Source organism: Anaerotignum neopropionicum, from assembly GCF_001571775.1.
Classification (GTDB): Bacteria; Bacillota; Clostridia; order Lachnospirales; family Anaerotignaceae; genus Chakrabartyella; species Chakrabartyella neopropionicum.
The window spans coordinates 1-57,437 of sequence record NZ_LRVM01000001.1 but is presented as its reverse complement, the minus strand read 5'-3'; the positions used below and the strand labels follow the sequence as shown (position 1 = coordinate 57,437).

57 protein-coding genes, 3 tRNA genes, 1 rRNA gene and 1 riboswitch (1 of these 62 running past the window's edge) are annotated in these 57,437 nt (G+C 42.3%); of the genes, 40 read left to right on the top strand and 21 right to left on the bottom strand.

Annotated features, from left to right (window positions below; translation table 11 throughout):
- The 7 genes from CLNEO_RS00305 to CLNEO_RS00280 all read right to left on the bottom strand — a co-directional run.
- Positions 1–447, bottom strand: the 5' portion of a protein-coding gene (locus CLNEO_RS00305; protein ID WP_066083344.1) for a hypothetical protein. Its footprint begins 558 nt before the window's first position; the window shows 447 of its 1,005 coding nt (coding positions 1–447); the start codon lies at positions 445–447; its stop codon lies off the left edge, out of view.
- 1 nt (position 448) lies between these two features.
- A complete protein-coding gene (locus tag CLNEO_RS00300; protein ID WP_066083342.1) occupies positions 449–1,132 on the bottom strand; it encodes a TIGR01906 family membrane protein in 684 nt (227 codons plus the stop codon).
- On the bottom strand, positions 1,116–1,442 hold the full coding sequence (locus CLNEO_RS00295; protein WP_066083338.1) for a hypothetical protein: 327 nt from the start codon (positions 1,440–1,442) through the stop codon (positions 1,116–1,118). The genes CLNEO_RS00300 and CLNEO_RS00295 overlap by 17 nt, the downstream gene beginning before the upstream one ends.
- Before the next feature lie 105 nt (positions 1,443–1,547).
- Entirely contained in the window at positions 1,548–1,718 is a 171-nt protein-coding gene (locus tag CLNEO_RS16075; protein ID WP_096348784.1) for a hypothetical protein, read from the bottom strand.
- A gap of 1 nt (position 1,719) precedes the next feature.
- Positions 1,720–2,088 (bottom strand): sulfite exporter TauE/SafE family protein, encoded by a 369-nt coding sequence (locus tag CLNEO_RS00290; RefSeq protein ID WP_330382543.1) that lies wholly within the window; start codon positions 2,086–2,088, stop codon positions 1,720–1,722.
- On the bottom strand, positions 2,085–2,438 hold the full coding sequence (locus CLNEO_RS00285; RefSeq protein WP_066083336.1) for a sulfite exporter TauE/SafE family protein: 354 nt from the start codon (positions 2,436–2,438) through the stop codon (positions 2,085–2,087). Before CLNEO_RS00285 ends, CLNEO_RS00290 begins: the two co-directional genes overlap by 4 nt.
- Positions 2,439–2,528: 90 nt before the next feature.
- Positions 2,529–2,894, bottom strand: a complete 366-nt coding sequence (locus CLNEO_RS00280) for a hypothetical protein (protein ID WP_066083334.1) — start codon at positions 2,892–2,894, stop codon at positions 2,529–2,531.
- Between the two features lie 358 nt (positions 2,895–3,252).
- On the opposite strand from CLNEO_RS00280, the gene malQ reads away from it, so the two are divergent.
- The gene (gene malQ, locus CLNEO_RS00275) at positions 3,253–4,848 is read left to right on the top strand and encodes a 4-alpha-glucanotransferase (RefSeq protein ID WP_066083332.1); all 1,596 of its coding nucleotides are present in this window, start codon (positions 3,253–3,255) and stop codon (positions 4,846–4,848) included.
- Positions 4,849–5,088: 240 nt separating this feature from the next.
- Positions 5,089–6,918: an asparagine synthase (glutamine-hydrolyzing) gene (asnB, locus tag CLNEO_RS00270; protein WP_066083329.1), complete on the top strand. Its 1,830-nt coding sequence runs from the start codon at positions 5,089–5,091 to the stop codon at positions 6,916–6,918.
- A 130-nt stretch (positions 6,919–7,048) separates the two neighbouring features.
- Here asnB and CLNEO_RS00265 read toward each other — a convergent pair whose 3' ends face one another.
- Positions 7,049–7,966, bottom strand: coding sequence for a DMT family transporter (locus CLNEO_RS00265; RefSeq protein WP_066083327.1), 918 nt, complete (start codon positions 7,964–7,966; stop codon positions 7,049–7,051).
- Positions 7,967–8,311: 345 nt separating this feature from the next.
- Between CLNEO_RS00265 and CLNEO_RS00260 the strand changes: the two genes are divergently transcribed.
- Positions 8,312–9,481, top strand: a complete 1,170-nt coding sequence (locus tag CLNEO_RS00260; protein ID WP_066083325.1) for an iron-containing alcohol dehydrogenase — start codon at positions 8,312–8,314, stop codon at positions 9,479–9,481.
- Positions 9,482–9,664: 183 nt separating this feature from the next.
- Here the strand turns inward: CLNEO_RS00260 and CLNEO_RS15620 are convergent, their stop codons facing one another.
- The 4 genes from CLNEO_RS15620 to serC all read right to left on the bottom strand — a co-directional run bounded on the left by CLNEO_RS15620 (position 9,665) and on the right by serC (position 13,720).
- On the bottom strand, positions 9,665–9,838 hold the full coding sequence (locus tag CLNEO_RS15620; RefSeq protein WP_157723441.1) for a hypothetical protein: 174 nt from the start codon (positions 9,836–9,838) through the stop codon (positions 9,665–9,667).
- A gap of 352 nt (positions 9,839–10,190) precedes the next feature.
- The gene (locus CLNEO_RS00255) at positions 10,191–11,441 is read right to left on the bottom strand and encodes a DUF1015 domain-containing protein (RefSeq protein WP_066083324.1); all 1,251 of its coding nucleotides are present in this window, start codon (positions 11,439–11,441) and stop codon (positions 10,191–10,193) included.
- 13 nt (positions 11,442–11,454) lie between these two features.
- A complete protein-coding gene (locus CLNEO_RS00250) occupies positions 11,455–12,624 on the bottom strand; it encodes a 3-phosphoglycerate dehydrogenase family protein (RefSeq protein WP_066083322.1) in 1,170 nt (389 codons plus the stop codon).
- 10 nt (positions 12,625–12,634) lie between these two features.
- On the bottom strand, positions 12,635–13,720 hold the full coding sequence (gene serC / locus CLNEO_RS00245) for a 3-phosphoserine/phosphohydroxythreonine transaminase (protein WP_066083320.1): 1,086 nt from the start codon (positions 13,718–13,720) through the stop codon (positions 12,635–12,637).
- Between the two features lie 351 nt (positions 13,721–14,071).
- Here serC and cwlD point away from each other — a divergent pair, with 351 nt between their 5' ends.
- From cwlD to CLNEO_RS00190, 10 genes are all read left to right on the top strand, one after another.
- Complete coding sequence (gene cwlD, locus CLNEO_RS00235) at positions 14,072–14,770, top strand: N-acetylmuramoyl-L-alanine amidase CwlD (RefSeq protein WP_066083316.1); 699 nt, start codon at positions 14,072–14,074, stop codon at positions 14,768–14,770.
- Positions 14,771–14,857: 87 nt separating this feature from the next.
- Positions 14,858–16,240, top strand: coding sequence for a DEAD/DEAH box helicase (locus CLNEO_RS00230; protein WP_066083314.1), 1,383 nt, complete (start codon positions 14,858–14,860; stop codon positions 16,238–16,240).
- A gap of 66 nt (positions 16,241–16,306) precedes the next feature.
- A complete protein-coding gene (locus CLNEO_RS00225; RefSeq protein ID WP_066083312.1) occupies positions 16,307–16,618 on the top strand; it encodes a DUF1292 domain-containing protein in 312 nt (103 codons plus the stop codon).
- A 295-nt stretch (positions 16,619–16,913) separates the two neighbouring features.
- Positions 16,914–18,107, top strand: coding sequence for a phosphatidylinositol-specific phospholipase C/glycerophosphodiester phosphodiesterase family protein (locus CLNEO_RS00220; protein ID WP_066083310.1), 1,194 nt, complete (start codon positions 16,914–16,916; stop codon positions 18,105–18,107).
- Between the two features lie 50 nt (positions 18,108–18,157).
- Positions 18,158–18,264: riboswitch (TPP riboswitch) on the top strand.
- A 118-nt stretch (positions 18,265–18,382) separates the two neighbouring features.
- Positions 18,383–19,198, top strand: coding sequence for a bifunctional hydroxymethylpyrimidine kinase/phosphomethylpyrimidine kinase (thiD, locus tag CLNEO_RS00215; RefSeq protein WP_066083308.1), 816 nt, complete (start codon positions 18,383–18,385; stop codon positions 19,196–19,198).
- Entirely contained in the window at positions 19,195–19,320 is a 126-nt protein-coding gene (locus CLNEO_RS16375; RefSeq protein ID WP_278276607.1) for a hypothetical protein, read from the top strand. Before thiD ends, CLNEO_RS16375 begins: the two co-directional genes overlap by 4 nt.
- A gap of 352 nt (positions 19,321–19,672) precedes the next feature.
- On the top strand, positions 19,673–20,656 hold the full coding sequence (locus CLNEO_RS00210; protein WP_066083307.1) for an LCP family protein: 984 nt from the start codon (positions 19,673–19,675) through the stop codon (positions 20,654–20,656).
- A gap of 606 nt (positions 20,657–21,262) precedes the next feature.
- Positions 21,263–22,282 (top strand): ATP-binding cassette domain-containing protein, encoded by a 1,020-nt coding sequence (locus CLNEO_RS00200; RefSeq protein WP_066084504.1) that lies wholly within the window; start codon positions 21,263–21,265, stop codon positions 22,280–22,282.
- Between the two features lie 7 nt (positions 22,283–22,289).
- The gene (locus CLNEO_RS00195) at positions 22,290–22,934 is read left to right on the top strand and encodes a methionine ABC transporter permease (protein WP_066084501.1); all 645 of its coding nucleotides are present in this window, start codon (positions 22,290–22,292) and stop codon (positions 22,932–22,934) included.
- A gap of 63 nt (positions 22,935–22,997) precedes the next feature.
- A complete protein-coding gene (locus CLNEO_RS00190) occupies positions 22,998–23,855 on the top strand; it encodes a MetQ/NlpA family ABC transporter substrate-binding protein (protein WP_066083303.1) in 858 nt (285 codons plus the stop codon).
- 281 nt (positions 23,856–24,136) lie between these two features.
- Here CLNEO_RS00190 and CLNEO_RS00185 read toward each other — a convergent pair whose 3' ends face one another.
- From CLNEO_RS00185 to CLNEO_RS00145, 8 genes are all read right to left on the bottom strand, one after another.
- Positions 24,137–24,763: a VanW family protein gene (locus CLNEO_RS00185; RefSeq protein ID WP_242864134.1), complete on the bottom strand. Its 627-nt coding sequence runs from the start codon at positions 24,761–24,763 to the stop codon at positions 24,137–24,139.
- Between the two features lie 216 nt (positions 24,764–24,979).
- A complete protein-coding gene (locus CLNEO_RS00180) occupies positions 24,980–25,414 on the bottom strand; it encodes a dUTP diphosphatase (RefSeq protein ID WP_066083299.1) in 435 nt (144 codons plus the stop codon).
- Between the two features lie 15 nt (positions 25,415–25,429).
- The gene (gene nrdG, locus CLNEO_RS00175; RefSeq protein ID WP_066083295.1) at positions 25,430–25,924 is read right to left on the bottom strand and encodes an anaerobic ribonucleoside-triphosphate reductase activating protein; all 495 of its coding nucleotides are present in this window, start codon (positions 25,922–25,924) and stop codon (positions 25,430–25,432) included.
- A gap of 3 nt (positions 25,925–25,927) precedes the next feature.
- Positions 25,928–28,045, bottom strand: a complete 2,118-nt coding sequence (gene nrdD, locus CLNEO_RS00170) for an anaerobic ribonucleoside-triphosphate reductase (protein ID WP_066083293.1) — start codon at positions 28,043–28,045, stop codon at positions 25,928–25,930.
- 132 nt (positions 28,046–28,177) lie between these two features.
- Positions 28,178–29,665: a glycerol kinase GlpK gene (glpK, locus tag CLNEO_RS00165; RefSeq protein ID WP_066083292.1), complete on the bottom strand. Its 1,488-nt coding sequence runs from the start codon at positions 29,663–29,665 to the stop codon at positions 28,178–28,180.
- A gap of 64 nt (positions 29,666–29,729) precedes the next feature.
- Positions 29,730–30,338, bottom strand: coding sequence for an MBL fold metallo-hydrolase (locus tag CLNEO_RS00160; RefSeq protein ID WP_066083290.1), 609 nt, complete (start codon positions 30,336–30,338; stop codon positions 29,730–29,732).
- Positions 30,339–30,800: 462 nt separating this feature from the next.
- Positions 30,801–32,192, bottom strand: coding sequence for an NADPH-dependent glutamate synthase (gene gltA, locus CLNEO_RS00150; RefSeq protein WP_066083285.1), 1,392 nt, complete (start codon positions 32,190–32,192; stop codon positions 30,801–30,803).
- 15 nt (positions 32,193–32,207) lie between these two features.
- Positions 32,208–33,062 (bottom strand): sulfide/dihydroorotate dehydrogenase-like FAD/NAD-binding protein, encoded by an 855-nt coding sequence (locus CLNEO_RS00145; RefSeq protein ID WP_066083282.1) that lies wholly within the window; start codon positions 33,060–33,062, stop codon positions 32,208–32,210.
- A 202-nt stretch (positions 33,063–33,264) separates the two neighbouring features.
- Between CLNEO_RS00145 and mazG the strand changes: the two genes are divergently transcribed.
- From mazG to CLNEO_RS00070, 15 genes are all read left to right on the top strand, one after another.
- Positions 33,265–34,068, top strand: a complete 804-nt coding sequence (gene mazG / locus CLNEO_RS00140; protein ID WP_330382541.1) for a nucleoside triphosphate pyrophosphohydrolase — start codon at positions 33,265–33,267, stop codon at positions 34,066–34,068.
- Between the two features lie 27 nt (positions 34,069–34,095).
- Positions 34,096–34,371, top strand: coding sequence for an HU family DNA-binding protein (locus CLNEO_RS00135; RefSeq protein ID WP_066083281.1), 276 nt, complete (start codon positions 34,096–34,098; stop codon positions 34,369–34,371).
- 309 nt (positions 34,372–34,680) lie between these two features.
- Positions 34,681–34,920 carry an RNA-binding S4 domain-containing protein gene (locus tag CLNEO_RS00130; protein ID WP_066083280.1) on the top strand — a complete coding sequence of 80 codons (240 nt, stop codon included), beginning with the start codon at positions 34,681–34,683 and terminating at the stop codon, positions 34,918–34,920.
- Between the two features lie 224 nt (positions 34,921–35,144).
- A complete protein-coding gene (gene yabP, locus CLNEO_RS00125) occupies positions 35,145–35,423 on the top strand; it encodes a sporulation protein YabP (RefSeq protein WP_066083277.1) in 279 nt (92 codons plus the stop codon).
- A gap of 15 nt (positions 35,424–35,438) precedes the next feature.
- The gene (gene yabQ, locus CLNEO_RS16705) at positions 35,439–36,041 is read left to right on the top strand and encodes a spore cortex biosynthesis protein YabQ (protein WP_066083275.1); all 603 of its coding nucleotides are present in this window, start codon (positions 35,439–35,441) and stop codon (positions 36,039–36,041) included.
- Positions 35,971–36,300, top strand: coding sequence for an FtsB family cell division protein (locus CLNEO_RS00115; RefSeq protein ID WP_083531770.1), 330 nt, complete (start codon positions 35,971–35,973; stop codon positions 36,298–36,300). The genes yabQ and CLNEO_RS00115 overlap by 71 nt, the downstream gene beginning before the upstream one ends.
- A gap of 82 nt (positions 36,301–36,382) precedes the next feature.
- Positions 36,383–36,456, top strand: a tRNA-Met gene (locus tag CLNEO_RS00110).
- An 11-nt stretch (positions 36,457–36,467) separates the two neighbouring features.
- Positions 36,468–36,539, top strand: a tRNA-Glu gene (locus CLNEO_RS00105).
- Between the two features lie 28 nt (positions 36,540–36,567).
- Positions 36,568–36,640, top strand: a tRNA-Val gene (locus CLNEO_RS00100).
- A 149-nt stretch (positions 36,641–36,789) separates the two neighbouring features.
- Positions 36,790–37,314 (top strand): ECF transporter S component, encoded by a 525-nt coding sequence (locus CLNEO_RS00095; RefSeq protein WP_066083270.1) that lies wholly within the window; start codon positions 36,790–36,792, stop codon positions 37,312–37,314.
- A 285-nt stretch (positions 37,315–37,599) separates the two neighbouring features.
- A complete protein-coding gene (locus tag CLNEO_RS00090) occupies positions 37,600–38,250 on the top strand; it encodes a manganese efflux pump MntP (RefSeq protein ID WP_330382540.1) in 651 nt (216 codons plus the stop codon).
- Between the two features lie 6 nt (positions 38,251–38,256).
- Positions 38,257–38,814, top strand: coding sequence for a phosphatase PAP2 family protein (locus CLNEO_RS00085; protein WP_066083268.1), 558 nt, complete (start codon positions 38,257–38,259; stop codon positions 38,812–38,814).
- 134 nt (positions 38,815–38,948) lie between these two features.
- Positions 38,949–39,881, top strand: a complete 933-nt coding sequence (locus CLNEO_RS00080) for an AEC family transporter (RefSeq protein ID WP_066083266.1) — start codon at positions 38,949–38,951, stop codon at positions 39,879–39,881.
- A gap of 805 nt (positions 39,882–40,686) precedes the next feature.
- The gene (locus CLNEO_RS00075) at positions 40,687–42,666 is read left to right on the top strand and encodes a sodium-translocating pyrophosphatase (protein ID WP_066083264.1); all 1,980 of its coding nucleotides are present in this window, start codon (positions 40,687–40,689) and stop codon (positions 42,664–42,666) included.
- Between the two features lie 374 nt (positions 42,667–43,040).
- Entirely contained in the window at positions 43,041–43,715 is a 675-nt protein-coding gene (locus CLNEO_RS00070) for a DUF2461 domain-containing protein (RefSeq protein WP_066083262.1), read from the top strand.
- Positions 43,716–43,759: 44 nt separating this feature from the next.
- On the opposite strand, the gene CLNEO_RS00065 is transcribed toward CLNEO_RS00070, so the two are convergent.
- A complete protein-coding gene (locus CLNEO_RS00065) occupies positions 43,760–44,407 on the bottom strand; it encodes an adaptor protein MecA (protein ID WP_066083260.1) in 648 nt (215 codons plus the stop codon).
- A 166-nt stretch (positions 44,408–44,573) separates the two neighbouring features.
- Between CLNEO_RS00065 and CLNEO_RS00060 the strand changes: the two genes are divergently transcribed.
- The 12 genes from CLNEO_RS00060 to CLNEO_RS00005 all read left to right on the top strand — a co-directional run.
- Positions 44,574–46,181 (top strand): hypothetical protein, encoded by a 1,608-nt coding sequence (locus CLNEO_RS00060; RefSeq protein WP_066083258.1) that lies wholly within the window; start codon positions 44,574–44,576, stop codon positions 46,179–46,181.
- A 173-nt stretch (positions 46,182–46,354) separates the two neighbouring features.
- The gene (locus tag CLNEO_RS00055) at positions 46,355–47,437 is read left to right on the top strand and encodes a LysM peptidoglycan-binding domain-containing protein (RefSeq protein WP_066083256.1); all 1,083 of its coding nucleotides are present in this window, start codon (positions 46,355–46,357) and stop codon (positions 47,435–47,437) included.
- Between the two features lie 20 nt (positions 47,438–47,457).
- Positions 47,458–48,897: a transcription termination factor Rho gene (gene rho / locus CLNEO_RS00050; protein WP_066083253.1), complete on the top strand. Its 1,440-nt coding sequence runs from the start codon at positions 47,458–47,460 to the stop codon at positions 48,895–48,897.
- A 116-nt stretch (positions 48,898–49,013) separates the two neighbouring features.
- The gene (rpmE, locus tag CLNEO_RS15195) at positions 49,014–49,217 is read left to right on the top strand and encodes a 50S ribosomal protein L31 (RefSeq protein WP_083531769.1); all 204 of its coding nucleotides are present in this window, start codon (positions 49,014–49,016) and stop codon (positions 49,215–49,217) included.
- 264 nt (positions 49,218–49,481) lie between these two features.
- Positions 49,482–50,417, top strand: coding sequence for a DUF1385 domain-containing protein (locus tag CLNEO_RS00040; RefSeq protein WP_242864133.1), 936 nt, complete (start codon positions 49,482–49,484; stop codon positions 50,415–50,417).
- Positions 50,404–51,279, top strand: a complete 876-nt coding sequence (prmC, locus tag CLNEO_RS00035; protein ID WP_066083250.1) for a peptide chain release factor N(5)-glutamine methyltransferase — start codon at positions 50,404–50,406, stop codon at positions 51,277–51,279. Before CLNEO_RS00040 ends, prmC begins: the two co-directional genes overlap by 14 nt.
- Positions 51,280–51,281: 2 nt before the next feature.
- Entirely contained in the window at positions 51,282–52,358 is a 1,077-nt protein-coding gene (prfA, locus tag CLNEO_RS00030; protein ID WP_066083248.1) for a peptide chain release factor 1, read from the top strand.
- A 24-nt stretch (positions 52,359–52,382) separates the two neighbouring features.
- Positions 52,383–52,928, top strand: coding sequence for a chromate transporter (locus tag CLNEO_RS00025; RefSeq protein WP_066083245.1), 546 nt, complete (start codon positions 52,383–52,385; stop codon positions 52,926–52,928).
- Positions 52,925–53,497 carry a chromate transporter gene (locus CLNEO_RS00020; RefSeq protein WP_066083243.1) on the top strand — a complete coding sequence of 191 codons (573 nt, stop codon included), beginning with the start codon at positions 52,925–52,927 and terminating at the stop codon, positions 53,495–53,497. Before CLNEO_RS00025 ends, CLNEO_RS00020 begins: the two co-directional genes overlap by 4 nt.
- Before the next feature lie 62 nt (positions 53,498–53,559).
- A complete protein-coding gene (locus tag CLNEO_RS00015; RefSeq protein ID WP_066083241.1) occupies positions 53,560–54,015 on the top strand; it encodes a hypothetical protein in 456 nt (151 codons plus the stop codon).
- A 107-nt stretch (positions 54,016–54,122) separates the two neighbouring features.
- Positions 54,123–56,576 carry a glycogen/starch/alpha-glucan phosphorylase gene (locus tag CLNEO_RS00010; protein WP_066083239.1) on the top strand — a complete coding sequence of 818 codons (2,454 nt, stop codon included), beginning with the start codon at positions 54,123–54,125 and terminating at the stop codon, positions 56,574–56,576.
- Positions 56,577–57,344: 768 nt separating this feature from the next.
- A 16S ribosomal RNA gene (locus tag CLNEO_RS00005) occupies positions 57,345–57,437 on the top strand; the annotation flags it as partial.

The window sequence follows — 57,437 nt, the reverse complement described above, 5'->3', positions numbered from 1 at the left end:
TTGCAAAGGTACATTTTCCGATTGTTTTTCTGCTTCTGTTTTTGCCGGTGTTGATTCGGCCATATAAATGCCCCCTGAGGGCTGTTTGTCTGAGGAAGGCACTTTTTCTCTGACAACCACAGGGCTTTGTGCACTGATTGGCTGTTGGCTTGGTCTTGATTTCTTTTTTTTGCGCCGTTTTTTCTTTTTATTGCCTAAAAGAGTGAACCACAGTATTTTTACCGTGATTTCCGGTTCGATTCCGTGGATATATTTTCCATGGATTCGAATGGTGCCAAAGAGCCAATGCAGGGAAAAGTCGCCTTGAAGCGCTTCTTTTTTTTCCCCCGCAAGGCGATATTTCAAAGGGCTGATGAGAACGACTGTAATGATGAAAATCAACAGCACAAGAATGCTCAACAACAAAATCCCTATGAACTTTAACACAGCCAATAGTATGCTTAACATATCATTCCCCTGTCTTTATTCCCTTTGCCAAAAACCAAGATATGCCCCAGACAATCAAAGCACTTGTCCCAAAAACCCCTGTAATCCAAAAGGCTGTATCCCGAAAAAAACCTTCCGGGACAATGTTGATTAATAAATCTGTTTTGTTATTTAAAATCCAATCATTATTGTTGAAAAAAATTTTATGAAACAAGGTAAAATAATGATTGAAATTAAAAAGTACGAGCACCACCAAAAGCCCAGTTCCCGCAAAAAAAACGGCGATACTCCATTGAATTCCATAAAAGAGAGCGCTGCCTTTTTTTAAAAACAGCAAAATTCCCATGACAAATACGGCAAACAATAGCGCCTTCAAACGCAGACTTTGGGCGGCAATAAATAATTTTTGCACATCTGCCATATGTTTTTTTTCTTTAGTATTAAAAAATTCTCGCTCTTGATTACCGATTTTTGTATAGATTATCAAATTATCTCGAGAGCCCTTTAAATAATCCATCATTTTCTCTGTGACCAAAAGCAAATCATCCATTTCTATATCAATTGCTTGTGTTACTTGGTATTTATTATACTCGTTCTCAAAGTATCCGTCCATGTGGTATATCACAAATTCCACAGAACTAAATAATAAAACAATCATAAGTGCAAGCCCGGCAAGAACGCCCAGCCCTTTATACACTAATGTCATCCATGATCCCTTCTATCCATGTGCTTGGATTTAATAAATCTTTTTGTTCTTTTACGGCTTCTTCTATGATGAAAGCCATAAGCCCGTAGGCCATTCGTTTACCGTTTGCAACGCCTACGATTACACCTTCTTTGGGGTGGAAACGTCCTCTACATAATTGCCATGAAGAAATCAATTCATACCGATTTTTTTCATAAATAAAAATGACACAATAAAGGCGGGGCATAGGAATATTTCGCTTTAAGGCATATACAATCGTTTCCAAATCGCTGACATTTTCCGCTACAAATAATTCTTGTGCCATTTTCATCGCCTTCGCCACCTTTTCTACCATTTCTTAGCATTATTATAGCAGAACAAACCAAAAAAGAAAATATGCAATAAACAGCACCCCTATTGGAGGGTGCTGTTGTGATTACTGAAGTGCTGCTTCCAGCTTAGACAGCTGATCGTAGGGATAATTTTGAAGCAATTCTTTATACTGTGGATTTGTCAACCCCGGGGTTTGTGTGTAGATCGCAATTTTTTCGTTTAAATTTGCCTGTATAAATTTTAGCTTTAATTTGGAAAATTCGTCTGTGTTCATATTATCGCTTCCTCTCTTGTTTTTTCTTTTTAAATACTTCACTTAGACCCATTAAAAACAGAAAACCACCAAATATTTTGCGCAGTAAATCAGGTTCTAGGGAAACAGCCAAAAATGAGCCTGCAGCAGCGCCGGCAAGGCCGAAAAAAGCCAGAGGCTTTGCGCTTTGCCACAAAACATTTTTATTTTTCGTATGGGTGATTAAAGCGACCACTGCGGTGGGGATAAAATAAATTAAATTGACCCCTTGGGCTTGGTGCTGATCTAATCCCAGAATTATAATGAGCGCCGGAATCAGTATTGTTCCTCCGCCGATTCCCATACCACTGATAATTCCGGAAAAAAAACCAATTACCACAATCCAAATCATAAAACCATCCTCACTGCAGCCGCAATCATAAACAGCCCGAAAATTCGGTGTAACCAGATGCCGCTAATTTTGTTCAACAGCTTTGCACCAACAATGCCGCCCAAAATACCGCCGGCTGATGCCCAAAGGGCCGTACTCCATTGAACGTCGGTTTTCCAGCAATAAATGGCCAAGGACAGCAAGGATAAGGGCAAAATAATGGCAATTGCAGTTGCATGGGCCTTATGCTCCTCCACATCAAGAAATCGCTCCATAGATGGCACAACAATGGTTCCGCCGCCGGAACCAAAAAGACCATTGGCAAAGCCTGTAATCAGACCGATGGTTATCTGTTTTCCTTTTTTTTGCACCGAAAGTTCACCACCTTTCTTTTCCTAGTATGGTGAAATATACCTAGAATATGTATGGCATCGAAAGAAAATCTTTCGATGCCGTTTTCATTAGCCCGCAACTGTTGCCGTGGTGTTGTTAAGGCCGTTTCTCACGCCGATTCCAACATCTCTGCTCATGTTAGTAAGGCTGTTTACATCATTGCCGTAAGGATTTCCTAAAGTATCCCCTGTTGTTATGGGTCTGCCGCTATTGATGCCATAGCCATCCCAATATGCCGCACCACTGCCGGTATAGGTTCCTGCGTTATAACCGTTAGAGTAGGCGGTACCGTCTGTGTCATACCCGTAATTCGCGTAGTCATAGTCAAAGCCTAGGTCATCCCTTGTAGCGCCAAGGTTATTGGCAGAGGTGCCACAGCCGCCAAAGGCAAGCATCATAAATGCTACCACTGCAATGAATCCGCTTTTTTTCATAATAAATACCCTCCTTTTTGCAAAAAAATCTTTGCATATATATTGTCTGACGGAAACAAAAAAAAATCCTTCATTTTCGTTGGAATTATGGGAAATTTTTGTCATAAATGCGGATAGAAGGATGTTAAAAAAACTGTTAAAATGTACCTTAATATTTTAAGAAGCAATGATTTAAGAAAAAATTTGTATTTAAAAAGTAAAAAAGCTTACGTATGAAATATTTGAAAAAACATAAGGTAAGTAAATGAGGACGATTTTTCTTTTTTGGCTAGTATTTGTTATAAAAGGTTGAAATAATTGTTTTATTTTTTGAAAAAAGAAAAATAATATATGGATTACCAAATAAAAGGAGGGTGTTATGTTTAAAAGCAGAAAAAGCGGTGTTCTAGTACACCTTTCGTCCATTCCTTCTCCCTTTGGTATTGGGGATTTTGGCGGGGATGCGTATCGTTTGATTGATAAGCTGGCGGCGGCAAAGCAAATGCTCTGGCAGATACTGCCCCTTTGTCCCGTGGATGGAAATGGGTCTCCATATCAAAGCACATCGGCTTTTGCGGGGGAACCGCTTTTCATTGCCTTGGATTTGTTGACGGAGGATGGTCTTCTTTTGGAAAAGGAAGTGGAGCAGGCAAAAGAAGTATCCTTTGTGCATACGGATTATGCAGCGGCCAGACGGCTGAAAATACCATTACTGCAAAAAGCGTTTGGGAAATTTTATGAAAACAAAATCCCTTCTGACTATTACGAATTTTTGGAGAAAAATAAATATTGGCTGGAGGATTATGCCCTTTTTATGGCGGCAAAGGCACATCTTACTAAAATCAGAAGGCAGAATCCAGAAGGGTTTTTGGAGTTTTTGGAGGAAGCAAAGGATTTTTTCACTGAAGCAAAGGGCACTGCATATTTTCAGACTGCCTGCTGGTGCACCTTCCCCACGGAGCTAAGACAGCGAAAGCCTCAAGCTTTGCTGGAATGGTCGGAAGCCCTAAAAAATGAAATACAATGGGAGTATTTTTTGCAATATCTATTTCATAAAGAGTGGCATGCACTAAAAAAGTACGCCAATGAAAATGACATTCAAATCATTGGAGATACGCCAATTTTTGTTTCTTATGACAGTGCCGATGTTTGGGCAAACCAAAAGGCATTTCAGCTCAACTCCTTGGGTTTTCCTACGGTGGTGGCAGGCGTTCCGCCGGATTATTTTTGCGAAAACGGGCAGCTTTGGGGGAATCCCCTTTACCAATGGAAATATCATGAAAAAACTGGCTACGCCTGGTGGATTTGTCGAATTCGCAAGGCCTTGGAGGATGTGGATATTTTACGGATAGACCATTTTCGAGGATTTGAGTCCTATTGGGAGGTTCCTTTTCATGCGGAGGATGCAAGAAGTGGCCAGTGGGTAAAGGGGCCGGGGATGAAGCTGTTTCGAAAACTGGAAAAGGAGCTTGGTACATTGCCCCTTATTGCCGAGGATTTGGGAATTATAACGGAGGATGTCCATAAGCTCAGGGAAAAAACTGGTTTTCCCGGAATGCGGGTGTTGCAGTTTGCCTTTGGCGAGGATACAAACCATCCCTATTTGCCCCATTCCTATGATAAAAACACAGTGGTTTATACCGGTACCCATGACAATAACACAACCATTGGCTGGTATGAAAATGCCACAGAAAAGGAACGGGATCATTTTCGTCGGTATATGAACGTGACCGGTGAGATGCCCAATTGGGATTTGATTCGTCTTGCCTTTTCCTCTCCGGGGCAAATGGCAATTCTTCCTTTACAGGATGTATTGGGGCTTGGCGGAGAGTATCGCATGAATATGCCGGGAACGGTGGAAGGGAATTGGTCCTTTGCTTTTGAGTGGGATATGTGGAACGAAGGATGTATAGAGGGGTTGAGGTACCTCTCTGCCTTATTTGGCAGAAATGATGCCGTAAGAAGTACTGATTAATTCTATGCGTATAAGGAGCTACCTGGTGTTTTTTTGTTAGGCGGTGTTAAAAAGTATGTCAATGGCTCTGCTATTTCTGGGGGTTTTCTGGACAAGCATTGGTAAAAAAAAATTTCTGCGATGTTCTGTGCAGTCACCATGTAATCAGTGCGTTCTTATAATTGATTTCTTTGACAATTTATGCTAAAGTTAAGCCTGAATTATATAACAGAAGCCTATCATTTTAGGAGGAAATAAATTATGTGCGGTATTTGCGGGTTTACAGGCCGGTTGGCCACATCCGAAGAAATTTTGGAAAATATGAAAAACAGAATTATTCACCGTGGGCCCGATAGCGGCGGTTCTTACATTGACGATGGTATGTCCATGGGCTTTCGCCGTTTGAGTATTATTGACTTAGAGGGTGGGCATCAGCCTATTTATAATGAAACAAAGGATATGGTAATCACCTTTAATGGGGAAATTTATAACTATCAGGAAATCAGAGAGGACTTAATTGCGAAGGGGCATGTAATGGGCAGCAATGCCGATACAGAGGTGCTTCTCCATGGCTATGAGGAATATGGCGAGGAATTACTTCCCATGCTTCGTGGAATGTTTACCTTTGTTATTTGGGATGGGAAAAATCAAACTCTTTTTGGCGCCAGGGATTTCTTTGGTATCAAACCTTTTTATTATGCTTTGCAAGACGGTCAGATGATTTATGGTTCGGAAATCAAAAGCATTTTGGAATATCCAAATTTTAAGCGAGAGGTAAACCAAGAGGCTTTGGAAAATTACCTGACCTTTCAGTACAGCGTTTTGCCCGAAACATTTTTCAAGGGTGTATTTCGCTTAATGCCTGCCCATTGCTTTACCTTTAAAAATGGTGCGCTGAAAATTAAGCGTTATTGGGAACCGAAATTTCAAAAGGATGACAGCAAACCTTTGGATGAATTTATTGAAGAAATTGACGCTGTAATGCAGGATTCTGTGAAAAAGCATAAAATCAGCGACGTTGAGGTAGGTTCTTTTCTTTCTAGCGGCGTGGATAGTTCTTATGTTGCCGCTTCCTTCCATGGAGATAAGACCTTTACCGTAGGCTTTGCTTATGAGAAATATAACGAAATTGATTATGCCAAGGCATTATCGGAAAAAATCGCCATTGAAAATCACAGTAAGCTCATTACAACGGAGGAATATTGGGATGTTTTGGGAAAGGTCCAGTATCATATGGACGAGCCCTTGGCAGACCCCTCTGCCATTGCCCTTTATTTTGTGAGCCAAACAGCGGCAAAGCATGTGAAGGTTGCCTTAAGCGGAGAGGGTGCAGATGAATTTTTTGGCGGATATAATATTTACCGCGAGCCCCATGATTTGCTCCCCTTAACACGCTTGCCAAGACCCATTCGCAGAGGTTTGGGAGCGGTTGCAAAGCGCTTGCCTAAAATGAAGGGGAAAAACTATCTCATTCGCGGCAGTAAGGATTTACAGGAACGCTTTATTGGAAATGCTTTTATGCTGTCGGAGGAAGAGCGGGAGCGTATTTTGAAAAAGCCTACGGGGAATTTCCATCATACCCGTTTGACAAAGCCATTTTATGATAAGGTGAAGGATCAGGATGATGTAACCAAAATGCAGTATATTGATATTCATTTTTGGCTGATTGGGGATATTTTGCTGAAGGCGGACAAAATGAGCATGGCACATTCCTTAGAGGTGCGTGTGCCCTTTTTGGATCGGATGGTGTTTGATGTTGCCCGTACGCTGCCCACAAAATATAAGGTAAACAAGGAAAATACAAAGTATGCCATGCGTCAGGCGGCACACCGCTATCTGCCGGATATGGTTGCCGAAAAGAAGAAGCTCGGTTTCCCTGTGCCCATTCGCATTTGGCTAAAAGAGGACAAGTATTACAATATTGTAAAGGAGGCTTTTACCTCCAAGGCGGCGCAGGAGTTTTTTAAAACAGACGAAATTGTAAAATATTTGGAGGAGCATCGGGCTGGAAAAGCGGATAACAGCCGCAAAATTTGGACAGTCTTTATGTTTTTAATCTGGCATAAACAATTTTTTGAAGAAATTGCTTAAAAAAGGCATACGAAAAAGCCCCATTGCTTGGCACAAGATTTTTCTTGTAAGGCCTTGCAATGGGGCTTATATTTTTTTAAATAATGCAAAATGTTTTTAGAAAATGATTGTATTGGAGCCCTTTGCTTTGTTACAGGTCCTCTGCTTCCCCATTTTCAAGCTGGATAGCTTCGGTACAAATAGAAGGCTTTTTCCATTTTAATTCCGAAATGATTACCGCAGAAAATACAATCAAACCGCCAATTAAAAGCCTTGGTGTGAAAGGATCACCATAAAGAAATACGCCGAAAATAAAGGCAAAAAGACTCTCCATGGAAAGGAAAATTGCGGCGTGGGCATCGGATGTATATTTTTGCGCCACGTTTTGCAGGGTAAAGGCAACGGCGGTGCTGACAATTGCCAAATATGCCAAGGCCATTACTCCTGGCTTAGGAAATGAAGCGGGAACGTCCTCGAAGAGCAATGCTACGAACAGGGAAAAGACGCCTGTGCCAAGGTATGAAAAAAAGGACATCCCAATGGGATTGCATTTTCCTGCGAAAATTCCTGTCAGCACGACAAAGATTGCATATGCAACGGCGAAGCCCAAGGAAAGACTATCCCCTAGATGTATGGTCAAGGAATCATTTAGCGTAATCAGTCCAATTCCGATGAGAACCAGTATTCCTGCAAAAAAAGCGGATATTTTTGGACGTTTTTTCAAGATGAACCAAGAAAAAAACGGCACCATGGCGGCATATCCGGCGACTAAAAATGCCTGTTTTGAAGGCGTTGTATATTTTAAGCCGTTGATTTGTAAGGGCATAGAAAAGGCAAAAAAAATACCCAGGGTAAGGCCGTATTTAATTTCCGTCTTCCCACAACGCTTTATAATTCTGCCGAAAAACAAAAACGTGACGAGGGCTGCGGATAAAAATCGTATGGTTAAAATAGAAAAGGTACTAAAATGCTGCACTGCCACATCTCCGGCAATAAACCCTCCGCCCCAACAGATTGCTGCAAGAAGCAGAGCAAAATCAGCCAAAAGAGCTCTCTTTTTCTCGCTCATTTTTTCTCATCTCCCCTTGTTTTTTATAAACCATCCTCACTATAACATTAGGGTTTTAAAATAGCAATCATTATTGTATGAAGACAATAAATTTCGGAGAGATTATATTTTCGGGAGAGGGTTTCGGGGGTTACTTTATTCTTGTGGGAAGAATGGTTGTAGCCGTAGTGTTTTTATTATGGTATAATAAGGAAGGAAAACGGCTTAAAGTCAATTGTATTTTTGGGGACGCATAGTGTTCGCAGATTTTAAATCTGGCTATGTTTTTGGCGGGGGGCGTTTACCGAGGTTATATTTTGTGAAGGCAGTGGTGTATTATTTATGATAAGAGAAGGAGGCTTTTACATGAAATTTCAATACTTTATACCAACAAAGGTTCTTTTTGGCTGTGGGCAGTTAGAGATGCTCCACAAGCAGAAGCTGCCGGGAAAAAAGGCACTCATTGTAATTTCCGATGGTACATCGGTAAAAAAGCATGGCTATTTGGCAAGGCTTCAGGAGCAATTGGAGAAGGCCAGCGTTGCCTATGCTGTTTTTGATAAAATTCCGCCGAACCCTACCGAGGTTCGTGTGATGGAAGGAGCAGAATTCGTCAAAAAAGAGGCTTGTGATTTTGTCATTGGTTTGGGCGGCGGCTCCATCATTGATGCTGCAAAGGCCATTGCGGTTATGGCCACCAATGAGGGGAATATATGGGACTATATTTTTGGCGGAACAGGCGGCAGCAAGGTGCCTAAGGTAGCGCCATTGCCCATTGTTGCCATTACAACCACCGCAGGCACAGGCACGGAAGCTGACCCTTGGGCGGTTGTTACCCACCAGGATAGAAACGAAAAAATTGGGTTTGGATATGACTTAACCTACCCTGTGCTTTCCATTGTTGACCCTGAACTGATGCTGACGGTTCCTGAAAAATTAACGGCATATCAAGGCTTTGATGCATTGTTCCATAGCACCGAGGGGTATTTGAATGTCATTAGCAGCCCGATTAATGATATGTTTACCCTAAAGGCCATTGAACTGATTGGAAAATATTTGCCTATCGCTGTAAAAGATGGTAAAAATGTTGAGGCGCGAGAGAATGTTGCCTTGGCAAATACCCTTTCGGGAATGTCTGAGGGAATTAGCGGCTGTATTTCAGAACATGCCATGGAGCATCCTCTTACAGGGCATAATCCAAAGCTTGAGCATGGAGCGGGGCTGATTATGATTTGTGAGGCATATTATGCATATTGGGCAAAGACAGGCATTGTGGATCAGCGAATGATTGATATGGCAAAAGCGCTGGGTAAGCAGGATGCAACGAAGGCGGAGGATTTTGTTACGGCACTGCATGCGTTAATTGTTGCCTGCGGCGTGGATGATTTAAAAATGTCCGACTATGGAATCAAGAAGGACGACCTTAGGATGTATACTCAGGCGGCATATGAAACCATGGGGCGGTTGTTTGAAAGAGATCCGGGGGAATTGGTTTTTGATGATTGTTTAAAGATTTATGAAAATTCTTATAAATAACAAGGGATTTGTTATTTGAATAGGATAAGTCTTTTTTAAAGAGCTTAAGGGCGGCTGTTTCAGCCGTCCTTATTTTTGCAAATTTTTGCAGGGAATATGAAAAAAGCCCGATTGCAGTATTGCAATACAGGCTTCGGGATTATGAAAATAGGGTGAAGAATTGCTTTTGAAAAAGCCTTGGTATTATCTTTCGATGATGTCATCCATCATATCATCAATGACTTCTTCTGCTTTTACAGCCATTTTTTTGCCTTTTTTCATCATTTTGCGGTAGGTTTTTTGATCCTGCATCAAATAAGAAATACCAACAACCGTTGCCGCACCGCCAATTAAAAGACCAGTAGTAAATTTATGCATTGTAATCCCTCCTTTTGGCTTAGTATGCGGAAATGGGGAATTTTTATTCTTTGAAATAGTCACAAATTAATGAATTTTAATTAAAAAAATCCCCGCATAGTATGCGAGGGTAGAACGTAGACAAAGTCAAAACCTTGAGGGCTTTGCCCTCAAACACCCACAAGGGCTTCTACTCAGCATTTTGCTCCGCAAAGCTGTCCTTCGGACAGGTGGCACTTCTTTGCCGCTGCATCTTTGACCCATCTAAACCCGCATAATATGCGGGTTTAATAAAAGTTTTTGGTCTTGCTTTTTTCAAAAAGTAAGTGGGTTTGTCTATGCTTTATCCTCGCAGATTATCAGGGGGAAAACATTATTCGCCTAAATCGTGAAGGAAAAGACCGCTTCTTAATTTTGGTTCAAACCATGTGGATTTTGGCGGCATAATTAAGCCGGCATCGGCCACGTTCATTAATTCCTCCATGGAAGTGGGGAAAAGGGAAAATGCAAGCATCATTTCGCCGCTGTCAACCCGCTTTTCCAGCTCAGCCAATCCACGGATTCCGCCAACAAAATCAATTCTTTTGTCTGTACGAGGATCGCCAATGGCAAGAAGCGGTTCCAAAACCTCTTTTTGCAGGATAGAAACGTCCAGACCCAAAACGGGGTCGGCGGAGAGGAACGCATCCTTTGTACGAAGACAGTACCAGTTGCCATTTAAATACATACCAAACTGATGGGGCTTTTCGGGATGAAACTGGCCTTCACCAACATAAGAGGTAACTTCAAATTTTGTGGATAAAAGGGATAAAAACTCTTCTGCGGTGTGCCCGTTCAAGTCCTTTACCACGCGGTTATAGTCCATAATTTTCAGCTCATCTGCTGCAAAAAGTACGGAAAGATAGTAGTTATATTCTTCTTCCCCTGTATATAATTCATTACGCTCTCTTCTTTTCAGGCCAACCTTAACCGCCGAAGCGTTTCTGTGATGACCATCAGCAATGTAGAGATTTTCAACATTGCGGAAGGAATCCACCAAAATGCCGATTTCCGTATCGCTGTCCATGACCCAAACGGTATGGCCGATGCCGTCCTCCGATACAAAATCATAGATGGGGTTGTTGGAGGTTTTCCAGCCTTCAATGATCATCTTAGCCATTTCATTGCTTTTATAGGCCAGAAAAATCGGCCCTGTATTTGCGTTTAAGGTATCTACATGCCGGATTCTGTCGGCTTCTTTATCTGCACGGGTAAGCTCGTGCTTTTTAATTGTGCCATCCAGGTATTCATCAATGGAGGTGCAGGCAACCAGCCCTGTTTGACTTTTTCCATTCATGGTTAGGCGGTAAATATATAAATTGGGGAGCAAATCTTGCATAAAAACACCTTTTGCAATCATGTCCTCTAAATTCTCTTTTGCCTTTGCATAAACGGCATCGCTATAAACATCAATACCTTCGGGTAAATCAACCTCCGCCTTATCAATATGCAAAAAAGAATAAGGCTTTCCTTTTACCATTTCTCTTGCTTCTTCACTATTCATTACGTCGTAGGGCAGAGCGGCCACAGCCTCGGCAAATTCCGCCTCTGGACGAATGCCCATAAAGGGTCTAATGGTAGCCATAAATTTTTCCTCCTTATTTCAATAAGCGTACTTTGATAACGTTGCTGATTGCATACAAATCCCGAATGAAGTCGTCTTCATTTTCCGGCAAGCTATCGCAAACGATAATATTGTATGCCAGCTCGCCCTTTGAATTATTCACCAGCTTGTCAATGTTAATACTGTATTTTGTGAAAACAGCGGCTAACTGCCCAATCATATTTACCTTGTTTCTGTGAGAAACGGCAATACGAGGCTTTCCGTTATAGGGAATGGTACAGTTAGGAAAGTTTACCGAATTTTTGACATTTCCAAAATATAAATAATCTCTTAGGGCTTCCGCAGCCATAATGGCGCAGTTTTCCTCGGATTCGGGGGTGGAGGCTCCCAAGTGGGGCGTTACAATAATATTTTCATGACCAAGAATTTCCTTTTCGGGGAAGTCTGTCACATAACGGGCAATGGTTCCCTTTTCCAAAGCCGCCAGCAAGGCCGTGGTATCAACCAGACCGCCTCTTGCAAAGTTTAAGAGACGCGCACCCGGCTTGGTTTTGGTAAATAAATCATCGTTATATGTATGTCTTGTTTTATCACTCAAAGGAATATGCAGAGTAATATAATCGCTTTTAGCCACTACATCCTCCATAGAATCGGCTTTTTCCACAGAGGGAGAAAGATGCCAAGCGGATTCCAGGGACAAAAAGGGGTCATAGCCAACCACATCCATGCCTAAGTCCAAAGCGGCATTGGCAACCAAAACGCCGATGGCGCCTAAACCGATAACACCCAAGGTTTTTCCTAAAATTTCGGGACCAACAAAGTTTTTCTTTCCTGCCTCAATTTCCTTGTCTAAGGTTTCGCTCGCTGCAATGGATTGTACCCATTTGGAGCCGGCAACAATACGTCGGGAGGAAATAAACAGGCTAGCCAGAACCAATTCCTTTACGGCATTGGCGTTACCGCCGGGGGCGTTAAACACAGGGATGCCCATGTGGGAACATTTCTCAATAGGCACGTTGTTTGTTCCGGCACCTGCACGGGCAACTGCCAGAAGATTGTCGTTTAATTCCAGGTTATGCATATCAAAGCTTCTTAAAATTATACCGTCAGGTGTAGCTGTGGTATCATCTATTGTAAAATGTTTTTTGGGAAGTTTTGCCAAGCCTACCGACGCAATATTGTTTAATGTACGAATTGTAAACATAATAATCTCCTTACTTATTTTCCATTTCAAATTTTTTCATAAAAGCAACCAACTGCTCTACGCCTTCCACGGGCATAGCGTTATACATACTTGCACGCATACCGCCTATGGTGCGGTGTCCTTTCAGATTTACAAAGCCAAGGGCTTCTGCTTCCTTAATAAATTTTGCATTTAATTCATCCGTAGGCAGAACAAAGGGTGCGTTCATCAAGGAACGATCCTTTGGGACAACGGTGCCTCTGAACAAAGAGGATGCATCTAAGAAATCATAAAGCAAGGAAGCCTTATGCTCATTTATTTTTTGCAAAGCTGCAACACCGCCTTGACGCTTTACCCAATCAAAAACAAGGCCCATAAAATAGATGCCATAGGTGGGCGGGGTGTTGTATAAAGAATCATTTTCTGCATGGATATCATAACGCAGCATGGTCGGTGTAAAATCCATTGCGTTGCCCAAAAGGTCTTCTCTTATGATTACAACGGTTACACCGGCTGGGCCAAGGTTTTTCTGGGCACCTGCATAGAGCAAGCCGAACTTTGTAATATCAATCTCCTCAGAAAGAATGGAGGAGGACATATCGCCAACCAAGGGCACGTTTCCTGTATCAGGCAGGTTCGTCCAATGGGTGCCGTAAACGGTATTATTTAAAGTTATGTAAAAATAATCGGCTTCAGGGTCCATTTTAGAGGAATCCAATTCAGGGATGCGGTTGAAGGTGGTATCGGCAGAGGTTGCCACTATATTTACCTGGCCGTATTTTTTAGCTTCTTCCGCTGCTTTTTTTGCCCATTGTCCGGTAATTACATAATCAGCCTTATTATTTTTATTCATCAGGTTTAAAGGTACCATGGCAAACTGGGTGGAACCGCCGCCTTGAAGAAACATAATTTTGTAGTTATCGGGGATATGCATGAGTTCTTTTAAATCAGCCTTTGCTTTTGCCAAGATGGATTCAAACATTTTAGATCGATGGCTCATCTCCATTACTGACATACCACAGGAAGGGTAACAAACAAGCTCGCGCTGTGCTTGTTCCAATACTTCTACGGGTAGCATGGATGGTCCTGCTGAAAAATTAAATACTCTTTTTTCCATAAAATAAGCCTCCTAAAATGATTTGATGTGAATAATTGACATCTGTCTTTCGACTGTGGTCAAATGTACGAATTAAGTCTTAGAAGAATTATAACACCTTAATGGAAACCGTCAACAAAAATGAGGAATTTTCTTGTGCGGGAAATTTTTTTTGGAGAAACGAGCAAAATAATAGCTAGGTTTTGTGAAAACTTTAGCAAATTGTACAGCGATTTTCTCGGAATAAAGTTGCATAGGCGTAAGCCTATTTTATGGAACAGCGAATTTTTTTTTAATTTTAAAATTTATTCAAGAATGGCAGAAAGTTTTTGCTTATTTTTTCATAAGGTTATTTAGGAAGGAGGCGGACAAATGAAAGTAAAAATTTCTGTCAAAGAATGTTATGGTTTTTTTTGTTTCTGTGCAATGATCGTGCTATGCTTTTGCATAACGGTAAGAGAAAACGGAAAAAGTGCTCGTGTAATGCTTCCGGTGGATCAAAAGGTGATCATTTTGGATGCAGGCCACGGCGGTTGGGATCCGGGCAAGACGGGGACGACGGGAGAGGATGAAAAGAATATCAATTTAGCGGTTATGGAAAAGTTACGGCAATATTTGGAGCAAGGCGGCGCAACAGTGTTCATTACCCGTGCCACCGATGAGGCACTGGGCAGCAAGAAAGGGTCGGATATGGCGGAACGTAAGAAAATTGCCAATGAGAGCGACGGAGATATTTTGGTAAGCATCCATCAAAATGCGTTCCCATCCACAGGCGTAAAGGGCGCCCAGGTTTTTTACCATAAAACCAGCGAACAGGGCAAAAGACTTGCCGAAATCGTTCAAGAAAAGCTGAAAGTCAACGTAGACGATGCAAACAAGCGTCAGGCAAAGCAAAACAGCGATTATTACATATTGCGCACCACTGAAATCCCTGCAATTATTGTTGAATGTGGTTTTCTTTCCAACCCAACGGAGGAGGCACTGTTAAACGATGAAGATTATCAAACGAAGCTTGCGTGGGCAATTTATTTGGGGATTGTTGATTATTTTTCAGAACAAGAAAGCGTTTGAGGATTTTGTTTACAGGCTCATAAAAACAGGCTATAATTGGAATAATAAACAAAAAGGCTTATCCTTAAAATAAGGAAGGAATAGAATATGGAAAACGAATTTGTAAAATTAGGGCTATCGAAGGCTTTGACGGAGGCACTGGAAAAGCAGGACATTTTAACGCCCACAGAGATACAAAAGCATATGATACCGCTTATTTTATCGGGCAAGGATGTCATTGGGCGTTCCGAAACTGGTTCGGGTAAAACATTGGCGTATCTATTGCCTATTTTTGAACGCTTGGATTTGAATATCAAGGGAGCACAGGCAATTATTCTCACACCAACCCATGAATTGGCGGCCCAGGTGTTTCACCAGGCTGAGGTTTTGGAGGAAAACAGCGGTCTAGACATTGGCTGTATGCTGATGATTGGCTCTGCAGGGGTGAACCGTCAAATTGAAAGGCTGCGGGAAAAGCCCCGCATTCTCATTGGCTCCACAGGAAGAATTTTAGATCTTATAAAGCGTAAAAAAGTTCCTGCCCATTTGGTGAAAACAATTGTTTTAGACGAGGGCGACCGTCTTATGGAGGATGGCAACCTGGAGGATGTGACGGGTGTTATAAAGGCCACATTAAAAGATCGTCAGCTTGTGCTGCTTTCCGCCTCTGTTGATGAAGAAACCAGACTGCGGGGGAAACGCCTTATGAAGGAGGATATGCTCTTTATTGAGGCCAAAACAGGCAGCTTGGTGCCTGAGGGGATTTCACATTATTACATTTTGACAACACAGCGGGAAAAATTTGTGGAGCTTCGAAAAATTTTGGCTGGAGAAAAGCCCGAAAGAGCCATGGTTTTTTTGAACAACCCGGAAAACATTGAGGTGGCGGTGGATAAGCTTTGCTACCATGGGATTAAGGCGGCAGGAATTTATGGGAAAGCAGGGAAGCTGGATCGGAAAAATGCCATGGAGGATTTCCGTCAAGGCAGAGTCAATGTGTTGGTGGCATCGGATATTGGGGCGAGAGGCCTTGATATTGAAGGCATAACCCATATTATTAATATGGATGTTCCGGAGGAACCCAGCCATTATCTGCACAGAGCAGGACGCTGCGGCAGAAAGGGCGAGAAGGGCACGGCCATTACCTTGGTTACACCCTATGAAAGACGGTGGGTGCATAAGTATGAAAAGGTGTGGGGCTTAAGGTTTGTGCAAAAGGAAATGACTTACGGGAAATTGGTGGATAGCGTGAAAACCAAAAAGGATTTGGAGAGACCCAAAAAGAATGATGCGCCTAAAATGAAGAGCGTAGAAGAAAAACCCATTTCTCATGAAGAAAAGTCAAAAAAGAAACCGCCCATTTTGCAAAAAGCAATTGCACCTCAAAAGGATAAAAGCGGCGGGGAAAAGCAAGAATTAGGCTTTTTTGCAGCGAAAGCAAAAAAGTTGGCAGAAAAAGAGAAAAATAAATTACAAAACCAAAAAAAATAATTGTCCAAATACAAAGAATAGGGTATGATAGATAGGAAATTAGATTTCCTAAAGGAGGTACTGTATATGAGCGAAAAATGCGGATGTGGCTGTGGATGCGACAACGACAATGAACAGGAAGAAATGGGATTAGAAACGATGTTTCTAACACTGGATGATGATACAGAATTAGAATGCGGCGTTCTTGGCGTATTTGAAGTGGAAGGTATTGCGGGTAAGGAATTTATCGCATTAATGCCTTTGGAAGATGAAACTGTATTACTCTATGAATACAAAGAAATTGAAGATGAAATTGAGTTGAATGTCATTGAAGAGGACGAATTGTTTGACAAAGTATCCGCTGCATTCAATGAATTATTTGATGACGAAGAAGAATAAAAATGTAAAACGGGGAGAATATCCTTGTTTAAGGGTGCCGATTATATCGGCACCCTTTGAAAAAAGCAAAAGTTTTCAAGTTTTTCTAATGAAAGAAGGAAAACAAATGCGCATTGGCAGGGGGATGGGTATTCCCTGTTTTTCTTGAAGAAACGAGGCTTCTGGGCTGTGTAAAAATGACTTGTCAACGTGCTGAAACGGGGAGAATATCCCTGTTTTCTTTTTAATGGACTGCAAGGTGTGATCGGTACAGGGATAAAGTTTTTAGCAATTTTTTTTGCTGGGAGGAAATAAAATGTTTAGAAAAAAAATAACGGTAGTTATGCTGGCGTCAATGCTTGTTACTGCATTACCCCTTACGGTGTTTGCCGGGTGGCAGGAGGGAAACCCATTGGTTGCCCATGCTTTGGGAGAAGCTGACGGAAAAATTGAGACCAATTCCAGGGAGGCCTTTGTGCAGTCTTGGGGGAATGGATTTCGTGCGCTGGAGGTGGATTTTACTTATACTTCCGACGGCGTTTTGGTTGCACGCCATGATTTTGAAGCAAGCGGTACCTATTACCGCTTGGAGCAGAGAGTGAATGATCCCTTGGTGATGAATCAAAATACATATAAAAACAGCCCGATTATTTATGAACAAACGCCACTGACAGCCATTGATATTTTGGGGTTAATGGCGGAATATACGGATGTGTATTTGATTACCGATACAAAGGATACGGACAAGGCAACGGTGCAAAGGCAATTTAATGATTTAAAGAAATTTGCTGAGGCCATGGGCCAACCGGAGCTGTTGGAGCGGATCATTCCCCAGATTTACAGTGAGGAAATGTATGGTTGGGTGAAAGAAATTTATTCTTTTCCCGAGTGGATTTATACGTTGTATTTGAACTATTATCCCAATTATCCTGAAATTGCTGATTTTTGCCAGGAAAAAGGCATCACCACGGTTACCATTGAATATTCCCGTGTGACAAAGGAAGTGCTTGATACCCTTCACGCAAAGGGAATCAAAGTTTATGCCCATACGATTAATCGCTATAAGCAATTTGAAGAATTACTGGCTTTAGGGGTGGACGGAATTTATACTGACCGTATCAAGCCCTATGAATTAAGCTGGGTGGGTCTTTCCGACAGCCGCAGGGTGGTGCAAAAAGATGTGAGCCTTGGAGAAAAGGAATATACGCTAGATACCCTAAAGATTTTAGGGGAGGAATATGTGCCCTTGCGTCAGTTGGCGAACCTTGGGAATAAATTTGCTGCCCAATTTGACAAGCAAAACAAGACGCTGAATTTAGTACCCAAAAAGCTGTTTACCGGCTTGGGCAATGAGCTATTGGTGGATGATAGCGGAAGGTTAATCATGAAAAAAGCGGATTTTTGTTTATTTTATGATGGAAAAGAAACAAAAATTTACCCAATACTGGTAGATGGAGAGGTTTATGTGCCTTTGAACAGGATGGCTGCACTGATGGGGCTGAATGTATAATTTCCTTGACATGGTTTAGGAATCGTGCTATTTTGTAAATAAATCGAATGAAAATTTGCTGGGGGTGTCGTATTCGGCTGAGAAACAGGCAGAAAGCTTGTTACCCTTTCTACCTGATCTGGGTTATACCAGCGTAGGGAAGCGTATTACTTCAAACTCAGGCACAGCAAACGAGAAATCGTAGCTGTGCTTTTTTATGTAAAATCCCTTTTCTTTTGTGGTGTTCTTGTTAAAAACGTAACAAATATATCTTAATTATATGGGAGGCTGATGAAATGAAACATGTTTTAACGATAGCTGGCTCTGATACCTGCGGCGGCGCAGGCATACAGGCGGATTTAAAAACCTTTTCCGCCCACGGCACCTACGGCATGAGTGTCATTACGGCGGTAACGGTGCAAAATACCCAAGGTGTTTTTGGATGTCAAGACATATCCCCTGAAATTATTCGGGGACAGATTGATGCAATTTATTCAGACATCAAAGTAAGCGGTGTGAAAATCGGAATGGTTTCTCAAATTGAAACAATTCATGCCATTGCCGATAAATTGGAGGAGCACCATGCAACAAATATTGTAGTTGATCCCGTTATGATTTCCAAAAGCGGCTTTGATTTGATGCAGCCCGATGCAAAGGACACGTTGATTCGGCGGCTGATTCCCCTTGCTTATGTGGTAACGCCCAACCTTCCCGAGGCGGAGGTCATTACGGGAATGAAAATCAATGATTTGTCTTCCATGGAGGAGGCGGCCAGAAAAATTTTCGCAATGGGTGCTAAAAATGTATTGATTAAAGGTGGTCATCTGGAGGACGATGCCACAGATTTATTGTTTGACGGGGAAAAAATTATTACACTGCATTCTGACCGGATTGCAACAAAAAATACCCATGGTACGGGTTGTACGCTATCCTCTGCCATTGCGGCAAATTTAGCGAAGGGGAAAAGTGTTGAGGAGGCGGTGTGTATTGCCAAGGCTTATATTACTGTGGCCATTGAGCATAGTCTGTCAATCGGTAAGGGCGTTGGGCCTACAAATCATTTCTACGAGCTATATAACAAGGCTGGAATTTGGGAAGAAATTAAAGATTGAAAATTTTAGTAAAAGACGAAAAGCGGCGAGCAAGCATTACAAGGTCAGAACGTAGACAAACCTTGGGCGTTGCCCTCTCACTGCCCAAGATAGGGCAGACGGCGAAGCTGGCTTTTGCGTAGCAAAAGTGATGAAAACCCACTTGCTTTTTGAAAAAAGCAAGACCAAAAACTTTTATGACACCCGCATTTTATTCGGGTGCAGGTGGGTCAAGGTGCAATGGCAAAGAAGTGCCATTTGTCCATAGGACAGCTTTGCGCAGCAAAGTGCTGAGGTGAAACCCTTGTGGGGGTTTGAGGGCAAGACCCTCAAGATTTTGACTTTGTCTTTCGTCTGGAATAAACAATTTTTGTATATAAAGTTTGCTTTTTCATTAATTCTTGTCTTAAAGGAAATTTCATTGTATTTTTGGGGATAGCGTAATATAATAAAAAGCGACTCTGACGAATTTTGTTGAAAGGACGATATTCCTTTATGGATAAGAAACTTTGGAAATTGTATTTTAAAACATTATTGTTTACTTTAGTTGGATTATGTGGTGTTCTTTTAGTATTGTACGGAATTTTTATGTATATGATTGAGGGGGTAAACCGTCAAACGATAGATGAGAATTCTCTGTCCGTAAATGAGGAGCTAAGCATGTATGCAAACCAAGGAATTACAAATATTGCGCTATTTGGCATTGATACAGAGGATGGGGAAAACAAAGGGCGCTCCGATGCCATTATGATTGCCTCGGTCAATGGAAAAACAGGGAAAATAAAGCTGATCTCCATTGCCAGAGATACCTATGTGGATGTTCCTGAGCGTGGAAAGACGAAAATAAACCATGCCTATGCCTATGGTGGTGCGGCCCTCGCAATTCAAACCATCAATGAGAATTTTGATCTGAATATTAAGGACTATGTTACGGTAAACTTTGATTCCTTAGCGGATGTGATTGAGGAATTAGGGGGGATTGACCTAGAGGTTACCGCGGCGGAGCGGCAGCAAATTAACAACTACCTCCTAAAAGGAGAAAAACTGCAGGAAACCGGTATGGTGCATTTAACGGGACCCCAGGCGGTGAGCTATTCTCGTATCAGAAAAATTGACAGTGATGTTATGCGAGGAGAGCGACAACGGAAGGTTTTGGAATGCTTATTTCAAAAGGCTTTGGACATCAATCCGCTATTGTATCCTTCTTATGTGAAAAAATTTGCGCCCATGGTTGAAACCTCTTTGAGCAACGAAGAAATTTTGAAGCTTGCTTCGGTGGGATTAAAAAGTGGGCTGACATTGGAGCAAGCAGGCCTGCCCAACGATAATATTGATTCCTATGGTCAAACCATCAGTGGTGTTTGGTATTATGTGTACGATATTGACCAAGCTGCGGATATGGTGGAAAGCTTTATTTACCATGACATTCCCTTTGATCAGTATGGAAAAGAGGAAGGCCGGGAGCCGGATACGGAGTGAAATTGTGAATTATTTATGAACATTATGCAGAATATACTTGAAAATAAGTATAAAAAAATGTTTTATAATCATTTAAGCCGTTGTGTTTATTTGAAGTTTTGTATAAACCTACAAAAACAATGGGTATTTTTGTGCAAATTGATGATGGAAATGAGTGTTTCCTTTGAAAATGAAAAAAGATTTCCATTGACAAACAAAAAGAAATTTGTATAATAAGGATAACTTAACTAGATTGAAAAAGGCTGAGAAAAGAAGAGTACATCTTGGATGGTTTTACAGAGAATCTCCCATAAAGCTGAGAGGGAGAAGATTCAAAAAAGGTGGAAGATGGTCTTGGAGCTGCGCACCGAGAGGGTTTACCTTTAGGCTGCGACGGGAGCGCCCGTGATAGCGACGGAGTATCGGCAGAAAAATGTTGCCCGTACTTATTGAGGCTGTAGCTGTGAAGCTATGGTAAATTAGGGTGGTATCACGACGCGTATGCTCTCGTCCCTTTGACAGAAATGTCTTAGGGAGGAGAGTTTTTTTATTGGATAAAACAAAGCCTGCCGGGGGCTGTTTATGGATATTTTCTTAAAGCTTGGGAAAAGAAAAGGTGGTAAGGATATGGAAAAGAAGGAAATTATGATTCACTTGGAGGGCATCTCAAAAAGCTTTCCGCAAAAAAGAGGTTCCTTGGAGGTGCTAAAGGAGATTGATTTGCAAATTGAAAAAGGCGAAGTTTTTGGAATTATCGGAATGAGCGGTGCAGGAAAAAGTACATTGGTGCGCTGTATCAATTTATTGGAACGACCAACAAAGGGTCGAGTGTACTTAGATGGAGCGGAGCTAACCTGTTTGCCGGAAAAGGAATTGCGCCAGCAGCGTCATTCCATGGGGATGATTTTTCAGCAGTTTCACTTGTTAATGCAACGGACGGCGTTAGAAAATGTGTGCTTTCCCTTGGAAATTTCAGGAGTGCCCAAGGAAATGGCAAGGGCGAGAGCCGAGGAATTATTGGATTTGGTTGGCTTAGGGGAAAGGCTAGGCGCGTATCCCTCTCAGCTTTCGGGGGGGCAGAAGCAAAGGGTGGCCATCGCCAGAGCCTTGGCAACAGAGCCCAAGGTACTTTTGTGTGACGAAGCAACCAGTGCCCTTGACCCCAACACAACGGCAGGGGTTTTGCGGTTGTTAAAGGATATTAATGAACGCTTGGGCATTACCATTGTGGTGATTACCCACGAAATGAGTGTAATACAGGAAATTTGCAATCGGGTTGCCATTATTGATGATGGGCAAATTGCAGAAATGGGCGGTGTGGAGGAAATCTTCCGCGCACCCAAAACCCAGCCGGGCAGAGAGCTTGTATATCATGAAGGGGCAAGGCGAGAAGCCCTTGAAGGACCAATGGAAAATTGCTATCGCGTGGTATTTCGAGGCGGTATTTCCGGCGATCCAATTTTAGGCGGCATGATGGTGGAATGTAATGCCGTAGCGAATATACTTTCGGGAAACACCCGTATGTTGGACGGCAGGGTGTATGGGCAAATGATGATTCAATTGCCCGAGGATAAGGAAATGAGAGAAAAGATGCTGGCGTATTTAAGAGAAAGAGAAGTTGAGGTAGAGGAGGTTCACTATGTTTAAAGAGGGAATGATGGCATTAGTTGGTGTTGCATTTTGGGAAAGTATTTATATGACATTGATTTCCACCTTTTTTGCCTATCTTATCGGTCTGCCCTTGGGGTTGATCTTGGTTATGACGGATGGGGAAGGGGTTCGGCCCATGCCAATTGTTCATCAAACCTTAGGGATAATTATTAATATTGTGCGCTCAGTACCGTTCTTGATTTTGTTTGTTACCATCATGCCGTTTACTAAGCTGGCTGTCGGTACCACAATCGGGCCGAAGGCTGCCATTGTTGGGCTTTTGGTTGCAGCGGCACCCTTTATTGCCAGATTGGTGGAATCCTCTTTAAAAGAAGTGGAGAAAGGTGTCATTGAAGCGGCACAGTCTATGGGAGCTTCCCCTCTGCAAATTTTGGTAAAGGTACTGATTCCCGAGGCGAAGCCCTCCCTATTGGTGGGTAGTGCCATCGCAGTGACAACGATTTTAGGCTATTCTGCAATGGCTGGTTTCCTTGGCGGCGGCGGTTTGGGTGCAATCGCAATCAATTATGGCGTTCACCGCGGACAAAGAGATATTATGTATGTCATGGTAGTTTTGCTTGTGATCATTGTACAGGTTTTGCAGGAATTTGGTATGCAAATTGCAAAGAGAACGGATAAACGTTTGTAAACCTAAACATAGGTTTCAATATATTAGCATGAAAAAAAGAGGAAAATGAGGAGGAAATGTATTATGAAGAAATTTTTAGCATTATTATTAACAGGTGCTCTGGCGGTGGGTGTTGCAGGCTGCGGCAGTAAAACAGATGAAGCGGTAGATGCAAATGCAGGCGCAACTGAAAACAAAGAAACACAAGCAGAAGCAGTGACATTGAAAATCGGGGCTTCCCCCACACCACACGCAGAGATATTGAATGCGGCAAAGGAAGAATTGGCAGCAAAGGGGATTAATTTGGAAATCGTTGAATTTACGGATTATGTGCTACCCAACTTATCTTTGGACAGCGGAGATTTGGATGCAAACTATTTCCAGCATGTACCTTATCTTGATTTCTTTAATCAGGAGCACGGCACAACCCTTGTAAGCTTAGGCGCTGTTCACTACGAACCCATGGGTATTTACAGCACAGGTGTGACAGATTTGGCTGATTTGCCTGACGGAGCAAAGGTTGGTATTCCCGCAGACGGCACTAACGGTGGACGCGCATTGTTATTGCTTGAAGCAAACGGTTTGATTAAGCTTGACCGTGCGGCAGGAATTGCTGCAACGAAGTTAGATATTAAGGAAAATCCTAAGAATATTGAAATTATTGAGATGGAAGCAGCGCAGCTGCCTTTGTCCATCGGGGATTTGGCTATTGCGGTAATCAACGGCAACTATGCAATGCAAAACGGCTTGGAAACAGAGGATGCTTTGGCAATTGAGGCGGCTGATTCCTTGGCGGCCACAACCTATGCTAATATTGTTGCGGTAAGAGCGGGAGATGAAACAAGACCTGAATTGGTTACTTTGCTTGAGGTATTAAACAGCCAGACCGTGGCGGAATACATCAACAATACATACGGCGGTGCAGTAAAGCCCACGTTCTAAAAAGAGAAAGACCTTGGGCGCCGCCCCTCACTGCCCAAGATAGGGCAGCCGGCAAAGAAAGAGAAAGACCTTGGGCACCGCCCAAACCTGCTTGCTTTTTGAAAAAAGCAAGACCAAAAACTTTTATACAAAACCGCATAAATATGCGGTTTTATAAGGGTCAAGGGTGAAACCCTTGTGGAGGTTTGGGGGCAAAGTCCCCAAGGTCTTGCTCTTGGCTTTTGTCTGAGACTTTCCGATTTCGAAAGAAACGGAAAGTCTTTTTTGATTGCAGTATGTTTTTACTCACGGATTTCTAAATTTGTGGTATCATAAGTTACTTTTGCATGGTTTTTTTGCAATAGGGATTTTTCTTTACAAATCTGCGTATTAGCGTTAATGGTTTCACGGTAAACATTGCCATTGCGGTACACACCATCCTTTTCTTTGGAAAAGAACTCATCTTCAGTATATATGTGGTATTGATAGGGCTGCTCCCGATTTGACCTCATTTCTCCGCAGAGGTGTTCTTCCGTTTGATAGATGAAAATTTGGTATGTAGAGGTTGTATTATTTTTAAATCGATAGTCAAAATAATTATAAACAATGGAGGTGCCTAGGCCAAAGGGGACTTGGCGATGAAAATCGGGGAATAAATCCAATTGGTCATGGTGATGTCGTTCCATAATCGTCAAGGGTGTGTGCAGAACCATCCAATGAATCAAGTTTGTAAATTGACACATGCCGCCGCCAATATCTTTGGATGCGCCGCCATTTTTAATGGCAAGGCCTGTTTTATATCCTTTTGCACTGGAGGTATTGCCGATTAGTTTCCAGAAAGAAAAGGTTTCCCCGGGACGAATTAATACACCATTCACCAAGGGTACTGCCAGAGAAAGATTGGAAACTTTATTTTCCTGAAGTGCCATATTTACATTGCCCAGTTTTCGACGCATAAAAGAGTTATGGTAAAATATTTTATAGGGCAATGGATTGAGGGACTTTGTTTTTGAAAACTTTTCCTTGCTTATACAATTTCTAAAATGGCGTACCAAAATACACTTTTGTCTAGAAATTTCATATGTCAAAGGAGATATTTCACAAAATAATTTTCGTCCCACAGTATTTACGCCTCTTTTCAATAGTTACTGCTTGCCGGTAGAACCGATGCCGCCTCGGTTTTCATTGCCAAGATTTTCTGTTTCCTCAAAGGAGATAGCTGGCTGATGCTCAAAAATACGGAATTGACAAATTCGGTCGTTTACTTCAATGACGGTATCTCGCATGGCGTAAGCGGGGAAAAACCATTGGTCCGTATTTCCGCAATAGCTTTCATCCACAATACCACAGTGGTTTGTTTGGATAATGCCGAAATTTTTAAAGGTGGAGCTTCTGGGGACGATATGAGCCTCAAAGCCTTTGGGCAGCTCCATGGCAATACCCAAGGGGATTAAGCGAAATTCTCCTTGCTTTAATTCGATTCTTTCAGCGGCTCGGAGGTCAATCCAGTCGGATTTGCCGTCGATATAGCGTAGTTTTTCGATTTTATCACTGAGATATTTAATTCTAATGGTTTCCATAGGTTTTCCTTTCTGTTACTCTGCTTGATAAAGATATAGTGAACTGGTCTTGATTGATTTTTGTACGTCAATGATTCTTTGGTTGGAGCTTCCCTTCCAATGAAGCTTTGGATTCTTTAAATCCTCTACAAAGCGACCGTCAACCAATACATCAATATATTCCATCACTGGTAAGGCGCTGATTTCCTCCCAACGATAGCCAGTATAGAGCCAAGTGCTTTTTTCGGGGAAACGCTTCTTAAATTGCTTTGCTAAGCGTGTTACTTCTTCTCGGTTTCCCATAAAAAGGGGGTCGCCGCCGCTAAAGGTAATTCCGCTGATATAATCCTGCCGTAAGGCTTCAAAAAGTTCCTTTTGTGCTGTCGCATCAAAAGGGACACCGCCGTTTGGGTCCCATGTAATGGGGTTATGACAGCCCTTGCAGCCATGGTCGCAGCCGGAAACCCAAAGGACAACACGAAGTCCCTCGCCATTTAGCATATCATCCTTTGTAATATTATGATAACGCATAGGTTACATACTCTTCCTTTCTGCAATTTCTGCCATTTTTGCCTCGTTCAAACGGGTATCGCCCTTTACTCTGGAATAAGAAAGATAGCCGTTCATGCGGTCAATTTTTGTAAGGTTATGACTCCCACAGTTCGGGCAGACATCCATCTCCAGCTCCTGATGGCCGCAATCGTCGCAATAGGACAAAGAAAGGTTGACCCCTTCATAAAAGCCCATTTTCATTGCTCGACGAATGAGGGAACGAATGGCATCTAAATTATAATCAATGGGATATTTTACATACTGAATTTTCCCCCCGTTAAATAAATCCCAAAAACGATTTTCCAGGTTTTGCTTTTCAATGGGCGTAAGTTCCTCTGTGACATGGCAATGGAAGCTATTGCTTACATAAGGCCTGTCTGAAACGTGCTCAATGACACCGTATTTTTTGCGAAACTGGGTTACCTGCAAGCCGCAAAGGCTTTCCGCAGGGGTGCCGTAAATGGCATAAAGGTTGCCGTCCTCTTTTTTAAATTGGGCGATCTTTTCGTTAATATGCACCAGCGTTTCAATTGCAAATTGACCATCCTCCACTAAGGATTTGCCGTTATGGAGGGATTGAAGCTCATTCAAGGCGGTAATGCCAAAGGAGGCGGTGGCAGCCTTCAAAAGGGGCTTGATTTTATCATGCAGCTGCAAATTTCCGCCGTAAAAACCGCCCTCGCAGTATGCCAAGGGGTTGGTGGAGGCACGCAATTCCCCTAAATACGCATAGGTGCGGATATGAAGATTGCGGATTAATTCCATATAGTAGTCTAAAACGTCGAAAAAGGGCTTACTTTCTTGTTTTGCCTTGGCATAAATCATGGGGAGATGCAGGCTTACTGCGCCGATATTGAAGCGTCCCACAAAAACAGGCTTGTCTGCTTCATCTGCTGGTTCTATGCCGCCTTTTTCAAACCAAGGGGATAAAAAGGCACGACAACCCATAGGGCTGATGATTCTGCCGTATTTTTTATACATATCCGCCACATAGCCATCGCCCGTTAGGCTCAACCAATCGGGGTACATGCTTTTTGAGGAGCAAAGAATGCCTGCTTCAAAAACATCCTCGGATTCCTTGCCTTTTCCATGAAGGTTTTCGTCATAGAGAAATACCAGTTTAGGGAAGAGAACAGGCTTTTTGCAATTTTTCTTGCCCTGGCCCTTTCTGCGCACATTCAGCATGGTAATTGACCCAAGCTTTGCAAATTTTCCTGTGCCTGTGCCGAAGGTCATGGTAATGAAGGGATAATCCCCACGGCTGGAGGCAACGGTATTGAATTTATATTCCCAGCCTTGAAAGCCTTGCTCGAAATCGTTTAGAATATCCGCCATGGCTTCCTTGTCGGCAATTTTTGGAGTCAGCCCCATGTCGATATAACGGCGATAGAATTTTTCATAACTTTTTTCTGCGTAAGGCTCCAAAAGCAGATCCACGGAGGGTACAGTAAAACCGCCGTACTGCTGACTTGCTGCAGAAAGAACAATGTCACCGATAACGTCAAAGGCAACATTGAGGGTTTTTGGCTCGTTATACCAAAGGTTTCCCATTTCAAAGCCGTTCTCCAGTACCTTTTGTACATCGAAAAGGCAGCAATTCATGGTGTCCCTGCGGGCTGACATATCGTGGACATAAATATAGCCGTCACGGCAGGCCTGCAATTCCTCGGTGGTCATAAAAAATTTCTGGTACAGCTCTTTATTTAGCTGATTGAACACTAAGCTGCGCTTTGTGGAAACCAAGGCGCTGTCTGTATTGCTGTTTTCTTTATCTCCGATATACATAATGGATTGGCTTTTTTTATAGACCTCGTCCAGCATTTTTACAAAGTCCTGCTTATAATTGCGGTAGTCACGATAGCTTTTCGCAACCTCGGGCTTTACCTGCTCCAAGGCAGACTCAACAATATTGTGCATTTCCCCGATGGGGATGCCTTCCTTGCCTAAGGAAAGGGCTTTTTCTTCAACATAACTGCATAAAAAGTCCAGCTCGCTTTTGGTAAACTTCACCAGAGCGCGATAGGCGGATTTATTGACAGCAACCACAACTTTTTGGACATTCCAAGGCTCGTGGGTATTATCTTTTTTGATTACATACATAGTTGTTTCCTCCTTATTATAGTCAATAAATGGTATAGAAAGGGATGTTATCCCATAAATATCACTGACTATAAATTTAGCATATATTGTGTCATAATGCAAGAAAAAATAAAAAATACACAATATGTTGTTTTAATTATGGTAAAAAAGGGCCTGGTTTACAGCCTTTTTCCATCCGTTATTTTTTTCCTCCGCACCTTCCTTTGATAGTTTGGGGGAGAATACACAGGAAATTTGCCAATTTCTTCTGATTTCCGTAAGGTTTTCCCAATAGCCAACGGCAAGCCCTGCCAAATATGCGGCACCTAAAGCCGTGGTTTCCAGTGTAGAGGGTCGCAAAACAGGAACGCCTGTAATATCCGATTGAAATTGGAGTAAAAAGGCATTGGCGGCGGCACCGCCGTCTACCCGAAGCTCTGCTAAGGGAATGTCTGCATCCTGCTCCATGGCGTGAAGCACATCGTAGGTTTGATATGCCATGGACTCAACGGTGGCGCGCACAATATGAGCGCGGTTTGCCCCTCTGGTTAAGCCCGTCAATATTCCTCTGGCATAGGGATTCCAATAGGGTGCACCCAAGCCTGTAAAGGCAGGTACCAAATAAACGCCGCAGGTATCCTCAACGGAATGGCAAAGGCCCTCTGTTTCTGCTGCCGAGGAAATCATTTTCAATTCGTCCCGCAGCCATTGAACTGCTGCCCCTGCAACAAATACGGAGCCTTCTAAGGCATAGGTGATTTTATTGTCAAAGCCCCAAGCGATGGTGGTGAGCAAGCCGTTTTTCGATTGGACGGGGGTATCCCCTGTATTCATCAGCAGAAAACAGCCTGTACCGTAGGTGTTTTTTGCCGCACCTGGGGAGTAGCAGGCTTGACCAAACAAGGCTGCCTGTTGATCCCCTGCAACGCCTGCAATGGGGATGGAATGGCCAAAAAGGGAAGGAAGGGTGTACCCCAAAATGCCCGAAGAGGGAACCACATTAGGCAAAATACCTTCGGGAATTTCCAATAAATCCAATATTTCTTTATCCCAGCAAAGGCTGTGAATATGAAAAAGCATGGTTCTTGAGGCATTGGAATAATCGGTGGCATGCACCTGTCCCCCCGTTAAGTTCCAAATGAGCCAGGTATCAATGGTGCCAAAAAGCAGATTTCCCTTTGCCGCCAATTCCTTGGCGTGGGGGACATTTTCTAAAATCCACTTAATTTTAGTTGCCGAAAAATATGCATCAATGGGTAAGCCTGTTTTTTCACGAAAAAAATCCGTATAACCCTGTTCCTTTAGCGCATCACAAAAAGGAGCGGTGCGGCGGCATTGCCAAACGATACCATTACAAAGGGGGCGGCCGTTTCGCTTATCCCATAAAATCGTGGTTTCTCTTTGGTTTGTAATGCCAATTGCGCCAATTTCCTCGGCGGAAACACCTTTTTTCTCCAAAACCTCTCTGGCGGTTTCCAGCTGTGTCTGCCAGATTTCCATGGGGTCGTGCTCTACCCATCCTTGGTGGGGATAAAATTGGGTAAATTCCTTTTGGGCAGTACAAACTGCCTGTCCCTGCTGATTGAACAAAATGGAACGAGAGCTGGTGGTGCCTTGATCCAGAGAAAGGATATATTTCATTGGGAAAGCCTCCTTTTTAATAGCAAAAACCCTGTTTCCCGAAAAGGATGCAGGGTTATTTTATTTACATATAGGGATTAGAACTTCTTTCGATTCCCAAGGTGGTAGAGGGGCCGTGGCCGGGGTATACGGTGTAATCGCCGGGAAGGTCACGCAAAAGCTTCAAAGAGCGCAAAATAGTAGACCAATCCCCTGTGGCTAAATCCGTTCTGCCGCAGGAGCCTTGAAACAAAGTGTCCCCTGAAAAAATAATATCTTCAATAATATAGCAAAGGCTTCCCTCGGTATGTCCAGGCGTAAAAAGTACTTCGAATTTCATATCCCCTACGGTTATGCTATCGCCGTCTGACACAAGTTCATCGGGAAATACGGTGATTTCGCCGCCGCAAAAAACGGAGCAGTTGACAGCGGGATCCGTCAAAACACGGATTTCATCCTTTCCTGCAATTACCTTGCAGCCGTACTGTTCCTTTACCGCCGCCACAGCACCGATATGGTCATAATGGCCATGGGTAAGCAGGATATGGGTGGGGGTTAAATTATTTTCCGAAATATAAAAATACAATGGTCTGGGATCTCCATCGCAGTCGATGATTACGGCATTGCCTGCGTCATCGGAAACCACATAGCAGTTTGTCCCAATGGAACCCATAGGAAGGGTTTTAATTTTCATAGGATAGCCTCCTTTATTATTTGGTTTTAAGGGTTCAATATATATCTTTATAGATTATAGCAGAACAAAAAGCGTTCGCCAAGAAAAAAAAGAAACTTAAGGCCTTGGGCTTCGCCCTCTTGCCGATTAGGACCTTGGGCGCTGGGTCAGGAATTTTGCTCTGCAAAACCATCACTGTGTGATGGCAGCGTTTTCTTCGCTGTTCCAACCCAAACATGCTTGCTTTTTGAAAAAAGCAAGATCAAAAACTTTTGATTGAAACCGCATAAAATGCGGTTTCGAAAAAAAATAGCTGAGCATTCAAAAATGTAATTTTTGCATATAAAAGTTTCGCTCAAGCCTTTTCAAAGGCTTGTAGGTTCGGGACAAAGTCCCGAGACCTTGTCTTTTTGCCCTTATCCTGCAAAAAAGGGTGCTGTGAATTTCACGGCACCCTTGGCGTTTTCTTATAACTAAGTATACTTATTTGTTTTTCAAATATTCATCAATGGCAGCAGCAGCTTTTTTCCCTGCGCCCATGGCAAGAATTACCGTTGCAGCACCGGTTACAGCGTCACCGCCGGCATATACGCCTTCTCTTGTGGTCTGGTTGGTTTCTTCGTTTACAACAAGACAACCTCTGCGGTTAGATTCCAACCCTTTTGTGGTGCTTCTGATGAGGGGGTTGGGGGAAGTACCGATAGACATAACCACGGTATCTACATCAATGACATAATTGGAGCCTTCGATAGGCACGGGGCTTCTTCTGCCGCTGGCATCAGGCTCGCCCAATTCCATTTTCAAGCATTCAATGCCACAAACCTGTCCGCTTCCGTTATTGAGGATCTGTACGGGATTGCGCAGAAGGTGAAACTCAATGCCTTCCTCCTTGGCATGATGTACTTCTTCCAAACGGGCGGGCATTTCTGCCTCGGAACGACGGTATACAATATAAACGTTTTCCGCACCAAGACGTTTTGCGCATCTAGCAGCATCCATGGCAACGTTGCCGCCGCCAACTACGGCAACAGCCTTACTGTTACGAATGGGTGTATCATACTCCGACAGATATGCCTTCATCAGATTGATTCTGGTTAAGTATTCATTTGCGGAATAAACGCCAACCAAGGCTTCACCGGGAATACTCATAAAGGTAGGCAGGCCTGCGCCGGTACCGATGAATACTGCTTCAAAGCCCATGTCTTCGATAATTTCGTCAATGGAGAGCACCTTGCCGATAACCATATTTGTCATGAATTTTACGCCTAAAGCCGCAAGGGTATCAATTTCCTTTTGCACAATACCCTTTGGCAGACGGAATTCGGGAATGCCGTATACCAAAACACCGCCGGCCTTATGAAAGGCTTCAAACACAGTTACTTCGTAACCGGCTTTCGCCAAATCCCCTGCACAGGCGAGGCTGGAGGGGCCGGAGCCAACGACAGCTACTTTTTTGCCATTTGTTTCAGGCTTTTCTGGGGTTTCGTTGCAATTTGCCATATACCAATCGGCAACAAAACGCTCCAACCGACCGATGGCAACGGCTTCGCCCTTGATACCGCGCACGCATTTTGCTTCGCACTGGCTTTCTTGGGGGCAAACACGCCCGCATACTGCAGGCAAAGCGTTAGTGGAGGTGATTATTTTATAGGCCGCCATAAAGTCGCCCTTTGCAACCTCGGCGATAAACTCAGGGATACGTACGTTAACGGGACATCCCTCAATACAGGGCTTATGTTTGCAATTGAGGCAGCGAGTTGCTTCTTCCATTGCCATTTCGGCGGTATAGCCCAGTGCCACTTCTTCAAAGTTTTTGTTTCTTATATTAGGTGCCTGTTCAGGCATTTTGATTTTTTCCAAACTCATGTTAGCCATGACTCATAACCCTCCTTATTGAATTAAATCCTTCGCCAGTTTGTCCATACGACAGACATGGTCTTTGGAAATTTCCCCTTCTCTTTCCTTATAAATGGAGTTGCGGTTTATTAGCTCGTCAAAATCTACCAAATGGCCGTCGAAGTCAGGCCCATCTACACAGGCAAATTTGATTTCGCCGCCAACGGTAACACGACAGCCGCCGCACATTCCTGTGCCGTCAATCATAATGGGGTTCAGGCTTACAATTGTTTTGATGCCATAGGGCTTTGTCGTCAGGCTGACAAATTTCATCATGGGAATGGGGCCAATGGCAATTACGGTATCATATTCATTTCCGCCTTCAATTAAAGCCTTTAATTTATCGGTAACAAAGCCTTTTTCCGCCTTTGAACCATCATCTGTCATGAGGTAATAATTTGTGGAAACAGCCTTCATTTCATCTTCTAGAATAACAATATCCTTGTTGCGGAAGCCCACAATAACGTCGACCTCAACGCCTAATTCGTGAAGTGCCTTTGCCTGAGGGTAAGCAATGGCACAGCCAACGCCGCCGCCCACAACGGCAACCTTTTTCATGCCCTCATATTCTGTTGCAGTTCCCAAAGGACCAACAAAATCCGAGATGGTATCCCCGATTTCTTTTGATGCAAGCAGGTTTGTGGAAAAACCAACTTTTTGGAAAATGATTGTGACGGTACCCTTTTCTCTGTTGTAATCCGCGATGGTCAGGGGGACTCTTTCGCTGAATTCATCTACACGAAAAATAATGAACTGTCCGGCTTGCGCTTTTTTTGCAACAAAAGGAGCTTCGATTTCTAAAAGAGTGACTGCGCTGTTAAGCTCTCTTTTATTTACAATTTGAAACATAAGACAAACTTCCTCTCTCTGTTGATTTTTATTTACCGCTTTTCTTTGGCGGCATTTTTTGATAAAATCATCATATCACAAAAACCATAGGGACAAAAGCATAAATCATTGTTTTTTGGAGCCATAATAGACAAAAAGTTTACTGTTCCATGAGAATAAATGGGAATTTAAGGAAATAAATTGCGAATTGGAGGCGTTCATTTTGGATAAAAGGTATACATTGGAGGATTTGGTGGAAATTATAAAAAGATTGCGGGGGGAAGGCGGTTGTCCTTGGGACAGAGTACAAACCCATGCATCCTTAAGGGAAGCAATGCTTGAGGAGGCATATGAAGCGGTAGACGCCATCGATCGAAAGGATACGGAAAACCTGAAGGAAGAGCTAGGCGATGTTTTGCTGCAGGTAGTTTTCCATGCGGCGTTGGAAGAGGATGAGGGAAGTTTTGCAATAGAAGATGTGATTGCGGGGATATGCAAAAAAATGGTTTATCGTCATCCCCATGTTTTTGGGGATACAAAGGCAGACACAGCGGACGAGGTTTTGGTAAACTGGGAGCAGCTAAAGAAAAAGGAGAAGCACATTACAACCCAAAGCCAGGCAATCAAGGAAATCCCCATGGCACTGCCTGCATTACTTCGTGCAAGAAAGGTGCAAAAAAAGGCGGCGGAGGTTGGGTTTGATTTTCCCGATGCAAGAAGGGCAATGGAGAAGGTAAGGGAGGAAATAAACGAGCTGACAGAGGCAATTGAGGGGAGTTTGGGGACGGAAGAAGAAGAATTTGGGGATTTTTTGTTTGCAGTGGTGAATATTTCCCGCTTTTTTAAAATAAATCCAGAGATTGCCTTGACAAAAGCCACTAAAAAGTTTATAAATAGATTTGAGTATGTTGAGAATTCAGCCCTTTCAGAGGGAAGGAAGCTTTCGGAAATGACTCTGGAAGAAATGGATTTACTATGGGATGAAGCGAAAGCTAAGTCTTTATCTGGTCAAAATCCGAATAATTAAAGAACTATAATTGAGGAGGAATTTATAATGAACAAATCTGATTTGGTAGCTGCTATCGCGGAGAAGGCAGAAATGAGTAAAAAAGATGCTGAAAAGGCTCTGAAGGCTTTTGAAGATGTAGTAACAGAAGAACTTGCAAACAACGGCAAGGTTCAGCTGGTTGGCTTTGGTACATTTGATGTAGCAGAAAGAGCAGCGCGCGAAGGCAGAAACCCTCAGACAGGTATGGCAATGCCTATTCCGGCATCCAAAGCGCCTAGATTTAAAGCAGGCAAAGCATTGAAGGATGCAATTAACAACTAAGTTCCTTTTGCCGATAACGCGCCTTTCGCAAGAAAGGCGCTTTCGTTATTTCATGGACTTTGAAAGCCTTATGCTGCTAAGCTTGTGGGAGAATTTAAAATGATTTTACTTCAAGTATAAGCTTCGTGGGAACCCATAAGGGGACAGAAAAATTTGGATTCCTTAGAAGCATCAAATGTTGGGTTTTTAGAAAAACGTTTCAACAATGGGCTTCAAGGTTTTTTGAAAACAGAAAAATATGGATGATGGGGATATCCTTCATATGATTTATAGTAATAAAAAGGAGTTCAGAAAAAAGGAGGAAGTTCATTGCGCATTGATAAATTCCTTAAGGTATCCAGAATTATTAAACGCAGAACAATTGCCAACGAGGCTTGTGATGCCGGCAGAGTTATGTTAAACGGCAAGGTGGTAAAAGCGGGAGCCGAAGTAAAGGTGGGAGATATCATTGAGATTCACTTTGGCAGCAATACCACAAAGCTTGAGGTGCTGAGCATAAAGGAATCTCCTCGCAAAGAGGATGCGGCCACGATGTATCGCTCCGTTTGAGAGTGCTGGTAAATTTTTTGGATGAAATTTTGATACAAATATTGGGAAAAAGAGTTATTTTCATAAAAACAATTTTGTTTTTCAATACTTTTTTTGAAAGAAAAATGATGCTTGTCAATAAAACACCTTTTGGTTTTAAGCGAAAGGTGTTTTTTATTGCAGTCTAAAAGCCTTCACGAGGACATATATTGTTAGCAGACAATAAAATGCGGGAGGCGGATCTTATGGCAGACGAGAAAAAACGAAGCAGGCATACTGTATCCATGGAAGAGCGGGAGCGCATTCGCATGGGCGGGGTTTTGGAGGTAGTATCCTTTGATGAGGAGGGTGTTATGCTTGAAACCGAGTGCGGTTTGATGATGATAAAGGGAACGGCATTGCATATGGGAAAGCTTGACCTTGATGCAGGAGAAATTATGATTGAGGGATTATTTGACAGCATTACCTACTCGGATGGAGCCTTATCGGAAAAACATTCTTTTTTAGGGAAGTTGTTTCGATAAAAAGGGGAGATTGTAGTGATTTTATCTTTACAAGGGCAGGCGCAATTATTTTTACTAACGGTGTTATTGGGGGGGGCCTTAGGCTTGGTGTATGACTGCCTAAGGATTTTTCGACATATTATTCCCCATAAGCCCCTGTGGGTGCAGTTAGAGGACGGGCTTTTTTGGCTTTGCGCAGTCTTTTTTGCGTTTGCGGTAATGCTTGGGGCAAATAAAGGGGAGATACGCTTTTTTGCCATATACGGTATTTTTGGCGGTATGGGACTATACTTTTTGACCTTAAGCCATTTGGTGATTGCCGTTAGTGATCGGGTGATTTTTGTTGTAAAAAAAGTACTTTTTTTGTTGTTTACTATTATAATGACCCCTTTTCGGTTGGTTTATATTGTGATTCGCATACCTTTGGTAAAAGCGGGCTTATTTTGCGATAAGATTCACAAAAAAGTATTGCATTCTTGTAATTTTTATGCAAAAATAAAATTAAATAGAGTACGAAGGGATTGGCGCATTGCCGTCAGAAAGAAACGGAAAAGTGGTGACAAGCTGAATGAAAATAAGGCCAAAACGAAACGAAGGGCCAAATCAAAGAAAGCTCAAAAACGTACGAAAGCTGGATAAAATATTTATCCGTATCTTTTTGACTGTTTTTATTTGTGCTGTAAGCTTCAGCATTGTGTGCCAGGCAAGAAATTTTGAGCAGATAAAGCAACAGCAAATGATACTCTCATCGCAAATTCAGGCACAGGAAGAAAAAAAACTGGAATTTGAAAATCGTAAGGAGTATTATAACAGTGACGGTTACATAGAACAAATTGCAAGAGAACAGTTAGGATTGGTGAAACCCAACGAGGTTTTATACATAAATAGAGGGAAATAAATAATACGAATGCAAAAAAAACGAGAGAAAAAAATGCTTGACAACTTATGGGGGAATGGGTATAATTGAGTGGTCGACTTGTGGCGGAGTAGCTCAGTTGGCTAGAGCATGCGGTTCATACCCGCAGTGTCGGGGGTTCAAATCCCTCCTCCGCTAGTTACTTTTTCGGCCCGTTGGTCAAGCGGTCAAGACGCGGCCCTCTCACGGCTGAAACAAGGGTTCGATTCCCTTACGGGTCATGTATTTAATTTAATATTGCTTAAGCATGGAAGTTTAGCTCAGCTGGGAGAGCATCTGCCTTACAAGCAGAGGGTCACAGGTTCGAGCCCTGTAACTTCCATTCTTTTTTTGTTCAAAAAACCGTAAAAATTGTATCGAAACAATACTCTTAATTGTTTCGATACAATTTTTTGTTTTCTCCTGAAATGCCTAGTAATAAAAGGGTAGATATGGTAACCTTTCATCAATAGATAGGAGGATGTGGTGTATATGAAAATGACAACAAAAGAAATGTGTATTCAAGGACTATTGGTTGCGTTGGTTACAGTTAGTACCATGATATTTCAGATTCCCGTTTCAGCTACCCAGGGCTATATTCATCTTGGGGACAGTATGATATTGCTTATTAGCGTATTTTTTGGAGCGAAGTATGGTATGGTAGCCGGTGGTGTTGGGTCAGGTCTGGCGGACTTATTGAGCGGCTATGCCCATTGGGCGCCCTTTACATTCATTATTAAAGGTATTATGGGCTATTTAATTGGCAAAATCGCCTCTTTTTCAGAGAAAGACGAAAGGTTTTTTACCTCTCGCAATATGCTTGGGGCAGTAATCGGTATCGTTTGGATGGTATTTGGTTATTTTATTGGCGGTGGTATTCTCAAGAGCAGTTTTGCCGTTGCGGCGGTTTCCATCCCTGAGAATTTAGTACAGGGTTTTGCGGGCTTTGCAATTTTTCTTGTTGTTGGGCTTGCCTTTCATAGGGCAAAAATATATAAATTTGTTTTATCTCGGTAGTGGCTGGAAAAGCGAATTTTTAGAAGGATGTTTTGCGGATTTTTATAAAACGAAGGGGCTTGTTGTTTGGTGATTTTGAACAACGGCCCCTTTTTATGATGTTTTAATTCTTTTTTTTTAGAATTATGCTTATACTTCTTATAGCGACTTGTTTGGACGCAATCATTGGGGGCTAAATATGCCTAAATTGAAATGCTGCTAGGATAATGAAATAAATTAAAAACTGCTTGTACTTTTCATAAAATATATTATAGAATAGGAACAGTGGTGGCAAGCCTTTGTCATATGGAACAAAGTAAAAGGCTGTGGGAAAGGAACCGCACTGGGCTTTATGCTTTAGAAAAAGGATTGGAGGAAAAGGTTTTGGGAATTTCGGCAATTTTGTTGATTGCGGTGAGCTTGGCGATGGATGCGTTTGCCGTATCTATCTCCAATGGTGTTTCTGTGCGAAGCTTTGGGAAACGGGATGCCATCAGGCAAGCTGCATTTTTTGGAGGATTTCAGTTTATAATGCCTGTTATCGGCTGGTTTTTGGGAAGCAGTGTAAAGGCTTATATTGAGGCCGTTGACCATTGGGTTGCATTTATTTTACTGCTGATTATTGGTGTAAATATGATTTGGGGAAGCCTGAAGGGGGCGGAGGAAGAAAACAATGGCTACTGTTCTTTAACAAATAAAGTACTCTTAATTCAGGCTGTGGCCACAAGTATAGATGCTTTGGCTGTTGGGATTAGCTTTGCTATTTTGGAGGTGGATATTTTACAAGCCGGAGTCATCATTGGTATTGTTTCCTTTGTTATTTCATGCATTGGGGCATGGGCAGGAAAGTATTTGGGAGAGAAGTTACAGACAAAGGCGGAGATTATTGGCGGCATTGTGCTAATCCTTATCGGGGCGAAAATTTTGATTGAACATACGTTATTGGGGGCGGGTTAAACCACTATGGAATGGATACAGACGGTAGATATTATGATTTTAACGGGATTGCGAAATGTTTTTAGTACTCCATGTCTGGATAAACCAATGATTTTGATTTCTTCCTTAGGAAACAATGGCTTTCTTTGGATTGCATTAGCAATCCTCTTTTTTTTCGTGGGCAATAGAAAAAATCCATGGAGAACATGGGGGATTTTATTGGTCCTTTGTTTGGGCGCAAATGCACTAGTCTGCAATGTATTGCTTAAACCAATGGTGGCAAGAGTGCGGCCGTATGATTTGCTGGGGCTTGATATTTTGGTGTCACCCCTTTCTGATTTTTCGTTTCCATCAGGGCACACTTCGGCTTCTTTTGCGGCGGCAGCTGCAATTTATTCCATGAATAAAAAATGGGGCTGGGTGGCCTTTCTTTTTGCTGTTTTGATGGGATTTAGTCGAATTTATTTGGGGCTGCATTATCCTTCTGATGTTTTTGGTGGGGCGGTTCTGGGATGGGTGGTGGCAAAAAATGTAATTTGTGTTTTTGAAAGATGCGTTTTAAAAAATAAAAGTCGGATTTTATAAATAAAGATTGAAAAAGGTAAAAGTTTCGTTTAGAATAAAAAAAATAGTCCTTTTTGGGGATTTGCCAGTGTTTCTTTTGATTAGAAGTAGGGGGGAAAGGAAGCGCTGAGTTTTTTAGGGAAGAAGGTTTGAATATGGCAATACCTGTAATTATGCAATTGCTGACGATGGTAATACTTATGGTTGTGGGCATTTTATTGCATAAAAAGAAGTTTCTGTCAACGCCCAATGCAAAGGGGCTATCCATTGTATTAACCCGTGTGGCAGTACCGTGTAATATGATCGTTTTAATGCAAAGAGAATACTCCGCTGAAATTTTCGGAGGTTTTCTCAAAACCTGTGGAACAACATTTTTGATGTGTTGCTTGGGAGCGCTGATGTTTTTTGCAGTGGGCAAAATCAAAAAAATGAGTTTGCAGGAAGTGGGTCTTTTTTCTGGCGGCGGTGTTTACAGCAATGTAATCTTCATGGGCCAGCCATTAATTATGGCTATGTATGGTGCTGAGGGCTTGATCTTTTGCGTGGCTGTCATGTTTACCTGTAACGTATTTTTGTTTACCGTATGTTCTTTCTTGTTTAATTTGGGAGGAGAAAACAAGAAAACCTTTGGTAAAATGATGAAGGATGCGTTTTTAAATTTAATCTGTCTTGCGGCAGTTATCGGGGTATTGTGTTTTGTGTTTTCCATCAGGTTGCCCGCGCCAATTTTTGACGCATTGCAATTTTCCGCAAATACAACGGTCTGCCTGTCAATGATTTATATTGGTACCTTGCTGGCAGCAGCAGATGTACGCAGGATATTTAAAGACAAAATTGTGTATATTTTTAGTTTTCTTACATTAATAATAATGCCCATTATTACAAAATTGATTGCAGGGGTATTTTTGCATGGTTTGGCGCTGAATGTTTTGGTGATTCTTATGGGAACGCCGGCGGCGGCGGCACTGCCTTCCTTTGCGGAGTTGTATGGAAATGATGAGAAGCGGGCATCGGAGTATGTTTTTGTTTCGACAATTCTGTCGGTATTTACGCTGCCTTTGGTTGCACAATTTTTATGCAGGGCATAAAAACGATGGCACGATGAAGTATTCACTGCGCAAAGGTGTCACTTTGTTGACACCTTTAGAGCGTAGATAAACCTTGGGCGTTGCCCAAACCCACTTGCTCTTTTAAAAAAAGCGCAGTTTTTACAATATTTTTTTCAGCATACAGAGAGCAAACAGATGAGTTCCACTGACAAAATGTCATGCAACTTCCTGTTTTTTCACATGGGCAAGGTGCATCCTGGGGATTCCGGTTTACTAGCGTGTTTTTTTACACCCATAAATCACCGACCAGACATCGAGGGGGTAAAGAGGAGGTTTATGAGAAAAAGAAAAGAGGTCTTTTTCAAAGGGGAAAGAAATAACTAATGTTTCCAAAGCCCTTCAGTTACACAAAAAGGACTTTATCTATAGCCTGGCCGTTAAACAATTATGGTGTTTTTTATTTATAGAAAAAGGGACGATTTTTTAACTTTGTTCTAATAAAAGCGTTTTTTTTAAGAAAATTTACAATTTTTTTGAAAAAAAAATGATTAGGAATGGCTGAAAGGGTTGATTTTTTATTAACAAATCGTTTATACTAGTGCGTGGGACAGAATAAGACTCATACAAGATTGAATGCAGATGGATACTGCACTTTGAAATCTGCTGGGGACAGGGCTAACCAAAGCGGAGGAATGGGCAGTGTCTTTGTCTTTTTTAAATATAGGCACGTGTATGTAAATTTTGTAGGCAGTCGGTTTTTGTTATTCCGATCATAAGGTCGGGTGGAAATAATAACTTAATTCATTTAAGTAACAATTCAAAAGAGAATCAGGGGGATTAAATCATGGAAAACTTGATGTACTTGGCGCCTGTATTTGGTGTACTTGCGCTGGTGTTCGCCTTCGTTCTTGCGGGTAAGGTTAGCCGCGAAGAAGAAGGAACAGAACGCATGGTAGAGATTGCTGCTGCCATTAGAGAGGGTGCAAATGCCTTCTTGAAGGCAGAATACCGCATCCTAGTTATTTTTGCTGCAGTTTTATTTGTATTGATTGGTTTTGGTGTAAATTGGATGACAGCAGTTTGCTTTTTAATTGGTGCACTTCTTTCTACGCTTGCCGGATATTTTGGTATGTCCGTTGCAACAAAGGCAAACGTTAGAACTGCAAATGCAGCCAGAGTTGGCGGTATGAATAGAGCCCTTTCTATCGCATTTAGCGGCGGTGCTGTTATGGGTATGTCTGTAGTTGGCCTTGGTTTATTGGGTGTTGGCACAATTTATGCATTAACAAAAAATGCAAACATTTTATTTGGCTTTGGCTTGGGCGCTTCCTCTATCGCTTTGTTTGGTCGTGTTGGCGGCGGTATTTATACTAAGGCTGCTGACGTTGGCGCTGACTTGGTAGGTAAGGTTGAAGCAGGCATTCCTGAGGATGACCCTCGTAACCCTGCCGTTATCGCCGATAACGTAGGTGATAACGTAGGTGACGTTGCGGGTATGGGTGCTGACCTTTTCGAATCTTATGTTGGCTCCATTATTTCTGCGATTACTTTAGGCATTATTTACTTCCAGGCAGAAGGTGCAACCTTCCCCTTAGTGCTGGCGGCAATCGGTATTTTGGCTTCCATTATCGGTACTTTTTTTGTTAAGGGCGATGAGAACTCCAACCCTCACAAGGCTTTGAAGGCGGGTTCTTATTCTTCAGCTGTTTTGGTCGCAATTGCTTCTTTGATATTAAGCAAGGTATTCTTTGGAGATATGAAAGCGGGCATCGCAATTATTTCCGGTTTAATTGTAGGCCTTTTGATTGGTGTTATCACAGAGGTCTATACCTCCGGCGATTACAAATCCGTAAAGAAAATTGCTGATCAGTCCGAAACAGGTCCGGCAACAACAATTATTAGCGGATTGGCAGTTGGTATGGAATCTACAGCGATCCCTATTGTGTTAATCTCAATCGGTATTTTTGTAGCTTATGCAGTATCCGGACTTTACGGCATTGCCTTGGCTGCCGTTGGGATGCTTTCCACAACAGGCATTACGGTAGCGGTTGATGCTTACGGCCCCATCGCAGACAATGCCGGTGGTATTGCAGAAATGAGCGGTTTGGATCACTCCGTAAGAAATGTTACAGATAAGCTGGATGCAGTTGGTAACACAACAGCGGCAATGGGCAAAGGCTTTGCCATTGGTTCAGCAGCTTTGACAGCCTTGGCATTGTTTGTATCCTATGCAAATGCAGTTGATTTGACAGAAATTTCCATCCTTGAGCCCAGAGTAATCATTGGTATGTTTATCGGCGGTATGCTTCCTTTCCTTTTCTCTGCATTTACAATGCAGTCTGTTGGTAAAGCAGCCTTCGAGATGATTGAAGAAGTAAGACGCCAGTTCCGTACCATTCCCGGAATTATGGAAGGAACCGGTAAGCCAGATTACAAGAAATGCGTTGAAATTTCTACAACCGCAGCATTGAAGGAAATGCTGGTTCCTGGTATCATGGCAGTGGCTGCTCCTTTGGTTGTTGGTATCCTTTTGGGAACATCCGCTTTGGGTGGTTTGCTTGCTGGTGCGTTAGTAACAGGTGTAGTAATGGCAATCTTTATGTCCAATGCCGGTGGCGCATGGGATAATGCGAAGAAGTACATTGAAGAAGGCAATCACGGCGGTAAAGGTAGCGAAGCTCACAAAGCAGCTGTTGTTGGCGACACCGTTGGTGACCCCTTTAAAGATACTTCTGGCCCTTCCATCAACATTTTGATTAAGCTGATGACAGTGGTATCTTTGGTATTTGCTCCTTTGTTTATGGCAATTGGCAGCATTCTTTAATAAAATGCAATTATAACGGACTTTTTGTCTGTCTCAGGGTGTCGATAAAGTCGACACCCTTTGAAAAAAGCTCGGTTCCTTCAAGCTTTTTTCAAGTTGACAGATGAGAAAAAGATGAGTTCCTGCGACCAAAAGGTCTTGAAACTCCCTTTTTTCCTCGGATGGGCAAAGCGCATCCTGCGGATTTCACTTGGGGAACACTTCGTTTCCCAAACCCTTCCGTTTTATAAAATAGGTTTTTCGACAGTCTGAGGCGGACATTTTGTCCGCCTTTTTTATTGGGGCTAAAGCAGAGAAAACAAGTGGGAATTTGAATTTTTGCTATCCATAAAAAATGGTTTGTGTTATAATCAGGTGAAAAAGGAGTTGAGAATATGAAGGAATTCACTGGTTTTATGCCGGAAACAATAGATTTTTTGTGGGAACTTAGAATGAATAACAATAAGGAATGGATGGATCAAAACAGGGAACGGTATAAAGCGGTGTTGAAGGACCCTTTTGACAGGTTTGCCATGGACATGGGGGAGCAGTTTGCAGAAAGCACAGGCGAAAAAATGAATTGGGCAATTTCAAGGATCAATCGGGATATCCGTTTTTCCAAGGATAAAAGTCCATACCGTGCGTGCCGCTGGGTCGTTTTTAAGGAGCCTCTTTCTGTAGGGACGGAATGGAAGCTGCGTCCGGCTTTTTATTTTGAGCTATCACCGGAGGGATATAACCATGGCATGGGTGTTTATGAAGCTACACCTGCTTATTTGAATGCATATCGAGATAGCATACAAAAAAAGCCTAGGGATTTTGCTGATATTGTTCGGGGAGTGGAAAGGGAAGGCATATTCACTTTAATGGGCGAGGATTATAAAAAGGTGGATGCCTCAGCCTTGCCCCGAGAAATCCATCCGTGGTATGTGAAAAAAAACTTCTACCTTGCTGAAGAAAAAAAGATGGAGGATATTATTTTTTCTCCCCAATTGCCTCAAATGCTGGCGGAAAAGTGGAAAAAACTGATTCCTTTGTATCGATATTTAAAAGAAATCAAGGCGGAATAAAAAAATCCCTTCAGGTAATCAGAGGTTATCTGAAGGGAATTTTTTTAATCACCAAAGGTTTTTGCCAAAATTTCAACGGCATTTGCACTGATGAGGGTTTCTCCGTGTTCCAAGAGGTAGTATTTCGCAAGAGAAGTGGAAATGTGTTTTTGACCAAATTCATCTAGAATTAGTTCAGTATAGTCATCGCTCTCATCGGCGTATGTATCCGCCTGCAAAACCAAGAAAATTCTTTCGTTGTTTTTATGCAGTTCGCTTTCCCCTTGATAGGAGCCGTGCAAACGCAGACTGGCATGGATTGCATCATCCAAGGTGCGGAAAGAGAAAATCAGCAGGTCTTCATTTTCGTTACTGCTTGTATCAATGGCATCTAAGGGTTTCTTTTTCCATTTATGAGCTTCCTTGTTTTTGAACAGCAGATCCATAGGATTTTCACTTTTGTTTTTTGGATCAATTTTTGTTACAATTACCATAATGCCGTCAACCCCTACAGGAACGGCTTCTACCATAAGCGGTGTGCTTTCATTGATAAAATCGTATTCATCCAGGGCCTGCTCCATAATATCGCGGAACAGCTTTTGTGTTTTTTCCGAAGGATTGATTAAATCCTCCAGCTTTAAGTCACGTTCCACCAAATCTGCTCTGGTAAGGGTTAACTTTAATTGATTTTCGCTAACACGTTCTATTTTCATTTTAATCACTTCCTTATCTTTTCAACTAGAAAAACGGGTCGTGTTTTGATTTCCACTATACTTTTTACTTGAAATATAGTATAGTATAATGAATTGGAGAGAAGATGTAAAGAGGGTAATAACGCCATATTTTATTAATTTTAGCAAAGAAGGAGGGATAACTGTTATGAAAAAGCGGATTATTCCAATGATTTTGACCGTCCTGCTTTGGGCGGGTATGTATTATTATTACTTACCACCGCTAAATATTCATTCCCATGATAGTTGGATGTTTATCATAACGATTTTGGTCATGGGGATCATTATTAATTTTTGGACGATTTTTCGCGTAGTTTTTTTAGATAGAACCAGCCCCGAGAGGGCGGCAAATAAAAAAGTTATAAAAAAGCTGCTGCTGGTACCTGTTGCACTTGCCCTGTTTTATGTTGGAGGTACATTACTATCTTCCCCTATTTTGCGGGCATCCAGCTATAATAAGCTTTTGGCCGTAGAAAGCAGTGATTTTGCCGCAGATATTCATGAGGTGGATTATAACAAAATTCCCATTTTGGACAGCACCTCTGCGGCGAAGCTTGCGGAAAGAGAAATGGGTAGCATGGTAGATATGGTTTCCCAGTATGAAGTAAGCGCATATTTCAACCAAATAAACTATCAAAATAAGCCTGTGAGGGTTACCCCCCTTCGTTACGGAGATTTGATTAAGTGGCTGACAAATCGAAATACAGGCATTCCTGCCTATATTCAAATTGATATGACATCACAAAACGTTGACTTGGTGAAATTAGAGCAGGGAATTCGATACTCTCCTTTTGAGCATTTTGGGCGAAATCTGTATCGTTATCTGCGTTTCCGTTATCCCAATGCCATGATTCGCAGTACCAATTTTGAAATTGATGAAAATGGAGTGCCTTATTGGATATGCTCCGTTGAAGATAAGACTATTGGTCTTTTTGGTGGTACGGATATTAAGGGTGCCATTGTTGTGAACGCAACCACGGGGGAACACAGCTATTATGATATTGCAGATGTTCCTCGTTGGATTGACAAGGTGTATGATGCAAACCTTTTGATTGAACAATATGACTATTATGGCACCTTGAAGAAGGGGTATATCAACAGCATTTTTGGGCAGAGAGAGTGTCTGCAAAGCACCGAGGGCTATAACTATATCGCTTTGGATGACGATGTTTGGGTTTATACCGGGGTGACCTCCATTGGCGGGGATGAATCCAACGTTGGTTTTGTGCTGATGAATTCTCGAACCAAGGAAACCAAATATTATCAGATTTCCGGAGCAAAGGAAATTTCCGCCATGTCCTCTGCGGAGGGACAGATTCAACATTTAGGATATACGGCAACTTTCCCCATATTATTAAATATTGCCAAAGAACCAACGTATTTCTTATCTTTGAAGGACGGCGCTGGGCTGGTTAAAAAATACGCTATGGTGAATATTCAAAAATATCAAATTGTTGCCACAGGAGATACCGTTGCCGAATGTGAAAAGGTTTACCGCAATTTAATGGCAGGCAATGGCATTAGTAACGTTAATACGGATAAGGCTGCCAAGGTAAGTGGTGTAATTTCCATGATGAAGGACATTGTTACCGAGGGCAACAGCTATTACTATTTGATGTTAGAGGGCAGCAACGAGCTTTTTGAGGTTGAGGTTAAAAATTATTTAGGTATTTTGAAAAAGCAGGTTGGGGATACTGTTTCTTTAGAATATGTTGCGGAAAGCAGCGGTGTGAATGTTGTAATTGGATTGGAGTAAAAATTGATACAGTCACCAAGAAGTTATTGGTGACTGTTTTGCTTTGTATTTTACGTTTTTTTGAAAAATATTTAGTTGTGTTGACACATGAAAGGGAAGAATGTAAAATAATAAGGTAAAATGTGATTTTTATGAGCGAAAACAGGTATTTCAAAACCCAGCGGAGGTAAATTATGAGCAGTGACAAAAATAGCAATACAAACCCCGGTTCTCGAGGAATGGCCGATAACGATAAAGAATACTATGAAGATTTGTATAATGATTTGCCCAAGGAGGTTGTTGATATTTTAATGCAAACCCATCCTTTGATGAGCAAAGACGGAAATACGGAACCGAACCGTTCCAGAAAACGCCCCTCCCGAGAGGATATTGAAGAGGTGCGGGAAGCAAGGATGCAGCAGGTTGGCACAGAAATCAATGAAATCAAGAAGGCTCCCCAGCAAGAAGGTGAGCCTACCAGATATGTTTCAAGACGTGCAAGGAGTACATCTTCTTTAGAGGATACGAATAATCCGGTATCTGTGGGGAATAGAATAGAGCAGGACGAGTATGATGATGGAATTCAGTATGTGAGTGTAATGCCGTCGCGGAAAAAATCAAAAATAGCGGAGGATGTATCCCAACAAACCTTATCCCCTGCCAAACGCAAAAAATCTAGGAAAGAAGACAATGCCTTTGAAGATTTTACGCCAAAGGGCAGAAACCGCTTTGAAGAGCTGGATTTTGAGGAAAAAGCGAAGCAAGAGCATTTGGACAGCCTTTATGACGATTATGACGATTATGACGATGCATATGATTTTCGCGGCGGCGTAAGTAAGCTAGGTATAATTTTAGGAGTAATGGGGCTAATATTAATTGTATTTTTAATTTTTAAATGTGTGAGTTTAAACAGTAAGTTGGAGGATGCACAAAATCAATTGACAGCCAATGTGGATTTAAGCAGCAAGTATGAAAGCGTTCAGCTGGAAAAGATGCAGTTGGAGGAACAATTGGCAAACTTACAAAACCCAGATGTAGAGGGAAACACACCTGAGGGTGAGGAGACACAGCCTCCAAATACACCAGAAGGAAATGCAAACACCACAGGAAACAATGGAACGACAACGGAATATGTTGTGCAAGAGGGCGATACGGCTTGGAGTATTGCGCAAAAGGTATATGGCAATGGCACTGAATACAAGAAAATTTTAGATGCAAATAACTTAAAGGAAACAGATACCATCGGTGTTGGAACAAAGCTGAAAATTCCTAGATGATAGAAGATAGGAGAATAGAGATGGGAAACGATCTGCAGGAAAAAACTCTGGCAGAACTAAGAGGAACAGCGAAGGAAATGGGCATGAAGTCCATTTCCTCGTTAAAAAAAAATGAATTAATTGAAAAGATATTGGAGAAGCAGTCTCAGGCGGAACCTATAGCCGTTAAGCATGTGACTGCTTATGGTTTTTCTTTGCCCGAAAACCAAGAAACGGCGCAGAAAACTCCCGAGCCCATGAAAGTAAGGACGGAAGAGAACACCAAGGAAAAAACAGTACAAGCGGTACAGAGGGCTGAAAAGGCAGCTATTATGGAAAATAGTGTGCCGGGAGAGGGAATACTGGAGGTAATGCCTGATGGGTTTGGCTTCCTTAGGACGCAAAACTTTCTTCCCGGAACGGGAGATATTTATGTTTCGCCGTCTCAAATTAGAAGATTTAATTTAAAGACAGGGGATTCGGTCAGGGGGAACATTCGTCCCGCCAGAGAGGGCGAGAAATTTGGGGCTATTTTATTTGTAAAATCTGTGAATGGAGATTATCCTGACCAGGCGGCCAAACGCCCTAATTTCGAGGATTTGACGCCAATTTATCCCGAAGAAAAGCTTAGTGTTGAGGTAAGCAAGGAAGAGCTTTCTGGAAGAATTATTGACCTTTGCGCACCCATTGGCAAGGGGCAAAGAGGAATGATTGTTGCACCGCCGAAGGTAGGCAAAACAGTGCTTTTAACACAAATGGCCAATGCCATTACAAAGAATCACAAGGAAATACATCTGATTGTGCTTTTGATTGATGAACGTCCGGAGGAAGTGACGGATATTCAGCGTTCCATAGAAGGGGAAAATGTGGAGATCGTTTATTCTACGTTTGATGAGCAGCCGGATCACCATAAAAGGGTGACAGAAATGGTTTTGGAGAGAGCGAAACGCATGGTTGAGCAAGGGAAGGATTTGGTTATTTTGCTGGACAGCCTAACTAGATTGGCCAGAGCCTATAATCTAACAATTCCCCCCAGCGGACGAACTCTTTCCGGCGGTTTGGATCCTGCGGCGTTATACATGCCTAAGCGATTTTTTGGTGCTGCCAGAAATATTGAAAATGGCGGAAGCTTAACCATATTGGCTACGGCCTTGGTGGATACAGGCAGTAAAATGGACGAGGTTATTTTTGAAGAATTTAAGGGTACAGGGAATATGGAGTTGGTGCTGGACAGACGGCTTTCCGAACGGCGGATTTTCCCAGCGGTGGACATCATAAAGTCCGGAACCAGAAGGGAAGAAAAGCTGCTGACGGAACAGGAGCTGGAATGTAACTTTACCCTGCGGAAAATGGCTTCAACGATGAGTCAGATGGAAATGGTGGAAGGCTTTTACGGTTTGATGAGAACGACACGCAACAACGAGGAATTTATGGAGAGATTACCCGTTTGGGAAAAAACGTTGGGACTTTATGATAAGTAATGAAACCTTTTTTGCGTTTTTTATTGCAAAGGGCGGGAACTTGTGCTAAAATACTGTTGTTGTCTATAAATAATTATGATTATTGATCAACAAATTTAAAAAATGAGGTGAAAAAAATGAGAGAAGGAATCCATCCCCAGTACAATCAGGTAAAGGTTAGATGTAACTGTGGTAACGAATTTATAACCGGTTCCACAAAGGAAGAAATCAAAGTTGAAGTTTGCTCCAAGTGCCATCCTTTCTACACAGGCAGCCAGAAATTGCTTTTGGAAGCCGGCGGCAGAGTGGAAAAATTCAACAAAAAATACGGCAAGAAGTAATTTTTTTGAAATTAAGAGAGAATTGCCTTTGGCCTCTAAAAAATTATTTAGAACGAGAAATGTGCAGAGGATTTATGTCCCTGCACTTTTTTTAATGAGCTGGGTTTCGAAAAAAGGGCACACTGGGTATGGAGAATTTGGCTGCGACTAAAAACGGGATTTTAAAATCATTTTAAGAAAAGCAGAAAAAAATTTTTCGTTTTAATACTTTTATGCTATAATAATAAATTGCAATATATATTTAAAAAGAAAAGAGTTGATACAGTGTCAGATCATGATAAAGAAAAAAGAGTTAGACCCACCAACATCGGCGGTCAAGCCATCATAGAAGGCGTCATGATGCGTGGGAAAAAGATATATGCCATGGCTGTCAGAAACCCTGCAGGCGGGATTACCATAGAAAAAAACGAATGGGGTGGAATTGGCGCCAAGGGAATATTTAAGTATCCTATTTTGCGTGGGATTGCTGCGTTTGTGGACTCCTTAATCACAGGCACAAAAATATTGATGCATTCTGCAGAAATCGCCGGTGAGGATTGGGCGGAAGAAGAGCTGTCACCCTTTGAGAAATTTCTCCAGGATAAATTAGGGGATAAAATCAATGATGTTTTGATTTATTTTAGCGTAACGGTATCATTGATTCTGGGCATGGGGCTGTTTTTTGTTCTTCCTGTTTGGTTAGGAAATTTTTTTAAGTCGATCGTGCCTGTATGGGGATTGGGGATCATTGAAGGGCTGATTCGTATTGCAATTTTTTTGCTGTACTTATTGTTAATCTCCAGAATGAAGGAAATTAAGCGTGTATTTCAATATCACGGGGCGGAACATAAAACCATCAACTGCTTTGAAAGCGGCAAGGAATTAACTGTGGAAAATGTAAAGCCCTGCACACGCTTACATAAGCGTTGTGGAACCAGTTTTTTACTGTTTGTAATGATTATCAGTATGGTTGTATTCTTTTTTGTGCGAACGGATACCATTATTTTGCGGTTGATTTCCAGGGTTCTTTTGGTACCCTTTGTTGCAGGTATTTCATATGAGGTAATCCGTTGGGCAGGCAAATCCGATAACAAATTTGTTACGGCGGTCAGCTATCCTGGTTTATGCCTGCAAAAAATAACCACGGCCGAACCCGATGCATCCCAAATCGAAACCGCAATTGCGGCGATGAAGGGAGTATTGGAAGATGAGGGGGAATAAGACCATTGCGGATGCTTTATTGGAAGGAAAGCGACGATTGAGGACTGCCGAGAAAGAAAATTATGCATTGGAGGCGGAACTTTTGCTGATGGAGGCATGCGGCTTAAGCCGTGTGGCACTTTTTACCCAAGGAGAAAAAATAATTTCCCCTGAACAAGAGGGAAAGTATGGAAACTACTTGAGCCAAAGGGAGGAAAACCGTCCTTTGCAGTATATTTTAGGGCAATGCGAATTTATGGGGCTATCTTTTTTGGTAGGTGAGGGCGTTTTGATTCCCAGAGGAGATACGGAAATTCTTGTGGAAACGGTTTTGGAGATTGGAAAGCAGGAAGGCATTGAAAAGGTAATCGATTTGGGTACGGGAAGCGGTTGCATTCCCATTTGCCTTGCCCATTACGGCAAGATGCAATGTGTCGGCGTGGATATTAGCCCAAAGGCGCTGGCTTTTGCAAGGGAAAACGGAGAAAAAAACCAAGTGGCGGTAGAATGGCTGGAAAGCGATTTGTTTTCTGGTGTGCGCCAAGGGAGGAAAGGGAGCTTTGATGCCATTGTTTCCAATCCGCCGTATATTGCCAAAAATGTGATTGCCGATTTGATGCCCGAGGTGCGGGATTTTGAACCCCGAAAGGCCTTGGACGGCGGCGAGGATGGGCTGGACTTTTATCGGCGCATTATAAAAGAGAGCCGTCCATGGCTAAAACGAGGGGGATGGCTGTTTTTTGAAATAGGTTATGATCAAGGGCAGGCACTACTTTCTTTGATGGAGGAGGCAGGATTTTCTCAATGTATCCTATGCAAGGATTTGCCAGGACTGGACAGAGTTGTTTATGGAAAATTAAAAGAAATGATAGATGAGGTGTAACCATGTTTGATCGATTGGCTGAGATTGAAAGTAAATATAATGATTTGGCGGATCAGGTGAACGATCCTGAGATGATCGCCAACCAATCGGAATGGCGCAAGCTGATGAAGGAATACAGCGACATGACCCCTGTGGTTGAGGCTTACAGGGAGCATAAAAAGATGAAGGCGGCGGTTGCGGAAGGCTTGGAATTATTAAATGAAAAGCTGGATGAGGATTTTCGCGAGCTGGTGAAAGAGGAATTTACGCAAAATAAGGAGCGGCTGGAGGAACTGAGGCGTGAAATTACCGTGTTGCTTTTACCCAAGGACCCCAATGATGAAAAGAATGTTATTGTGGAAATTCGCGGCGGTGCCGGAGGGGATGAGGCGGCGTTATTTGCAGGGGATTTATTCCGTATGTACGCCCGTTATGCTGAGGACAGACGGTGGAAGGTGGAGCTGATGAACGCCAGTGAAAATGATTTGGGGGGCTTTAAAGAGGTTTCCTTTATGATAACGGGGAAGGGTGCTTATTCCCGTATGAAGTACGAAAGCGGCGTACACCGTGTGCAGCGTATTCCCACGACGGAAAGCGGTGGGCGAATTCATACCTCAACGGTGACGGTGGCGGTAATGCCGGAAGCGGAGGAAGTGGATGTTCATATTGATATGAATGACGTTCGGGTGGATGTGTTCCGTGCGTCGGGTAACGGCGGTCAGTGTGTAAATACCACGGATTCTGCGGTGCGAATGACCCATTTGCCTACGGGCATTGTGGTTTCTTGCCAGAATGAAAAATCTCAGCTAAAAAATAAGGATCAGGCACTGAAGGTTTTATATGCCCGGGTTTATGAGAGGGAAAGACAAGCCCATGATGCCGCAATTTCCGCTGATCGTCGTTCTCAGGTGGGAACGGGGGATAGAAGTGAGCGTATCCGTACCTATAACTTCCCCCAAGGGCGTGTAACAGATCATAGAATCGGCTTGACTTTATATAAAATTGATAGCATACTGAACGGGGATTTAGATGAAATCATGGATGCTTTGATTACCACTGATCGTATGGAAAAAATGCAGGCCGGCGGGATAGAGGAATAAAGAACAAAAGGAAGAAGTGAAGCTATGAAAGAACTCTGGCAGCTTTTTATTTCGTTTTGCAGAATCGGCGCCTTTACCTTTGGCGGCGGCTATGCCATGCTGCCCATGCTGAAAAAGGAAGTAGTGGATAAAAGAGGATGGGCGACGGAGGACGAAATTCTTGATTATTTTGCGATAGGGCAATGCACACCCGGGATTATTTTTGTGAATACAGCCACCTTTGTGGGGTGCAAGCGCAAGGGAACCCTAGGTGGAATTGCCGCCACCGTGGGAGGCGTATTTCCTTCGCTAATCATTATTACGGTAATTGCGGCGGTATTAAATAATTTTGCAGAACTTCCTACTGTACAGCATGCTTTCGGCGCAATTCGCGTGGTGGTTGGTGTTTTAATTCTAAATGCGGTGGTAGGAATGTGGAAAAAATCCGTGGTGGATAAAATTTGTGCAGTGATTGCGGTGGTGGCATTTATACTCTCCGCATTTTTGGGGCTTTCACCCGCTTGGGTTGTTCTTGGAGCGGGAAGTCTTGGGGCAGTCCTTCCCTTGTTGAAGGGGGTTGGCGGAAAATGAGCAGCTGGTTTCTTTTGTTTTATGAATTTTTTAAGATAGGGTTGTTTTCCGTTGGGGGAGGCTTGGCAACCTTGCCGTTTTTATATAAGCTTGCGGATAAATATGATTGGTTCAGCCAAACAATGGTTGCCAATATGGTAGCGGTTTCTGAGTCTACCCCTGGCCCGTTGGGTGTGAATATGGCAACATATATTGGATTTCAATTTGGCGGCCCTTTAGGCGCAGTAATTGCAACGGCTGGACTGTTGTTTCCCTCGGTTGTCATCATCATCATTATTTCAAAATTTTTGCAGAAATTTCGGGATAACTCCCATGTGAGTGATGTCTTTTATATGCTCAGACCTGCAGTGACGGGCTTAATTGCAACCGCCGGCTTTTCCGTGATTCTTGACGCAATCTTTCATGTAAATAAAATCACCCAAATTTCTGTGGATAATTTTCTTAGCCTTTTTGGGGTAAAAGAATGCATTTTATTTGCAGTAATACTTTTTCTTACAAATAAATTTAATAAGCACCCAGTATTCTATATTGCAATTGGGGCAGCGATTGGAATCATATTTGCATTTTGATGCGGAATGAAAGGCTTTTTCCATCCATATGATAGAGTATATGGAATAAGGAGGAAGGGCGTATGATTCTATGTCTGTCGATTCCTATGTATTGGGTGCTGCTGTGGGCAGCGAGTAGGCGGAAAAGAGCCTATCCGTTGCTTTTTCGCTTTTTAGAGGGCATTATTTTGGCGTTCCTTTGCTTTGTTTTTTTGCCCCCTGCTTTTTTGGAACAATTTCTTTGTGCGGGGGTTGGAGCAATAATCGGAATTGCTTTTGCAGTTTGGATGGAAGGAAAATATTCCCAAGGTGGATTGAAAAAAGAATTGGGCAGCGGGATAATATTTTTGGTCGCTTTTTTGTTTCAAATATTTTTCCGGGAAGATATTGCCTTGCCAAGAAGCGCTGTTGGAGGAATGGCACTTTATTGCACATGCACGGGGCTTTTTCCCGAGGGAATGCCCTTGAAAAACACTTTGCAAAGTGCTTTGGGTGGAATGCTTGGTTTTCTTTTAGGCGTTGCCATATGTTTTGCATAAAAGAGGAAAGGAAATTTGCAAAATGGGGAATGCTTTGATATAGTAAATAAAAAAGTGCCGATTAAATGGTATAACAAAAGAAGGACATTTCCTTGAAGGAGGTTTGTATGGGGATAATTGGGATTGAGAAAGAAACGTTAAAAACCATGATACAGGAAAATGTAAAAACACTTTATAGAAAAACACTGGAAACGGCTTTGCCGGAAGAGATTTATCAAGCGGCTGTGTTTTCTTTACGGGATTTTATTACCGATAAGTGGATTAAGACGCATGAAACCTATTACAAGGAAGATGTTAAGGCAGTTTATTATCTGTCTATGGAATTTCTGATGGGAAGGTTTTTTGGTAACGCTCTCATTAATATGGGAATGGATCAGGTGGTCAAAGAGGTTTTTGCCGAACTAGGTATTGATTTTAATACTGTGGAGGATGCGGAGCCTGATCCGGGTCTTGGAAACGGCGGTCTAGGGCGATTGGCGGCCTGCTTTTTGGATTCCTTGGCGACTTTGGAATTGCCTGCGTATGGCTGTGGAATTCGCTATCATTACGGGATATTTGAGCAAAAGCTTGAGAATGGATATCAGGTGGAGGCACCGGATAACTGGCTGGAGGACGGCGACCCTTGGGGCATACGTCGCAATGAGTATGCCGTAGAAATTAAATTTGGCGGCCATGTGCGGGCGGTGCCAAAGGAAAATGGCGGTTACCGTTTTGTACAGGAGGGCTATCAGTCGGTTATGGCCATTCCTTACGATTATCCTGTAATTGGTTTTGGCAACAATACGGTGAATACCCTGCGCTTATGGGATGCACGAGCGAAGAATAGAATTGACTTAAAGTCCTTTAATGAAGGAAATTATCAAAAGGCGGCCGAGGAGGAAACCCTGGCGAAAACCCTGACGGATGTGCTTTATCCTGCGGATGAGCATTATCAAGGAAAGGAATTAAGACTTCGTCAGCAGTATTTCTTTATTTCCGCCACGGTTCAACGCGTGGTGGAGCGGTTTACGAATGATCATGATGATTTTAATTTGCTTCCGGAAAAGGTAGCCTTTCAGCTCAATGATACCCATCCCAGCATTGCCGTTGCTGAATTGATGCGTGTTTTAGTGGATGAAAATGATTTGCCTTGGGAGCAGGCTTGGGAGATTACCAAAAAAGTGTGCGCATATACCAACCATACCATTATGACGGAGGCATTGGAAAAGTGGCCGCTGGACTTATTCAGCCGTTTGCTGCCGCGAATTTATCAAATTATTGAGGAAATTAACCGACGCTTTTGTGTTGAGTTGATGGAGGAATGCGGAAACAATCCTGAAAAAATTCGACGCCTTGCAATTATTGCTGATGGACAAATTCGTATGGCTTATATGGCGATTGTGGGAAGCCATTCTGTAAATGGCGTAGCAGCGCTGCATACGGAAATATTGAAAAACCATGAACTGAAGGATTTTTACAAGCTTTTTCCGGAGAGATTCAACAATAAAACAAATGGAATTACCCAAAGAAGATGGCTTTTGCATGCAAATGCTCAGCTGGCTGAATTGATTACAGAAAGAATTGGCGATGGATGGATTACGGATTTATCTCAGCTTGAGAGAATTTTGCCCCTTGTTGAGGAAGAAGCCTTTCGGGAACGTTTTATGGAAATCAAACAGGCGAACAAAATGAGCTTAGCGAAATATATCAAATCCGCAAAGGGAATTGACATAAATCCGGACAGCATTTTTGATATCCAGGTGAAAAGATTGCACGAGTACAAGCGTCAGTTGTTAAATGTACTGCATATTATTGGCCTTTACAACAGACTGAAAATGAACCCTGGGCTGGATATGGTGCCAAGAACCTTTATTTTTGGGGCGAAGGCAGCAGCGGGGTATCATCGGGCAAAATTAATTATTAAGTTGATTAACAGTGTTGCGGAAGTGGTGAATCATGACCAATCCATCGGCGGAAAAATAAAAGTGGTATTTTTAGAAAATTATCGTGTTTCCCTAGCAGAACGATTGATCCCGGCAGCAGATGTCAGTGAACAGATTTCTACAGCGGGAAAAGAGGCCTCGGGTACGGGAAATATGAAGTTTATGTTGAATGGTGCTTTGACCATAGGTACTATGGATGGCGCAAATGTTGAAATTTTTGAGGAAGTAGGCGAGGAGAACATCTTTATTTTTGGCATGAGTGCCGATGAAGTCCAGGAGAAATACAATAAAGAATATGATCCTTGGAGTGTTTACAATATGAATCAAGAAGTGCGTATGGCAATGACTGCGTTGATTGATGGAACCTTTGACCGGGATACGGGATTGTTTCGAGAGCTGTACGATGCATTACTGAACGGCTTTGGTGGCAGCAGAGCCGATGAGTATTTTATATTAGAAGATTATGCCGACTATGACCGTGCCCAGCAGGCTGTAGATTATGCTTACCGTGATAAAGAAAAATGGGCGAAAATGGCTATCTGCAATGTAGCGAAAAGCGGGAAATTTTCCAGTGACCGCACGATTAAACAATATGCAACGGAAATTTGGAATCTTCCCACGGTTCCTATCGATTTTTAAGATTAGGCTCCTGCTTATAAAAAGGCGGGAGTTTTTCTTTGGGAAAAAGGGGAGGCTGTCAAAAGCATAAAAGTAGGAAAACTTTAAATTGCTAAAGAAGTACGGATTAGAGTTTTGAAAATTTTTGGTGAAAAACAATACCTTGAGAATGTCTACTATTATAGTAAAAAAATATTGAAAAGACTTTTATAAGCAAAGTGTTTTGTTAGCTTTAAAACAAAAGGATGTTGCAGATACAAGAATCAAGCGAAAAAAGCAGTTATGTATATTGTCTGCCTTATGTTATATTAAATGGAAGGATAGAATAATGCAGTTTAAAATCATAACCATGCATGAAGATAAGCTATTTTAAGAGAATGAGCAGAACAATTTTGCTTGAAAACTCGATTATTTAGCGAAATTTGAAATACAAACAAAAAAAATGAAAAAAAGTGTTGACAAAAGAAAATAAATCTGTATAATAGAAAAAGTCACTTCGAAACGTACAGGAAAAAACGAAGGGAAAAAGCGGATATAACAAAGTTTTCGGTGGAAAGAAAGAAAAAAACTTTGAGAAAAGTCTTGACAAGAAACAAGCAATATGTTAAGATGATATTCGCTGACAAACAAAGAAGCAGCGTAACACTTGATCCTTGAAAACTAAACAGTAGAATACAAACACACAACCCATAGTCAATTCAAAGCACCGCAAGGTGCGAAAAGACAAAAGAGTTTGCCGATTTCGAAAAAATCGGAAAGTAGCCAGATTATCTGGTTAGGACAAAACTTTAATTTAAGAGTTTGATCCTGGCTCAGGATGAACGCTGGCGGCGTGCTTAACACATGCAAGTCGAGCGGAGATATGAAATCTGAGAGCTTCGG

Excerpts from the sequence above, each read along its gene's own strand:
- CLNEO_RS00300 (WP_066083342.1), bottom strand. The coding sequence starts at position 1,132 with ATGACATTAGTGTATAAAGGGCTGGGCGTTCTTGCCGGGCTTGCACTT.
- CLNEO_RS00295 (WP_066083338.1), bottom strand. The coding sequence starts at position 1,442 with ATGAAAATGGCACAAGAATTATTTGTAGCGGAAAATGTCAGCGATTTG.
- CLNEO_RS16075 (WP_096348784.1), bottom strand. The coding sequence starts at position 1,718 with ATGAACACAGACGAATTTTCCAAATTAAAGCTAAAATTTATACAGGCA.
- CLNEO_RS00290 (WP_330382543.1), bottom strand. The coding sequence starts at position 2,088 with ATGATTTGGATTGTGGTAATTGGTTTTTTTTCCGGAATTATCAGTGGT.
- CLNEO_RS00280 (WP_066083334.1), bottom strand. The coding sequence starts at position 2,894 with ATGAAAAAAAGCGGATTCATTGCAGTGGTAGCATTTATGATGCTTGCC.
- malQ (WP_066083332.1), top strand. The coding sequence starts at position 3,253 with ATGTTTAAAAGCAGAAAAAGCGGTGTTCTAGTACACCTTTCGTCCATT.
- asnB (WP_066083329.1), top strand. The coding sequence starts at position 5,089 with ATGTGCGGTATTTGCGGGTTTACAGGCCGGTTGGCCACATCCGAAGAA.
- CLNEO_RS00265 (WP_066083327.1), bottom strand. The coding sequence starts at position 7,966 with ATGAGCGAGAAAAAGAGAGCTCTTTTGGCTGATTTTGCTCTGCTTCTT.
- CLNEO_RS00260 (WP_066083325.1), top strand. The coding sequence starts at position 8,312 with ATGAAATTTCAATACTTTATACCAACAAAGGTTCTTTTTGGCTGTGGG.
- CLNEO_RS15620 (WP_157723441.1), bottom strand. The coding sequence starts at position 9,838 with ATGCATAAATTTACTACTGGTCTTTTAATTGGCGGTGCGGCAACGGTT.
- CLNEO_RS00255 (WP_066083324.1), bottom strand. The coding sequence starts at position 11,441 with ATGGCTACCATTAGACCCTTTATGGGCATTCGTCCAGAGGCGGAATTT.
- CLNEO_RS00250 (WP_066083322.1), bottom strand. The coding sequence starts at position 12,624 with ATGTTTACAATTCGTACATTAAACAATATTGCGTCGGTAGGCTTGGCA.
- serC (WP_066083320.1), bottom strand. The coding sequence starts at position 13,720 with ATGGAAAAAAGAGTATTTAATTTTTCAGCAGGACCATCCATGCTACCC.
- cwlD (WP_066083316.1), top strand. The coding sequence starts at position 14,072 with ATGAAAGTAAAAATTTCTGTCAAAGAATGTTATGGTTTTTTTTGTTTC.
- CLNEO_RS00230 (WP_066083314.1), top strand. The coding sequence starts at position 14,858 with ATGGAAAACGAATTTGTAAAATTAGGGCTATCGAAGGCTTTGACGGAG.
- CLNEO_RS00225 (WP_066083312.1), top strand. The coding sequence starts at position 16,307 with ATGAGCGAAAAATGCGGATGTGGCTGTGGATGCGACAACGACAATGAA.
- CLNEO_RS00220 (WP_066083310.1), top strand. The coding sequence starts at position 16,914 with ATGTTTAGAAAAAAAATAACGGTAGTTATGCTGGCGTCAATGCTTGTT.
- thiD (WP_066083308.1), top strand. The coding sequence starts at position 18,383 with ATGAAACATGTTTTAACGATAGCTGGCTCTGATACCTGCGGCGGCGCA.
- CLNEO_RS00210 (WP_066083307.1), top strand. The coding sequence starts at position 19,673 with ATGGATAAGAAACTTTGGAAATTGTATTTTAAAACATTATTGTTTACT.
- CLNEO_RS00200 (WP_066084504.1), top strand. The coding sequence starts at position 21,263 with ATGGAAAAGAAGGAAATTATGATTCACTTGGAGGGCATCTCAAAAAGC.
- CLNEO_RS00195 (WP_066084501.1), top strand. The coding sequence starts at position 22,290 with ATGATGGCATTAGTTGGTGTTGCATTTTGGGAAAGTATTTATATGACA.
- CLNEO_RS00190 (WP_066083303.1), top strand. The coding sequence starts at position 22,998 with ATGAAGAAATTTTTAGCATTATTATTAACAGGTGCTCTGGCGGTGGGT.
- CLNEO_RS00185 (WP_242864134.1), bottom strand. The coding sequence starts at position 24,763 with ATGGCACTTCAGGAAAATAAAGTTTCCAATCTTTCTCTGGCAGTACCC.
- CLNEO_RS00180 (WP_066083299.1), bottom strand. The coding sequence starts at position 25,414 with ATGGAAACCATTAGAATTAAATATCTCAGTGATAAAATCGAAAAACTA.
- nrdG (WP_066083295.1), bottom strand. The coding sequence starts at position 25,924 with ATGCGTTATCATAATATTACAAAGGATGATATGCTAAATGGCGAGGGA.
- nrdD (WP_066083293.1), bottom strand. The coding sequence starts at position 28,045 with ATGTATGTAATCAAAAAAGATAATACCCACGAGCCTTGGAATGTCCAA.
- glpK (WP_066083292.1), bottom strand. The coding sequence starts at position 29,665 with ATGAAATATATCCTTTCTCTGGATCAAGGCACCACCAGCTCTCGTTCC.
- CLNEO_RS00160 (WP_066083290.1), bottom strand. The coding sequence starts at position 30,338 with ATGAAAATTAAAACCCTTCCTATGGGTTCCATTGGGACAAACTGCTAT.
- gltA (WP_066083285.1), bottom strand. The coding sequence starts at position 32,192 with ATGGCTAACATGAGTTTGGAAAAAATCAAAATGCCTGAACAGGCACCT.
- CLNEO_RS00145 (WP_066083282.1), bottom strand. The coding sequence starts at position 33,062 with ATGTTTCAAATTGTAAATAAAAGAGAGCTTAACAGCGCAGTCACTCTT.
- CLNEO_RS00135 (WP_066083281.1), top strand. The coding sequence starts at position 34,096 with ATGAACAAATCTGATTTGGTAGCTGCTATCGCGGAGAAGGCAGAAATG.
- yabP (WP_066083277.1), top strand. The coding sequence starts at position 35,145 with ATGGCAGACGAGAAAAAACGAAGCAGGCATACTGTATCCATGGAAGAG.
- CLNEO_RS00115 (WP_083531770.1), top strand. The coding sequence starts at position 35,971 with ATGAAAATAAGGCCAAAACGAAACGAAGGGCCAAATCAAAGAAAGCTC.
- CLNEO_RS00095 (WP_066083270.1), top strand. The coding sequence starts at position 36,790 with ATGAAAATGACAACAAAAGAAATGTGTATTCAAGGACTATTGGTTGCG.
- CLNEO_RS00090 (WP_330382540.1), top strand. The coding sequence starts at position 37,600 with ATGGAACAAAGTAAAAGGCTGTGGGAAAGGAACCGCACTGGGCTTTAT.
- CLNEO_RS00085 (WP_066083268.1), top strand. The coding sequence starts at position 38,257 with ATGGAATGGATACAGACGGTAGATATTATGATTTTAACGGGATTGCGA.
- CLNEO_RS00080 (WP_066083266.1), top strand. The coding sequence starts at position 38,949 with ATGGCAATACCTGTAATTATGCAATTGCTGACGATGGTAATACTTATG.
- CLNEO_RS00075 (WP_066083264.1), top strand. The coding sequence starts at position 40,687 with ATGGAAAACTTGATGTACTTGGCGCCTGTATTTGGTGTACTTGCGCTG.
- CLNEO_RS00070 (WP_066083262.1), top strand. The coding sequence starts at position 43,041 with ATGAAGGAATTCACTGGTTTTATGCCGGAAACAATAGATTTTTTGTGG.
- CLNEO_RS00065 (WP_066083260.1), bottom strand. The coding sequence starts at position 44,407 with ATGAAAATAGAACGTGTTAGCGAAAATCAATTAAAGTTAACCCTTACC.
- CLNEO_RS00060 (WP_066083258.1), top strand. The coding sequence starts at position 44,574 with ATGAAAAAGCGGATTATTCCAATGATTTTGACCGTCCTGCTTTGGGCG.
- CLNEO_RS00055 (WP_066083256.1), top strand. The coding sequence starts at position 46,355 with ATGAGCAGTGACAAAAATAGCAATACAAACCCCGGTTCTCGAGGAATG.
- rho (WP_066083253.1), top strand. The coding sequence starts at position 47,458 with ATGGGAAACGATCTGCAGGAAAAAACTCTGGCAGAACTAAGAGGAACA.
- rpmE (WP_083531769.1), top strand. The coding sequence starts at position 49,014 with ATGAGAGAAGGAATCCATCCCCAGTACAATCAGGTAAAGGTTAGATGT.
- prmC (WP_066083250.1), top strand. The coding sequence starts at position 50,404 with ATGAGGGGGAATAAGACCATTGCGGATGCTTTATTGGAAGGAAAGCGA.
- prfA (WP_066083248.1), top strand. The coding sequence starts at position 51,282 with ATGTTTGATCGATTGGCTGAGATTGAAAGTAAATATAATGATTTGGCG.
- CLNEO_RS00025 (WP_066083245.1), top strand. The coding sequence starts at position 52,383 with ATGAAAGAACTCTGGCAGCTTTTTATTTCGTTTTGCAGAATCGGCGCC.
- CLNEO_RS00020 (WP_066083243.1), top strand. The coding sequence starts at position 52,925 with ATGAGCAGCTGGTTTCTTTTGTTTTATGAATTTTTTAAGATAGGGTTG.
- CLNEO_RS00015 (WP_066083241.1), top strand. The coding sequence starts at position 53,560 with ATGATTCTATGTCTGTCGATTCCTATGTATTGGGTGCTGCTGTGGGCA.
- CLNEO_RS00010 (WP_066083239.1), top strand. The coding sequence starts at position 54,123 with ATGGGGATAATTGGGATTGAGAAAGAAACGTTAAAAACCATGATACAG.